A 57,671-nucleotide genomic window follows, 5' to 3' on the forward strand; every position below is an offset into this window, starting at 1 on the left:
GACTTTTTACAGATAGATCTAATCTAAAGGTGGGTCACTTTGGCCCGGCGGGGGTGGGTCACTTTCGTCCGGCCAGCTATGGTCACTTTAACCCGGCGAGGGTGGTATACTATGTCCGGCGTTTCCATTCAGGCGTACAATCTGCCATTTTTCTGTTGGCCAATGGTGCCGAATAATCTGTTGATTCATCTTTTGTTTTTTCAACAATTTTTATGAAGACTTCTTTATTCCTGTACGTTTCAGGATGGAACAAAATGCCATTGACAAATCCATTTTCTTTCGCTGAATTATATTTCACAAATTCTTCATCATAGTCCTGTTTTGCTTCTTCAAGTTCAGCTTTCAATCGTTCTTCAGAATAATCATAGTGTTGATATTCTATCTTAATATCCTGGATTGTTGGCTCAATCGGATGCACTATAATTTCAACATCATCCAGTAGATAGACTTTCAATCCCTTCTTTTCTAATTGTGATATAATTAGCTGATTGTTTTCGTCATCTGCCCAATACTGTCGCATTTCAGGGATTAAAAAGATATTCTCTTTCTTGGACTTTTCAATCAGGTTTAAGAACGATTTACTTTTCTTAGTTTCAAAACAGGCTGCTTTTGTACAGACCATTTTACCATCGCCGAACAGATTGCCTTGATTTGCCGCGTTGAAAGGACATTCAACGCAAGACCCAGCTTTTGGGACCAATTTTTTATCGGCTACATCAAAAGATGCTTTTTCCAAATCGTAGGTCTGGTCTTTAATCATCTTGTTTATCTGATGCGCATTAAAATCCTCGCCCATCGTTTCCAGCATCATCTGTTGTTCTTCCGGTTCAAAGAGCGCGACACCTACACCCAAGGAAATGGTCATTTCGCCATTGCGGACATAGTGCTTGAAACCGTCAATCAATCCAGCTAATTTTAATCGCTGTCTGATGAAGTTATCCGTTCTACCTAATCGCTTTGCGATTTCAGATGTTGAATACTTTTCACTTAGGTAAGCAATTGCCTCGGCTTCTTCGGTAGGTTCAACATCTTGTCTTTGCAGATTTTCGATGATTTGAACTTCCAGAATATCATTGGTCTCATAAGTCCTCACGATACAGGGCACAGTCTTCTTTCCTGCCAGCTTGCTTGCGCGATATCGGCGTTCGCCCATCACGATGATGTAATGGCCATTTAGTTGCCTTACCGTGATTGGTTGCAACACACCGTGCTTTTCGATACTCTCAGAAAGCTGCTGCAAGGCATCATCATTAAAAGTCTTTCTGGGCTGCTCAAGGTCAGGCTTGATTTTACCCAATGGTAAGTTCTGAATTTGAAGTGCGGATGATTTCTTTCCATTTACTTCTTTCTTGGCAGCTACTTTAGTTCTACTGCGCTTCTTTGTGGTACTAGCTTTTGTTGTCATAATACTCAAATTTTTGATTAAACAATATTTGAGCAGAAACCAAACGGAAGATAAAATCTTGGCTCAAAAGGAAACGGAATAAATGAGTAGTGGAAGAAGTGTTGGCTTTATGCCGTAGTCTTTTGATGGAAGTATTTTACGAGTTTACCTTGCGTGTATATTGTATGATAATAAACCCCTCTAACGAAGAACGAAGGTTGAGCTAACCTAAAATTTATTAATTCTCAATAAAGAAAATTGTATTTGGTATCAAATGAAAGGATATAGTATTAAAGCCAATTCGGTTCTGAAAAAAGACAAAATGTTGTACCTATGTTGTACCCAAGGTCAAAAATCGTGAAGAAAAGCCGCATTTTTAAAATGAAAAAGCCGAAGATTTCTCTTCGGCTTTTGTACGGGCGGGGAGACTCGAACTCCCACACCTCGCGGCATCAGATCCTAAGTCTGACGTGTCTACCAATTCCACCACGCCCGCATTTTAACAATATTTTAAGAACCTATACTTGGTTAAATCCTAAGTCTAGCGTGTCTACCAATTCCACCACACCCGCGAAATGGAGTGCAAATATAAATCAATTTTCCGATTTGCAAATGCACTCCCCATAAAAACTTGTTTTTTGTACTTTTAGGGTCCTTTTTAAATCATATATGAAAGACATAAATAATTACATCAGTACCAACAAGGACAGATTTATCAACGAGTTGATCGACCTTTTAAAAATCCCCTCAATAAGTGCCGATAAGGCATACGCCAAAGACGTTCTGAAAGCCGCTAAAGCTGTTAAAAAATCTTTGGACGATGCAGGTTGCGAAAACACGGAGATTTGTGAAACCAAAGGATACCCCGTGGTGTATGGCGATAAGATCATAGACCCCAATTTGCCCACCGTTTTGGTGTACGGCCATTACGATGTGCAACCCCCGGACCCAATCGACTTGTGGGACTCCCCTCCTTTTGAGCCCGTCATCAAAAAGACGGAGCTACATCCCGATGGGGCCATTTTTGCCCGTGGGGCCTGCGACGATAAAGGCCAGTTCTTTATGCACGTCAAAGCCGTGGAATTTATGATCAAAAACGATACACTGCCCTGCAATGTAAAATTCATGATCGAAGGAGAGGAAGAAGTGGGAAGCGATAGTTTGGAGGATTTCCTAAAGGAAAACAGCGAAAAATTCAAAAATGATATCATCCTTATTTCCGATACAGGTATGATTTCCAATGATACCCCATCCATTACAACGGGATTGCGCGGACTTAGCTATGTGGAAGTGGAAGTAACCGGCGCCAACCGTGATCTTCACTCGGGAATATACGGTGGAGCCGCACCAAACCCCATCAACGTACTCGCTAAAATGATAGCACAACTACATGATGAGGATAACCATATCACCATCCCTGGTTTTTATGATAAAGTGGAAGTCATCTCAGATGACGAGCGTGCTGAAATGGCCAAAGCCCCTTTTGACCTTGAAGCTTACAAAAAATCATTGGACATTGGCGATGTACACGGAGAAAAAGGGTATTCCACACCAGAGCGATTCGGCATCCGTCCCACCTTGGATGTGAATGGAATCTGGGGAGGCTATATGGGCGAAGGGGCAAAAACCGTAATCGCCAGTAAAGCTTATGCCAAAATATCGATGAGATTGGTCCCAGACCAAGATTGGCACGAAATCACCGACCTGTTCACCAAACATTTTGAATCCATTGCCCCAAAAAGTGTGAAAGTGAAGGTAACTCCCCATCACGGAGGTCAGGCATACGTAACACCAATTGACAGCATTGGCTACCAAGCAGCTTCCAAAGCCATGGAAACCACCTTTGGAAAAACACCTGTTCCACAACGAACCGGAGGAAGTATACCAATCGTGGCCCTTTTTGAAAGCGTTTTTGACAGTAAGACCATCCTTCTTGGATTTGGTTTGGACAGTGATGCCATCCACTCCCCCAACGAACATTTTGGGGTCTGGAACTTTTTAAAGGGCATTGAAACCATACCCTATTTTTACAAGTATTTCAACGAAATTTATTAATCAACCTTAAACAACCTTATGAAATGAAGTCAACCAACTTTATTATTCACACCTGTTTGGCCGCCTTGTGTGTTTCGTCATCCCTATTGGCCCAAAACAAAATGCCCTTTGAAACTTATGAAAGAGCCACCAAATATTTGAGCAAGAACATGGCTCCATGGGTACACGATGAAATACAATATCCGTCTTGGGGCAGCAACAATACGTTTAGCTATACATTGAACGCCAAGGAGGGTCCACAATACATGAAGGTCAATTTGTCCAACGGTAAAAAGAGTACTGCTTTTGACCCACAAAAAATGGCATCTGCCCTCTCTAAAACTCTTGGAAAAAGTATCGACCCTAAAAACCTCCCTATTAGATTCTTTGATTTTCAAGACAAGAATACCATAGCCTTCACTTTTGATGGGAAAAATTACCTGTACAATACCAAAAACAGCACTATTTTGGATGGAGAGACCACATCACAAAGAAATCGTGATGAATATGTTGCCCCAAATGGTAAAATAGCAGCATTCATAGACGATTATAATCTTTGGATCAAGGATTTAGAGACAAACCAAAAAATCCAGCTGACTTTTGATGGTGAAAAGGATTATGGATATGCCACCAACAATGCTGGATGGACAAAAGGAGATAATCCTGTACTGAAATGGTCCCCCAATTCTGATAAAATCGCCACTTTTAGACAAGATGCCCGAAACGTTGGCGAAATGTACCTTACCAGTACCAATGTAGGGCATCCGGAACTGAAAGCTTGGAAGCACCCTTTGCCTGGGGACAGCGCCGTTTTTAAATTGGAAAGGGTCATCATCAATCTCAATACCAAAGAACTAATCCCCCTTAAAAAAGAATCAGATTTCCAACGTTCCACGATTACGGACCATGTAGCGGGGAGGAATGGTGAGTTTTATGATAATGATTGGAAACAAGACGGTTCCCAACTGGCCTTAGTCTCTTCTTCGCGAGACCATAAGGTAGCCCACCTCCAAGTAGCAGATGCGCAAAATGGAGAGGTAAGGTCGGTTCTCAAGGAAGTGACCAAGACATATTTTGAATCCGGGGCAAGAAAAATCAATTGGAATGTACTTTTTGACAGTAATGAGGTCATATGGTTTTCTGAAAGGGACAATTGGGGGCACCTCTATTTGTACAATTTGGAAACCGGAGAATTAAAAAATCGTATTACCCAAGGAGATTGGGCCGTTCAACAAGTGCTCCACGTTGATGAAAAAAACAGAAAAATCTATTTTACCGCCGCTGGAAAAGAATCGGGAAATCCATACTACCACTATCTCTACTCAGTTGATTTTGATGGAAGCCATTTAAAATTGCTCACCCCAGAAAAAGCAGCCCATAGAATTACCTTGGCTCCCGACAATAAAACCTTTTTGGACGAATACTCCACGGTAAACACTCCACCAACTTGGGTACTCAAAAAAATGAATGGGGCACTCTTATCCACCCTAGGTACAGCAGATATTTCAGAACTTAAGGCCAATGGATGGCAAGAACCAGTGGAATTTCATGTAAAGGCAAGGGATAACGAAACAGATATTTACGGCATCCTCTTTCTTCCCAGCGACTACGATGAAACAAAGTCATATCCCATTTTAAACCACATCTATCCAGGTCCACAATCGGGCAGTGTGGGCAATTATGCGTTCCTTCCTGCACGTAGAGATCGACAGTCATTGGCAGAACTGGGCTTTATCGTGGTGGGAATAGATGCCATGGGCACCCCGGGACGCTCTAAAAGCTTCCATGATGCTTATTATGGAAATATGGGCGACAATGGCTTGCCAGATAATATTACCGCTATCAAACAACTGGCAAGTAAATATCAAGGCATGGATACCACGAGAGTTGGTATTTGGGGACATTCTGGAGGTGGTTTCGCCTCTACTGATGCCATTCTTCGTTATCCGGATTTTTATGATGTTGCTGTATCCACCTCTGGAAACCATGACAATAGAAATTATGAAGCTGATTGGGGTGAAAAATGGCATGGCCTATTGGAAAGCTATCCTGATGGCACCACTTCCTATGATAAACAAGCCAACCAATTATTGGCCCAAAACTTAAAAGGGAAGTTGCTTTTGGGACATGGAACCATGGATGATAATGTTCCCCCATCGAACACTTTATTGGTAGTGGAGGCTCTCATAAAAGCGAATAAAGACTTTGATCTTATTCTATATCCCAACAAACGTCATGGTTATGGAGACATGACCTCCTACATGACCCGCAAGCGGTGGGATTATTTTGTGAAAAACCTAAAGGGTATGGAACCTCCCAAAGAGTTTCCTTTGGAAAAACTCTAGCTCAACACCTTACAAGCCTTAATAAAAAGCCCCCTTTGATAAGGGGGCTTTTTTCTCTATTAGGATAGAGTTAGGGGTAATTGGGAATTCTCTTATTCCAATAATTTTTTCGCCAACCTGTCAGCAGTAGTAGCTCCCAGTTCGAGGGAGGTAAAGGCCTAAAGCTTTTTAACGTACTTGGTAATGATCACAATTTGTTGACCATCTACCTTACCCTCAATATATTCAGCATTATCGTGATCTAGGGAAATCCGTCTAACGGCGGTTCCCTGTTTCGCGACCATGCTGGAACCTTTCACTTTCAGGTCTTTGATCAAAACAACACTATCTCCGTTCTCCAAAATGTTACCGTTTACATCCCGGTGCACAATTTTTTCGCCCTCTTCCCCATCTTCCCCAGTTGCTTTGGCCCATGCCAATGTCTCATCTTCCAAATACATCATATCCAGCAAGTCCTGCGGCCATCCTTCGGATTTCAAGCGGTTCAGCATGCGCCACACCACCACTTTTACAGCATCATGTTCGCTCCACATACTATCGTTCAAACAACGCCAGTGGTTGGCATCTGTGGTTTCCGGATTTTCTATTTGGTTTTTACAAGTGGTACTTATCAAAATACTGCCATCCAATCCTCCTGTAGAAACAGGTGGAACCTCATAAATTACCAAATCGTCAGCAACACCACTTAGTTCGCAAACACCCCCACTCCTTTCTAGCAAGTCTTCCAATAAAGCCATTTTCGAATATTTTAAAGTGCCACAAACTTAGGCTTTTTAGACCAAAAGCTTCAAAAGAAAAAATCCACCCATTTTGCAATGAGTGGATTTCATCAAACTGCCACCTCAATCACTAAGGTAATTGTGAATATCCGTGTCTTGTTTTCCAAAGGAAATATTTTTCGAACAACACTTTGGAGAAGTCGTAGAACACATTGGGTATCATGATGGCAAAGTTTCGTGGTTTGAACAAGTGGTCACTTACGATGATCACTTCCTTTTTACCGGCATCCATTACACATATACCTGGGATTTTTCCCCAAGCTTTCTTCTTCAATTTATCTTTGCCCTTTGTTATCCTGATGATGTTCTCAGCAACTATTTTACCTGTCTCATCGGATGGATATCCCGTTTTTGGGCCTGAAAATGGCACTTTTCCAGGTTTAAATGGCAGTTTCACATCCACAGCAATACCTGCAGACCAAATATTGGGGTATTTAAAGTGTCTGTAATCTTCCCCAACGGGCAAGTATCCTGCTGCATTAGCCTCCAATTTTGGAGAGTTCACCACAAAGTCCACGCCCACAAAAGGTGGCATCAACATGGTAAATTTGCTTGGCAACACCTCATCTGAAGTAAGGGTAACGCTATCCTCGGTCACTTCCTTGACCCCAACCTGGGTTCGGTAGTGAATGTTGAACATATTCATAAAGGACTTGAGCATGGTTTCGCCCCCGGTGATTCCGTCAATACCGAAGTGGCCTAAAAATGTTTCGGGGGTAATCCAGTACAAGTCCACTTTCTTTCTGATTTTTTGTTCTCTCAACCATTTCTCCACATTGAACAAAAACTCATAGGCCGCACCCATACAACCAGCATTTTGGGTGGCTCCAATCACAATAGGGCCAGGATTTTTCTTAAATTCTTCCAGAGCGCTCCTTGTTTTCATGGCACCATTCGGAGTGCCAATGTAATGGGCATACTCTCTTACCCCTGGGGCCACATCGTATTTTACTTTGGGGCCTGTGGCAATGACCAAATGATCATACGTAAAATCACCTTTGGTCGTATGCACTATTTGACTTTCGGGATCTACCTCCAAAGCTTCCGCCTGTACAAATTCAACTCCTTTCTTTTCAAGAATGGTGTCTTTTCTGAATGAAATATCCTTGATTTCCCTTCTTCCAAAAGGTACCCAGATCAATGAGGGAACAAACAAGAACAATGGTGATTTATCTATCACTAACACCTTATGTTCCTTTTTCCCTTTCCTCTTAATTTCCAATGCGGCGGTCATTCCTGCAAAATTCCCACCAATAACTACTGTGGTTTTCATGATTGTGTGATTTAATATTATAAATATACCTTTCTATCTCCTATGGGTCAGTAACTTAAGGCACATAAGCGTACCCTGTCCAAACATCCAAAACTAACCTTTGCCGATGTGATTTTTGCCTAAATCCAGTTGATGGACCAAAAAGTTTTTGCTTACAAATAAACTCTACATTTGTAGAATTGATATTTTTATTCTATGTTTGTAGAACAATTCTTTTAAATCATCAAAAAATGCAACTGTCAAAATCCGAGGAGGAGTTAATGAACATTGTTTGGAAATTGAAAAAGGCCTTCATGAAGGACATACTGGAAGCCTATCCAGAACCCAAACCAGCGACCACAACGGTGGCCACACTTTTAAAGCGGATAGCGGACAAAGGTTTTATAGCCTACAACAATGTTGGAAGAAGTAGGGAGTACTACCCTTTGGTCATGAAGAAGGACTATTTTTCCAAGCATGTGAACGGACTCATCAAAAACTTTTTCAATGATAGTGCGAGTCAGTTTGCTTCCTTCTTTACCCAAGAGACCAACTTGAGCAAAAGTGAGTTGGAAGAATTGAAAAAGCTCATCGACAACGAAATCAAAAAGAAATAATTATGCTGACCTTTCTTTTAAAATCGACCGCCTGCATGGCCATCTTAATGATCTTTTACAAATTAGTACTGGAAAAGGAAAGCATACACCATTTTAAACGGTTCTTTCTTTTGGGAGCACTACTTGCCTCATTCATAATTCCCAATTTGGTGTTTATCGAATACATTGATGCCGTTGAACCCACCATTAATTCAATTACTCCTATTACCGACCCTATTTCTGATACCGTTATCGCACAAAACGTCCCAAAAGCTTCAATTTTTGATTGGCAACTTTTGTTGTGGCTCATTTATGGATTGGGAATTATTGGATTCGGACTGCGTTTTATTGCAAATCTGTTCCGAATACGTTTACGCATCAAAAAGAACCCCAAATTCAAGGAAAATTTTGTGACCAAGGTGCTTTTAAATGAATCGTTGCCCCCACATACTTTTTTGAACTATATCTTTTTAAACCAAAAACAACACGAGGAAAACAGCATTCCTCAAGAAGTTTTGTTGCACGAGGAAACCCACGCCAAGCAACGACATAGTTTGGACATTCTGCTTATTGAACTTGTTCAAGTCATCTTTTGGTTCAATCCCTTGATATATCTTTTTAAATCATCCATCAAGCTGAACCATGAATTTTTAGCGGATAAAGCGGTCATCCAAAAAGAATATGATCATTCGCATTATCAAAACACTTTACTGTCGTACTTGTCAAACGAAAAATATCAGTCGGTTGGCATCGCAAATGCCATTAATTATTCATCAATCAAAAAACGTTTTACAGTCATGAAAACAAACACATCCAAAAAATCATTTGTATTCAGAAGTCTTTTACTTCTGCCACTTACGGCTCTATTGTTATTTGGGTTCAGTGAAAAACGCGAAGTTCCTTTATCCAAAAAAACAATTTCTGAACCGACAAACTATCCAAGAACCAACAATCTGGAACCAGCAGATGCTATGTCATCTAGGTCCATCGAACTAGCAGGTATTGTTGTAGATTCCAAAACAATGTTACCATTAGAAAATGTATCCATAATAGGACCTGAAGGGGTAATTCTTTCCAAAACCGACAACAGGGGGTATTACCATGTGGAGTTTAACATTTTAACATCCGGTGAAATATTCTTCCAGTTCTCAATATCCAAAGAAGGTTATAATCCAATTCTACAAAAGGAACATTGGGGAAATCTTCAGGGAAAGATTGGTTCGGCCATGTATTTTGCTTTACAACAAAAGAAATCAGAGTCAGAACAACTTTCAACTTTAGTTACAAACACACAGAACCTGGATTATGAGTCTATTTTGATGAATTATAGTAAAGTCGAAGCCGACTTTAAGTTTCATGAAAAGATGGAAGAGGCCAAAAGGAATAATCAACATGTTTTCATACAGTTGAATGGTGGTCATTATTTGGTAAGCGACAGCTGGATAAAGCTTGAATCAAAAAATGATTTGGTCACAATAGATGACAAAACCATTTTACCTGCCTTTAAATTGAACAAAGCAATCAAAAGAAGTCAAATAGCTGGCATGACGCCGTTGGAAAATGGCAACAAGGCGAATTTTGCCATATATACCTTTGAAAACAAAAAAAGTTATTCCCAAAATCAACAACAAAGCGCTACCCGAGAGGAAATGAAAGAATACAATGCCTTGGCCCAAAAGTACAATGAAATGAATCAAAACCAGATGATTATCAAAAAGAAAGAGGTCGTTCGTTTAAAAACCATTTATGGAAAAATGTCCAAAAAACAACAAGCGGATGCCGAACCATTCCCTGATTTTCCACCAGCACCACCTGTACCAAATACACCTGGAGCCCCTAAAGCTCCGCTCCCACCTCAATCGCCATTGGAGCATGTCAAGGAAATGGTAGCCAAGGGTGCAACATTCATGTTGAACGGCAAGGAAATATCTGCCAAGAAGGCAATTCAGGTCATTAAAGACAATGATAAAATAAACATAGACACCAGAGACTCGAAGGATAAAAAGCCAACAGTGAAACTTTCTGTGGATCCCATTGAAATAGACAACTAGACCACTCCCGAACACAATGTTAAAAGCCCCTTAATTGGGGCTTTTTATGTAACAAATCCACAAAAATTGCGTTCTAATAACCTATCAATCAAAGAGAACACTTTATGTTACAACGCTTTTTCATCTTCTGCTCGGGTGCGGACACCCAAATCCTAGACACTTGTTCCAACGGGGAACGCAACAAATATGCAGGCATCGGTGCCACGGTATTCTTTACGGCTGTCACGGCATTCATTGCATCGGGCTATGCGCTTTACACCGTTTTTGACAATATTTACACCTCTATTTTCTTTGGATTGATTTGGGGTTTGCTCATTTTCAACTTGGACCGGTACATTGTTTCCACCATCAAAAAGAGGGATAATTTCAAGGGCGAATTACTGCAAGCTGCCCCACGAATCGTATTGGCCTTGATTATCGCCGTTGTGATTTCCAAACCGTTGGAGATGAAGATTTTTGAAAAAGAAATAAACCAAGTGCTATTGGAAGAAAAGAATGCCATGACCTTGAACAACAAGGAACAATTGGCGCTCCAATACACCCCAAAAATTGAAGGTCTTAACCAGGATATCGCCAACCTGAAGAACGAAATTGCGGCCAAAGAGGCAGAGACCAACGCACTTTACGATACCTATATTTCTGAGGCCGAAGGTACCGCAGGAACAGGTTTGTTGGGCAAAGGCCCCGTGTATAAGGAAAAACGCGAAAAGCACGACGCAGCACTTGCAGAACTCAATGCTCTAAAAGAATCGAACGGCGATAAAATTGAAAACATCGAAGCACAGATTGCCACCCTGCAGACCGATTACGATACCGCAGTTACCAATTCCCAGCCCATTATTGATGGTTTTGACGGATTGATGGCCCGCATCAATGCTCTGGGCAAATTGCCTTGGTTTTCCTCCTTCTTTATCTTTTTGTTGTTCTTGGCCATCGAGACAGCTCCGATCATTGCCAAATTGTTGGCCCCAAAAGGCGAATACGACTATAAATTTGAAGAGCAGGAAAGTGTGGTGGCCACCTGGGTGACCCAAAAAGTGGAGCAACGCAAATTACTGCTCGCCACCGACGGGGAGCTCAATCAGCAAATCTATGCCAACATTAAAAACGAGGAAGAACTCTATCGATACAAAAAGGAAAAAGCAGAAGAATTGCTGCGCCTTCAGGCCGATTCCTTCCACAATGTGCAGGTAAAAGGGCTTTAATCGACTATACCCATATTTTTCAAAAGGAAAGAGGCATTCATGTTCTGGCAGATTCCTTCTTTGAATTTATAATCGAAGAACAGTTCTCCGTTCACGATTTGCGCATCAAAATAGCGGTTCTCCACTTCTGGAAGTTCATCGGCGAGTGCACAAAGACTCAAATCATGCGTGGCCACCATTCCCGTAGATCTATTTTTTACCAATCGTGCCACAAACTTTTTAGATCCCTCGGCCTTGTCCACGCTGTTGGTACCCTTCAGGATTTCATCCAGGATCACGAAGCAATCTTCTTTTTCCAACTCTTCCACGATATACTTTAAACGTTTGAGCTCGGCATAAAAATAGGAGGTCTCATCAGCCAAGGAATCTGAAGAACGCATACTCGTCAACAAACGGACTGGGTTGTACTGTACTTCTTCTCCTTTTATGGGCAAGCCCATGTTTGCCATTACAATCTGTAATCCAACGGCACGTAAAAAAGTGCTTTTACCAGCCATATTCGCCCCAGTGACAATGCAGAAACGGCCTTTTCCTATCTCAAAATCGTTCAAGACGTTTTTTTCAGGGTCCACCAAAGGATGACCCACTTGTTTTCCTGTGAGCACCATATCTCCAGCTATCAAACTTGGATATGTATGGTCCGGATGATTGAAGGCATAGGTTCCCAAACTGATGTAGGCATCGAACTGGGCAATGGCCAAAAACCAACTTCCCACCGCCTCCCCGTATGTTGAAATCCAAGATTCAACAGAATGGGCATAATAAACACTGTACAGACCAAGCCCTTGGGCGAAAAATGAAACAATCAAATTGAATTGTTGTTCCAACATCGTCGTGCTTTGGGAGAAGTGCCTTAATATTTTTGATGTCTTCTCTCCCTTGACCTCCAATTTCTTCTGGAGTTCCCGAAGCAGTTCTGAATTGAATGTGTGTTCTTCCAATTCAGAAATCAACCGTTGATGTTGCTGGATGGTTTCTTGCGCTTCTGACACCCTAGCGGTAAATGCAATAATCTTCTTTGCGTATCGACCAACGATTCCCACACCCAAAACGTACCAAAATATAATTAAACTTTCCGGCACCCATCCCAAAAAGGCCAAAGTGATCAATACAATGGACAACAAGGCAAAAATCGGAGGAACGATTCCTGCCCATTTGGGCATAAACGATTTGTGGTTTTTCATCCAATCGGAAACCACATCGGGAGAAATTTTGGGTTGGGTTTCCCCGGCCAAGGCGGAAAAATGTTGTCTCCACTCGGGCAATTGGGCCAACTCTTGAATCGCGACTTGTTTTTGGGCAACATCCTTTGGATATCCGTCTAACAACAAGCTTGAAAACACTTCCCTACCCTGCATCAAAACAGTACGGTTGGCATACTGATAAAAAGAACCTCTACCGAACAAGTCAAGGTCCTGCGCATACGGATGATCGGGTTCCAAAAACTCTTTTCCATCTGGCAAATGATGAAACTTACGGGTTAAAATATCCAATTCGGTTTCATTGATCTCAATGAGCCTTTGCAAGTATTCCTTGTGCCGTTTTACATTGCTGAATCGAGTGACCAAAAACAAAAACAGTGCTATACCGAGGGGCAAAGCCACAAATAGCAACGAACTTCCCCAAAGGAAATAAATGCCTAGTGCCAATGCCACAAAAACGGACAATCGCAACGTGGCCAATAGACCCAATCGCTTTTTTACCTGTTGAAGTTCTTGCTGATGTTTCTTGCGCTGGGAGGTATAAAAACCCTTTAAATCTTTCATGTAATATCAGCCTAAATTGTTGAGCTCTTGCTGAAGTTTTTTGGTTAATCCAGATACGACCAATTCGTAGGAATGGTCCACCAGATCTTTGATCAATTGAGGAGGGAGTTGTTCCAAAAACAAGGTGTTCCAATGCTTTTTACTCATATGATAGCCAGGCATGATGATACCATCATGTTCCTCCCGAAGCTCCTCGGACCTTTCGGGGTCGCATTTTAAATTGCATTGGGGAGGGAGGCGTTCCAAAGGAACCAAGGCGAACATCTTGCCCATTACCTTAAAGACCAAGGTATATGCATCAAAAGGAAGTTCTTCGGTCACTCCTTTTTTGGCCAAACAAAACTCCCTAAGTTCCTCTACATTCATTGTTCGATGCCCTGCGAGTCGTAAACAATCACCTTTTCCCAAAGATCTTCGCACTCTTTGATAAATACTTTGTGTGGTGCTTCATCTTGGTAAGCAGCTTGATCTTCGGCCGATTCAAAAGAAAGAATCAATGAGTACGTAAACGAATCATCCACTACATCACGAATCGCCTTTGGCGGTTTGCCGATGAATTTGGTCTTGGCATACTGGGATTTGTTCAAAAACTTGGTCAAAGATGCTTCAAAGGTATCTCTTGCATCTTGACTATCAGGGTTTTTGAACCAGAAATAGACCACATGTGCAAAGGTATGGTCAAAAGTGGTTTTGTCGGATTTTTGTGCGTTGCTCATAGCGGATATCATTCCTACCAGCAGTAGGGTTAAAATTTTGGTTTTCATATTCATCCTTCTAAAAATTGTTTTTCCCTGTTTGATATTTCCAAGGCGGAATAATCCAATGTCCACCCAATGGTCTCTACAATTTTTTCCACGACCAAAACCGCTTGTAATGCTTCTTTTTTTGCGGTTTCCATCAACCCGCTCTCTGGTATTTTTTGTTTGATATGCGCCTTGGCCTCCTGATTGAGATTCGTTAGGTCTGTGGGAGAAAAGCTGTTGAAGATACCATTTTTAATATCATAAAATTGTAAATCGGGCTCTATGGACAATACTTCTGGTTCTGGAAAATGGCTCAAAACGATCTTCTTTTTATCATTTTCTGCCTTCATATCCAATTTGTTCAGGTCATACCCGATATGTGCCTTCGCCTTTATGACGATCAATGCCTTTTTCTTACTTCGGAATAGGCTCATAAAGCTGTCCTTGGTATTCTCGTAATGATAAATTTCGGCAAAATCCCCTTCAACAGAAACGAGCTTGCACACGCTCCGTATTTTATTGAGAATCACGGTGGATTGCTCTTTGGTAATTTCTTTGTCCTTCTTTTTTCTAAATAGGGAATAGACCCAATACATGATTATCGCGCCCAAAATCAACCCTAAAACAATGTCTACAATGTCACCCATGTTACTTGCCTATTTCACCCAAATGGGTAAACTTGAATCCTTTGTCATATTTTAATCCGTAACCCAACATTCGGTCCAAAGCGGAGTGGGAAAACAAAATCACCCCAATCAACTGGCATAAAGGTAGGGAAAAGTAGATGCCCGTGAGGTAGACCAATAGGGCAACCCCCTTATGATGGAACAAATTATAGGAAAAGGCTCCCGCCTTGTTTCCGAAAAGGTAGCCCACCATTCCAATATCGGGCGTTAGAATCAACACCAAAAACCACCACCAGGCATAATCCAACAAACTAAAAAGATAGATGCCCAAAACAAGCATCATTAGCTCTTCCAATTTGAGTGTTGTTTTCATTTATTGGTTTTCAATTTTGTACAAAACGGGCCTACTAGGACTTGCATCGTTCTCAAATGGTGCCACTTGCAAGTTTAAGAAATAAGTACCGTCCTCCACAGGGTTGGGGACGTAAATAAACTCCGTAATGGTCGCTTTTTGTCTTTTTTTGCCATTCATGTTCCAAAAGGCCTTGTGCGCCAAAAGCTCTCCCCCGTCCCTTTCCTTATCCACAGAAGGAAGGTCCACAAGCAAGTGCTCCACTCCTTTTTTTACCAAGTGTTTGGCGGCTGCCTCGGTCAAATAGGTAGGGTTGGTGTCCGAATATTTTTTGGAACGTTTGTAACCCAAATTAGGCATCGTCCGTATGACCACGGCCTGTCTTTTCTTATTGCCCAAAGCGTACTTTATTTGTTTTTCCGAAATCACAAAATCTTCTCCCATTTGTTCAGGTGCCACGGTAATTACCTCAGCCAAAAAGAAAAATTGCTTCAACTTTTTATTGATGGAGTTGAACTCCTCGGATATATGTCCCAAACATTCCGTATGTGTTACATGCGAATGAGGGTTGAACCAAATATCATTGAAATTAGTGGATGCGCCTTCGGTCACTTTACCCACAAATCCTTCCTGTTCGTGCGGGGCGATTTTAGGCGGATCCAAATACCAAGCATTCACGTTTTCATCGCCACCTTTGAGTGCTATGGAAATATCAAGCGGTTTGCCCAGGTCTATTTTATAGTTTCGGGAGTTATGTTTTATTGAGGCTATCAAATTTTTCATTTTTTTTCATTCTCGACTGAATCGAGATTCTGTTCTACTCCATGGATTCCTGCTTTTGCAGGAATGACAATTTACTATTTTAAGTTAAGCATAAAAAGGTCGGAAGCAATCCCATCCGCCAAAAACTTGCCTTTTTTGGTCGTGAGCAACTTTCCATCATCTACGACCAACAAACCTTGCTCTAGAAATTTTGATGATTGTTGGTTGAGATATTTCAGGTAGTTTTCTCCAAATTCTGATGCAATTCTACCCAAATCAACGCCCCAAATAGTCCTAAGCCCTGTCATCACGTATTCATTGTATCTATCATTTTTAGATAGCGTTTCAATTTCCATGGGCAGCATACCTTCTTCTATTTTTTTGATGTAAGTGGGGTTGTTTCGAATGTTCCAGCTTCGCTGTGTTCCATCAAAAGAATGTGCCGACGGACCAACTCCCAAATACGTTTTGCCTAACCAGTACGATGTGTTATTTTTTGAGAAAAAGCCAGGTTTACCAAAATTGGAGATTTCGTAATTGATAAAACCCTCTTCTTCGAGCACATCCACCAGAATATGAAACTGCGCCTGCGCCTGTTCATCGTCCACATCGGAAACCACACCTTTTTCTATAAATTTTTTGAGTGCGGTGCGTGGTTCAACGGTCAAGGCATAGCTGGAAATATGAGGCAGTCCAAAATCCAAGGCTTTTTGAATATTGGCCTTCCATCTTGCGTTATCCATCCCGGGGATGCCGTAAATCAAATCGATAGTGATATTGTCAAAATACTGTGTGGCTTCTTTGATACATTCTTCCGCTTCTCCCGCATTGTGGGCGCGGTTCATCAACTTTAAATCTTCTTCAAAAAAGGATTGGATGCCGATACTGAGTCGGTTAATGCCTGCCTTTTTATATTCTGAAAAGAGGTCTCTCGACTGCGCTCGAGATGACACCAAATCATCAGGATTGGCTTCCAAAGTGATTTCTGGAGCATCAATTACTTTGTAATTGTCATAAACAGCCTGTATCAACCCTTCAATCTCTTCATTGGAAAGTAAAGATGGCGTCCCCCCACCAAAGTATATGGTCTCAACTTCATCATCCACCTCCGTTTTTCTCAAAACCAGTTCTTTGGCAATGGCATTGACCATGGCTTCCTTTTTTCCCAATTGTGTGGAAAAATGGAAATCACAGTAATGGCAAGCTTGCTTGCAAAATGGAATGTGAATGTAAATACCGCTCATTCAATCGTCACTTGATCTTATCCGGATTTTGTTTGATAAAAGCTTCCCAGCCTGTATAACTTTTGCCAATCTCTACCCTGCCATCATTGTAGAAATGGCATACTGCTGCGGCCAGACCATCGGTGCTGTCCAGGTTTTTGGGCAAGGATTTCAATTTAAGTACACTTTGAAGCATTCGGGCCACTTGCTCCTTACTGGCATTTCCATTGCCCGTGATGGCCATTTTTATCTTTTTGGGCATATACTCGGTAATCGGAATCTCTCTAGACAACCCTGCGGCCATCGCCACACCCTGTGCTCTGCCCAATTTGAGCATGGACTGCACATTTTTGCCATAAAACGGCGCTTCGATGGCAATTTCATCGGGATGATAGGTGTCGATGAGTTCTAAAGTACGTTCAAAAATAAGCTTGAGTTTGGTGTAGGGGTCATCATACTTACGGAGCATCAACTCGTTCATCTGCACAAAGTGCATTTGCTTGTTGATGACCTTGATGATTCCGAAACCCATGATTGTGGTTCCCGGGTCTATTCCCAATATAATTTTTTCTTTTGCCAAATCAGTAGGTGTTTAGTACCAGCGGCAGCCTAAAACGCAGACTTACCGGGTTTCCCCTTTTCAATGCGGGCGCCACTGTGGTCAAATCGTTCAAACGTTCGGAAATTTTGGTATTGAAATCCGATATTTCGGTAAGCACGGACGTTTTTTCCTCCACATTCAATACCGAAATAAAGCCGTGCTCATCAATCAGAAAATCGATGTATACTGTATCGTTCATATCGTTACGAACCTGAAACTTGAGTCCGGCCAATGCTTCTGAAAAATATTCAGTGATCACATTCTGGAAGCATTCCTGCTGCGCATCTTTGGGTGCCGTTTCGTCACAATCGTCAAAAAGAGGGTATTGGTCCACATCGTTCCAATCGATGGCCATCAGTTCCTCATTGACCAGTTTTTGGGCTTTGTCCTCCTTGGACTCAAACAGCTCACAGGACACGAGCAAACCCATAAAAATGATTACCAAAACAAACTTCTGCATGACAGCCCCTAGAATTTGGCTGAAATTACGACATTTTGAAGAAATCAGTTACTGGCAAAATGGATTTCCTCCTTTATCTCACTGATGCGGTTTCTGACCCGCTCCTTGAGCCAAGGAACTATATCAGGATACATTTCGAGCAGTTTTTCATAATAGTTTAAGCGGGTTTCTGGGTCCTTGTAATATTCATCGGCCAAAACACAGACTTGATAGTAGTTGTAATAGTTTTCCTTGTTTTCCTCCCATGCTTTTACATAGTAATCCATGGATTTTTTGGTCTGTCCCTTGAGTCGGGCTATGCGGCCAAGATCTGCATATTCCTGTGGAAATGTGGCCATTCGCTCCTCAATGGATTTTTCGATGTAGTATTGTGCACTGTCCAGCTCTTTTTCATCAAAATATACCTCCCCCAAACCCCTATAGGCGGCAGCCAATTTATCCGGGAAGCCACTCAATTTTCGATAAGCCTCCAACGCCTTTTCAGGCTCCCAGTTTCGAAAATAGCAAAAGGCGAGTTTCTCGTAAACAAAAGGCTTTTCCTCCCCCAATTCCAATAATCGCTCAAAATGGGGAATGGTTTGTTTAAACTGACCATTATTAAAAAAAGCCAGGGCCTTTAAATTGATCATGGCCACATCGTTCTCGTAAAACCGAAGCCCCATATCAATATAAACCAAGGCGGAATCCTTTATTTCCTGGCCTACATAATATTTCCCCAAGGCATATAAACTCCGTAAATGGGTGCTATCTTTTTCCACTGCGGTCTTGAAAGCCCTGTTGGCCTTGTCAGTTTGGTTCACTGACTCATAGGTACGGCCCAAATAATAGAAATACTCTGGGTTTTCCTTTTTTGAAGAAGTCAAAGCATTGAATACTTCCAATGCTGGCTCACTTTTTTTGGTTTTCAACAATAACTTACCCAGTTCGAACCGTGCAAGGTCAAACTCTGGGTTGTTGTCCAAAACAGCCGTGTATTGGGCAATGGCCTTATCGTAATTTCCGATGGTATTGTAGGCCCGTGCTATCTGAAGATTTGATTTTTTGTCCCCAACCTTTGCATACGCATTAATGGCCGAGGTGTAATTGCCCAGAGCATATAAACTATCGGCAACGGCCAAAGCCGATGTTTGTGCACCGGCTTTGGAAAAAAACAAAATCAAAAATGTAATGTAGATGTATTTTGTTGTACGTATCAATGGCTAGGATTTAGTTCTTTTGATTAGTAATTGGATACTTCCACCCGTTTGTCGGGAAGGCCATTGTATTGGAATTTCAATACATCATTATCTGCGACCTCAATCAGAAAATATCCGTTAAAATTTGACATTACCCCAGATTCTTTTCCTTCAATGGAAACCACAACTCCAGATAGCCCCAGAGATTCTTTGTCAGTCACAACACCCTCAAAAAAAGTCTTCCCCTGCTTTTTAATCTTCATTCCATCCACTAATAAATAATCTTTGGAACCATTTACTGTAGAGCCTTCGGGTTGGGTTTGCAACCTAAAAGTTATCGGAATGGCAAATGGCACTTCAACCTCTTTACCTTCATGTTTCCCAGGTTGCATTTTGGGCAAGCGTTCTATAATCCGTACCGCTTCGTTTTCCAATAGTTCATGGGGCCCTCTTTTCCTTATTTGAGATATTGCACCATCTGTTCCAACCACAAAAATCACACTAACCCTACCTTGAATGCCTTGCTCCTGCGCTTCTGATGGATATCTGAAATTCTTGCGGATATGGGCTTGGATTTTCTCTCGGAAGCAAGCTCGCTTATCTGATGCATCCTCGCAACCGGGAAATACAGGGACTTCATCAATGGTGGCAAAGGGAACTGACTTTCCAGTTTCTTGTGCTTGATCTTTGTCCTCTTCCGTTCCTTCCAATTTAAAGGTTATCGGTATGGAAAATGGCACATCCACGGCTTTACCATCCATCATTCCGGGGCTGGACATCTGAGGGACTTTCTTAATGATCCTTACTGCTTCTTCTTCTAAAAGTTCATGGGGGCCACGTTTTCTGATATTGGTAATGTTACCATCCGTATCTATAGTGAAAATCATTGAAACCCTACCCTGTATACCTTGTTCTTGTGCTTCTTCAGGATATCTGAAATGCTTTCTGATGTGCTCTTTGATTTTCTCAAGGAAACATGCTTTGCTATCTTCCGCACCTTCACATCCAGGGAAAACAGGCGCTTCATCTATCATTCCAAAAGGGGTTCCATTGTCCGTGACCGATTGAGATGCATCTTTGGATATCTTATCAACTTTTATGGTTTTAACAACGCCATCCTTCAATTCAATCTTGATGGCACGCTGTTCCCTATCCACTATTTCGAACAACTTGGTTTCTTTGTTCATGGCCAACTCTTCCAAAAGTTGATCTCTTTTTTCTTCCTCAACGTCTGTCAGTGCGTCCAAGTTTTCTACCTGCAATGTGATTTTTTCAGTTGAACCTTCATATCCCACAATTACCATTTCTTCCAACGCAACTGTGCTGAGATCCTCGGTGTCCGATACCTTTTCATTCTCGCACGAGGTGTAGACCAACATCCCCAATACAAGGGGCAACAACAATACATACTTTAACTGCCATACGGCGTTCGATTTCTTTTTTTGTAACATGACTATTCGTTTTTTGATTAGTGATTTAGTAAAAAATTGATTGACAAAACTGATGTTCTGCGTATGGAACGCTTCGGACAATAGCATTTCAAAATGTGCTTCCTTGTTTTGTTTGACGGCTTTTTCATCAGCAATGAACTCATGGAGCTCTGCAAGCCTGTTTTGGTAGATATACACCAATGGATTGAACCAGAAAACGATTCGTGCCAACTCAAAAAAGAGCAGGTCCAAGGTGTGCCATTGCTTCACATGAACCAATTCGTGAGCCAAGATGTTGGCTTCCTTGTCCTTTTTGATTTCCTCCCCCATAAAAATGTTTCGGAAAAAGGAGAAGGCAGAGGTGCTTTTGGGCACTGTGACTTTCGTGAAGTCTTGATAATCCTCCACAACACTTCTGTAACGGAGTCTGCTTATCTGAATCAACTTGTAAGCGAACCAAATGGTGGCCAAAATACTTCCCGTTCCCAAAACCAAATACGGCCAGGAAATACGCTCCAAAAAACTGGTCTCCTCTACGCCTGGTCCAAGGACCACTCCATTCAATTGTGCAAGAAATACCGTTGTGGTCTCCAGCTCCTGTGGCATAGCGGTCTGTAGGGCTTGAATCTTTACCCAAGGTAAGACAAGAGAAAGTGCAAACGTACCCAGCAGATATGCACGGTTCCATTGAAAAAAGGTCTCTTTCTTTAGAAAAAGGTCGTAAGCCAATAAAAAGACGAGCTGAAAAGCCAGGGCTTCCAATATGTAAGTAATCATTGCTCTTTATCCTTAATGTTCTTCATAATCTCTTCGAGTTCCTTCAAGCTGATATCGTTTTTCTTCATAAAAAAGGATACCATACTGCTAAACGATCCTTGGAAATAACCATCCATTAACGTATTCAACCTTTGGTTGCTGTACTCTTCCTTCTTCATCAAAGGAAAGTACACATGTCCCTTGCCCACTTTTTCGTGTGAAACAAAACCTTTGTCCTCCAAAATCCTGACAATGGTGGATACGGTATTATAGGCTGGTTTGGGCTCTGGCAATTCTTCCAAAATGGCGGCGACATTCCCTTTCTCAATTTTCCAGAGGAGCTGCATTACTTCTTCTTCTGCTTTTGTCAACTGTTTCATTTTAATTCTGATTTAGTTGTTTCTTGCCAATTTTAGAGCTTTCTCCAAGAATTCATCCTTTCCTTGCTTGACCCCTTCAATGGTTTTGGTTAAATAAATATCTGGGAGAACACCAATGGCATGGTGTTGGGTTCCATCGTGCTTTACTACTTTCATCCCTGTCCATACAATCCTTATTTTGCCGGGCAGGTCAAAGTAGTTTATATTTCCGTTGGTACCTGCGGTGGGCTGTCCTATTATCGTGGCTAGGTCATATCCCTCGATATAGCCCATATAGCTTTCTGCATAACTGATGGCCCTTCCGTCTGTAATAAAAATTACATTCTTGTCTCCCAAATAAGGTTCCATGGTGGGCATGTTCCATTGAAATTGCTCAAATTCATCTAAATTCTCTCGATTAGGTGCTACAATTCTTGGCACACTCATCCAACCCATGGTAGTGTCCTTGGATTTCAACAAGTGTGAAATGAAATCGTGATTGCCTTTGGGATAGCCTCTTAAATCACAAATAATGGCCTTACTATTTTCCAGTTGGGGCATTAATTGGTTAATGGTATCCATTTCGATGACATCGAGATTTATGTAAACTACACCATCGTCGTAAATTTTGTATCTGTCCTTAATTTTTCCTTTAGTTCCCTTTGATCGTAAATCATGGTCTCTAACAAGCGTAACTTCCTTATTGTTTACCTTGACTACGAGTTCGGAATCTTTTACACCTTTTAAACTTTCTGTCTTGGCACGATAATCTAGCCATCCTTTTGTACCTGCCGATATTCTCGACTCCACTTCATCAAAATATGTTTTACTCGAAAGCCCATTTATATGTGTGATAACATCTCCAACCTTTAAGGGCACGGTAGCATAAACCTCCGTTACCACCAATTTATCACCAATCCATTCCCATGAAATGGGAGGCGAATATTTTTGGTTGTTGGACGCGCTCACTCGCACATGGCCATCTTTTAATTTCGCCGTAAACTTTTGAAGTGTCACCAAATGGTCTTGCAAAGTTGAATCTTGATATGAACGGTTCAGTGCGGAATTTAGGTCTTGGTTCCAGTTGGTTCCCACCACATCATAATAAGGATAGAAGTGTTGGAATACATTATAGACATTTATGATGTTGCCCAGTCTGAAAGCCAAATCGTCTGGGCTTAGTTCTAAGTCCGAAATGCTTTTCCGTAAGACTCTTAAATCTTCACTGTTTGAAACTGGAAAGGTTCCTTTTTCATTTGCGTACAATGCCAAAGGTATCCGGCAAAAAATATTGGGGGCAAGTTCATCTTTATATACTGCTCCAATATTTCGGTCATAGTCAAATAGTTTATCGCCAGTGGTATTTTCGAATTTTCCGTAATAAGTAACCTCCAAGGATTGTTCTCCTTGCACATGGTCATCTTTATCCATGTCAAATCGATACCCTTTCCCAACAGCTTTCCATTTGGCAACTCCGTCCTCGTCCCCCTGTTCTTCAAAATCCGAATTTTCAAAAGGAATATCGATCCATTCCCCATTATCTTCATAAGAAAGCTTTACATCATCGACCCACATTCTTCCTTTTCCGTTGAGAAAAAAACCGAAAAATATCTTGTCCGTTATAGAGCTCGCTTCACCACTCAGCTCATATTGTTGCCACCCATCTTTTGGCAAAATAGGTTCCTCCATCATATTTTGAAAAAAACCCATACCACCATCCGTTTTGTCTTCCCTGATCCAAAGATGTCCCGTTCCCTCAGAGTCTTTTGACAGCTTTACCCAAGCTGAATATTTAATCTTCTTATTCTGATATTTTTTTCCATCCAGAGCATTTATCAGATTGCCCATTTGAGCAGAAACATCGATTTTCTCTGACCTATTTACCCTAACACTTTTGTATATCCCTCTTTTATTGGCCATTCCATAGCCCAACCCCTTATGCTGCCAATAGATCAAATCGTAATTCCCTGAATCATTTTTGGGTGTCAAAACAGCATTGTCAAAATCTTTTTGCTTGTCCTTTTCACCATAAATCCTAACTGTCGGCGCAATGGGCTCAAACAACTCCTTTAATGTCAAAACCAACTCATCATCCGTTTTACAATCTACCACCTTACCTGCCCCGTACATAGCGAACTTGTCCCAATCCATTTCATGGGCCTCATCGCTAGGATGAAAGTATTTGACATAACCGTACAATTTGGAAAATGTGGTCAGGTTTTTAATTTTTCTGTCTTCCTGCTCGCAACAGCCTAGAAAAATCAAAACCATAATAATGAGATAGAATACTTTATTTCGATGAATCAAAATTGGTATTGTTAATGGTTAACGCATCAAATATAACTAAATATTTAGTTTAAACTAATTTTTTAGTTAAAAAATGGATTAAAAATCCGCCAGCGTAGTATACTGGCGGATAATTATTTAGAAAGTTACGGTAACCTTTCCTCGTAAATAAAAAGGTGAGCCCGGGGTAAAATGAATCTCTTCAAAAGAGTTCGGTTCATTGAACAAACGGCTCTCCGTAGCGAATTGTGTTTCGTTCCATTCAGTGTCGAACAGGTTTTCCACAATCAATCCAAAAGTCCAATTGTTCACACTATAATTGAGTGTGGCATCGGTCACAAAATAGCCTTCGGCCACTATGGAGTTGTCCTCATTGGCAGGTCTATCATCGATATACCTGTAGTTCAATCCTCCTGAAAAGCCTTGATCACCTCCCATGGTAAGACCACCGACCATCGTGAAATCGGGTGCCAAGGGTATGTAATCTTCCCCATCTGCCTCTTCAGTGCTACGGGCATGGGTGTAGTTGGCATCGGTATAAAGGTAAAGCCAATCCATGGGCTGGTATCTTGCCCCTACTTCGAGCCCCATTCTTCTGGTTTTTCCGCTAGGTTCCACAATACCTGCGTCACCTACGTACACAAACTCTTGATCCAAGAACAAGGTCCACAATGTAGCGTTCAAGACCAATTTATCCGCTGGTTTTATAATGGTTCCCAAATCCACCCCGTAGGCGGCAGGTAGAATCTCTTCACCTTCGTTTGCCACGACCACTCGGGTATCATTGGAGTGAAAGCCAATACCTGTCTTCAAGAATAACTGAGTGTTCTCGTTTAAACTAAAAATGGTGTTGAATTTAGGGCTAAAAGCCACTTTTTCTTCACTACGGCTATCGTACAGTTCGTTCATCTTATTGATGTAATCGAAACTGAAGTAATCCAACCGCAGGGCGGGTTCAAACGTAAATTTGCCCGATTTGAACTCTGCTCCGGCAAAAGCGTAACCATTTACCTCATCGACATCGCCATAGGCCAAACGATTCAACAATTCTTGACGGTTCAAGGTATGCGACAATTGGTTGTCGTCCACATTATCGTATCTAAAACCGATTCCTGCATGGTACTTGAATCCCGTTTCGCCCAAATTGGCCGAATTGTTCTGAAAAACCATCTTGGCACCCGCCATTAATCGGTCTTCAAACTGCTTGATCTGGTCACCGTTCACAGGGTCGTCCAAGAAAAAGGTAAAGTTGGAATAAAGCTCAAAATCGTAATGGGACACAAATGCCATGGTGTTGAGCGATTTGCCTGTTCCAAGATTCTTGTTATGGTTCAATACAAAATTGGTCCTGCTCGTTTGTCCGCCCTCGGTATCATCAATGGCTCCAAAACGGCCAATCAATCCCTGATCCACGGCACGTTGCGGTATTTGGCCCGATGCATCCCACTTACTGGAAAAGTGCGAAGCCGTCAACAACAACTCCTGATCTCCTGGCAGCGCATATCTATATCGTCCCAAAATGTTGATTCTATTAAAATTCTGAGGCGAATCAAACGGACCATCCGTCAAATACAGTTCGGAAGCCAAGTAGGCATTGCTGTTTTGATTGTCCATCACATTGAACATTCCCATAAACCTACGTGCGCCAAACTGCCCCACTTCGGTGGACAACATACTTTTGTCCAGGCTTTTTCTCAGCTTTAAGTTCACATAACCGGCGGTATTAAAGTTCCCTTGATCAGCGTAATAGGGTCCTTTTCCAAAGTTTACATTTTCTATGGTCTCCGGAATCACAAAGTGAAGGTCCGCGTACCCCTGTCCGTGGGCATGGGACACCATGTTTACGGGCATACCGTCCACATTGATGGCCACATCGGTTCCATGATCCACATCAAAACCTCGCAAGAATATCTGCTCGGCCTTTCCCCCACCAGCGTGTTGGCCAATGATCAGGCCAGGGACCTTTCTTAAAATTTCCTGTGAGGATTTTACAGGATTCGTTTTCACATCAACATCCACCACTCTGCTCAAGGCATCCACTTCGGATACCAAAACCACTTGATCTAAAGAAATAGAGCTCTCTTCAAGGACAATGGTAATCGGGTCTTGCAAATCTGATTGGCTCACCACTTTCGTTTGAGTGGCATAACCGAGTTTTGAAAAATAAACAGTATCGTTTGCCGAAGTCCTGCCAAGAACAAAATGCCCAGTACCATCGGTGTGGCTATGTTGGCCGCTGGTCTTGTTGAAAATTCCAGCATCCTCTATCGGGGAACCAGTTACATCCACCAGCTTCCCCTTTATGTTTTGTGCAGCGATAGTGCCCATGAACAACATGGACAGTGCCGCCATAAAATATTTCATGTCGTTGTCTTTTAATTTGATTTGTGTAAAATTATCTCTCTAATTCATCAAAAAACTGAAGAAGGGGCATGCTGAACTCGTTTCAGCATCCCACAACAAATATTCTGATATTCATGTGACCCTGAAACAAGTTCAAGGTGACGAATTCAAAACTCATTTGAAAAATTAGTTCAGCTTAATTCAACTATGTTGGGGAGGTGGCGTGGTAACGCTTTGCGACCAAAAAGAAGTCATACATTGATAAACCCAATTTCCGTTACCGATTGGCAGCGTTTTAATTTCTGATGCAATACGGATTTCTTTAACAAAATGTTTATCCAATTTAAGGGTAAAATCATCCTTGGATTCTTGTTCATCCGTCTGGCTGGCCTCCAATAAATCCTTTAAGGCTTCCAAAGCTTCGTGTGAATGGCCCACCATGGCCTCTAGCGATGAATAATCAATGGCTTCGTGATCCGATGCAAAATTATGATGGTGTGTCTTGGGAGCCAAAACGTGAGACACCTCGTGAAGGGTCTCCAACACCAGTCCATTAAAAAGTCCGAGTAAATAGAACAGACACATCGCAGCGCATCCCATTCGGATGAACTTTGATTTTGTATGTGTTTTTTTTGGTTTCACGGCTTTTTGATAAGCAGTTTCAAATTTACCCACGAAAAAATTAACATCAGGGTTTTATTTTGATTTTGTTTGTAACAATTGTCGGTTACATTTGTCTAACAGTAAAACACAACCATGGACATTGCATTGCTCATTATCGGGTTTATTTTGATGCTGGTCGGGATATTGGGCAGCTTTTTACCCGTTTTGCCCGGTCCGCCCATAAGTTGGGTCGGATTGCTGTTGCTTTATTTAACCAAAGCTGTCCCAGATAATTGGTGGGTACTTGGAATTACTTTTGTGATAGCCATAGCCATAACCATCTTGGATTATGTGATTCCTGCCATGGGCACCAAACGTTTCGGCGGTAGCAAAGCTGGTATGTGGGGTACCATCATAGGATTGTTGGTCGCCATATTTGTTCCCATATTCGGGCCATTGGGCATTATTATTTGGCCCTTTGTTGGGGCCTTGGTCGGCGAATTATTGAACAAGGCCAATAAAGAAACCGCCATGAAGGCGGCTTTTGGTTCGTTTTTAGGCTTTTTGACGGGTACTTTTATGAAGTTTGTCGTAACTGCATTATACGCCGTTTTTTACGTTTATATTACCATTAAGTACGCAGGCGAACTGTTCACGTTCAGTTAGTCCAGCCACACCACTTTTTCAGAAATAGGGGTTCTGTCAGATGGTTCCACATTACCATCATAATATCCCATAAACAAAAATCCTAGGCATTTTTCACCTTCGTTCAGGTCAAAAAATTCATTCATGAATTTTATAAGCCCGGGAGAGGCCCAATAAGTTCCAATACCCAATTCGGTACAACACAACCACATATTTTGCACCGCCATGGCCACAGAAGCAATCTCTTCCCATTCGGGTAGGCTTTCCTTTGGATCACGTTGCATGCAAATAGCAATAACTGCGGCCGAATTGGAAGGGTTGAACTGTAACTTTTTGATTTTTATTTGCTTTGGCTTGGGGTCCACTTCTTGGTATTTGTTGGATAAAAAAGCACCTAATTCCTGTTTCTTATCTCCCATAAGCACTTTGAACCGCCATGGTTCCGTTTTCTTATGAGTTGGGGCCCAATTTGCGGCTTCTAAAATTTTTTCCAGGGTCTCTTTTGAAATGGGCTTATCCGTAAATTGGGGCGGAAAAATACTTCTTCTTTCCTTGATCAAATCGAAAATCATAATGCTGTATTAAGTTGAATTCCAAAGTTACGCTGCAAAATGTTGCTATCATAATTTCATAAGAAGGTCCATACATTTTTGAAGGGCAGGATTCCGGTTGTCCGTTTTCCAGACCATACTCAAAACCGCTCGCTGTTTTATATTTTTCATTTCGATGAATTTTACCTTCATCTGAAACCCGTATTGAAGCGTGGTCGGCACGATGGCAATACCCAATTTATTCTCCACCAATTTAAAAATGGTCTGTGCATGTACCGATTTATGCGAAACATTGGGCACAAACCCACTATCCTCACAAATACTCAGCACTGTATCATAGTACATGGGACTATAATCTTGGGAAAAAAGAATGAAATCCTCATCTGCAACTTGACTGATATTCTTGAAGTACTTCTCGTCCAAAGGATGATCCTCCGGCAACACCAACGAAAAGGTATCCTCAAAAACAGGTTTCACATCCAAGCCTTTGGGCACTCGGGACAATCGCACAAAGCCCAAATCCAATCGGTCGGCCAGTATTGCATTGATCTGTGCACGGTTGGATAGTTCCTCCAGAGTAGTATGGACGGTAGGGTACTTTTCTTTCAGCCCCAACAACAAATTGGGAACCACATTTTGCATGGCCGAACCCAAAAAGCCGATGCGCACCTCCCCTAATTGTCCCTCTCCGATAAGTTTGACCTGTTTTTTGGTCTGTTCCAGATGATTCAAGATAAATTCCACCTCCTTTTTCAAAAATTCACCAGCAGGGGTCAGGCTTACCTTTTTTTTGTCCCTCACAAAAAGTTGAGTGCCCAGTATCTCCTCCATTTGTTTGATTTGCGTGCTCAAACCTGGCTGGGAAATAAACAACTTCTCAGCTGCTTTCCTATAATGAAGTTCTTCTGCCACGGCCAAAAAATAAATGAAGTGTCGCAGTTCTATTTGATAATTCATACTTATTGATTGTTACAAAAATAAGTATTGGTAATTATTAAACCTAAATGGTAATTTTATTCAAAAGAAAAAAACACATGGCGATAGACCGAACATTTCTATTTGGCGAAGACCATTTGACCGCAAGCATAGCTTTGGGCATGGCCCATGGTGCCATAAAAGGTATTTTCTCCGATAAATGCCTAAAAAATGTAAATGCAAGTTACCAACGCGTTCAGCGTATCGTGGAAAAAGGTGATACGGTGTACGGCATCAATACGGGGTTTGGACCTTTGTGCAACACCAAAATTTCCAAGGAGGACACCAAAATACTTCAATCCAACATATTGCAAAGCCATAGTGTGGGAGTGGGCCACCCCATCTCCGCAGAGTTGGCAAAAATTATGTTGATCCTGAAAATCCATGCCTTGGCGAAAGGATATTCCGGAATTGCCGAAACCACCCTGCAACGCATGCTTTGGCATTTGGACAACGATGCCATTCCCGTGGTTCCCTCCCAAGGTTCAGTTGGGGCTTCTGGGGATTTGGCACCGCTATCCCATTTATTTTTGCCCTTAATCGGTCTGGGCAAGGTGGAATACCACGGAAAGACCATTCCAACACAAGAACTTTTTAAACAAACAGGGTTAAAACCGCTTGAATTAGGTCCAAAGGAAGGGCTTGCATTGATCAACGGCACCCAATTTATTGCCGCCCATGGGGTAATGGTTGTTCACAAATTGCAGTATTGCTTACGCCATGCAGATATTATTGGTGCCATGATGCTCGAAGGATTACAAGGTTCCATGAAGCCCTTTTTTGAGGAACTACATGAATTGCGACCTTTCAAAGGCAACCAACATGTAGCAGGCAGAATCCGAACATTGCTCCAAGGTTCCGAGATTTTGGAAGACCATATTGACTGCGAACGGGTTCAGGACCCTTACTCCCTTCGTTGCATGCCACAGGTGCATGGTGCTTCACGAAATGCTTGGCTACACTTAAAGGAACTCTTGGAAATCGAGCTCAATTCGGTTACCGATAACCCTGTCATCATTAATGATGAATTGACCATCAGCGGTGGAAATTTCCACGGCCAACCCTTGGCCATGGCCTTGGATTATGCCGCTCTGGCCGCTTCGGAAATCGGAAATATCTCCGACCGACGCATCTATTTGGCCCTAGAAGGCAACAGTCCAGGTGTTCCAAAATTGCTGATGAACGATACGGGCATCAATTCCGGTTACATGATTTTACAGTACACTTCCGCGGCATTGGCCAGCGAGAACAAAAGTCTGTGTTTCCCTGCCAGTGCCGATAGCATCCCCACCTCATTGGGGCAGGAAGACCATGTGAGCATGGGATCTATTAGCGGTAGAAAAGCACTCAATATTATTGAGAATGTAGAGAAAATCCTGGCTATTGAGTTATTGACCTCAGCACAGGCATTTGAGTACAGAAAGCCATTAAAATCAGGTATAGTATTGGATGAAATCCATACATTCCTTCGAACCAAAGTCGCCTTTGCCGAAAACGACCGTGTTTTTGCAGATGATATTGAAAAAGGAATCGAAATCATTCAAAATCGAGAAATCATTGATTTGGTAGACCGTGTGATGGATGAAAAACAACTAAAGTGGAACACCCCACATCTTGAAGAATTTGAAACATATTAACATGAACAGACCACTATTAATAGGACCCTTTGCCCAATTGCTTCCCATGACGAGACTCCCTTTAAAGGGAGCTTTAAAAGATGAGCAATTGCCCATTATCGAAAATGGGGGCATCTTGGTTTCCGATGGAAAAATTCTCAAAGTTGGGGTTTTTGACGCATTGAAATCCAGTGACGTCGACATCCACTATATCGAAGGAAAACAAGTTTGCCTTCCTGGCTTTGTGGATTCCCATACCCATATCTGTTTTGGCGGTACCCGAGCACGCGATTATGCCTACCGAAATGCGGGGAAAACCTATTTGGAGATTGCCAAAGCAGGTGGTGGCATCTGGGACACCGTAACCCAAACACGAAAAGCTTCACAAGACAAATTGGTTGAAGGAATCGTTTACAGAAGCCAAAAACATTTAAAAAATGGCGTCACCACCATCGAAGTGAAAAGCGGTTACGGTCTTTCCGTGAATGAGGAACTGAAAATGCTACGCGCCATCAAAAAGGCCAATGAAACTTCAAATGCGACTTTAGTTCCGACCTGTTTGGCAGCCCACATGAAGCCCAAAGATTGGAATCAGGACAAGGATTATCTAGATGTAATCATAAAGGAATTGTTCCCAATCATTAAAAAAGAAAACTTGGCAAATCGTGTGGACGCCTTTGTAGAGGAAAGTGCTTTTTCTCCAGAGGAAATCAAACCTTATTTCCAAAAAGCGAAAGAAATGGGATTTGATATCACGGTACATGCTGACCAATTTACCACAGGGGGCAGTCAAGTTGCCGTGGATTTTGATGCTGTAAGTGCCGACCATCTAGAAGCCAGTACCGAAAAAGAGATTCAATTACTGGCCAAGAGCAATACCATTGCAACGGCATTGCCCGGAGCATCTCTCGGTTTGGGATGCGACTACACCCCTGCCCGTAAAATTTTGGATGCAGGCGGTGCTCTTTCTATTGCAAGTGACCATAATCCAGGGTCTGCTCCCATGGGCGACCTATTGACACAAGCCAGTATTTTGGGAACCTTTGAAAAATTGTCCAACACCGAAGTTTTGGCCGGCATCACTTATAGGGCCGCAGCTGCTTTACGATTGGCCGACCGAGGAAAACTGGAAGCCGGTGCAGTGGCAGATTTTGTGGTTTTCCCAACAGATAATTATCAAGAAATCACCTATCGCCAAGGACAATTAAAGCCCAGTGCTGTTTGGAAAAATGGAACACCTATCCACTAAAACATTGCATCATGACCGAATTTCAGCAACAAATATTACAAGGCATACCCGAACAGCTTCCTTCAAAAAAGGCCTATCCCAAAAATGGGAACCCAGCTCCAAAACGAAAAGATATCCTTTCCAAAGAAGAGAAAAAACTGGCCGTACAAAATGCGCTACGGTATTTTCCAGAGGCTTGGCACAAGGAACTCGCATCCGAATTTGCAGAGGAACTAAAAACCTATGGCCGAGTCTACATGCATAGGTTCAAGCCCGATTATAAAATGTATGCCCGACCGATTTCGGAATATCCTGCCAAAACGCATCAGGCAGCAGCCATTATGCTCATGATCCAGAATAATTTGGACCCTGCAGTGGCACAACACCCTGAGGAATTGATTACCTACGGAGGCAATGGAGCAGTTTTCCAAAACTGGGCACAGTACCTGCTTACCATGAAATATTTGGCAGAGATGACCGAGGAACAGACCTTGAACATGTATTCAGGTCACCCGATGGGGCTTTTTCCATCATCCAAAGAAGCACCAAGAGTAGTGGTCAGCAATGGCATGATGATTCCGAACTACTCCAAGCCCGACGATTGGGAACGTTTCAATGCGCTTGGAGTGACACAATATGGGCAAATGACAGCAGGTTCTTATATGTACATTGGTCCTCAGGGAATTGTCCACGGAACGGCCATCACAGTCATGAACGCTTTCCGGAAAGTTTTAGAGAAAAGCGAATCCCCAAAAGGAAAGATTTTCTTGACCGCTGGACTTGGTGGCATGAGTGGAGCCCAACCCAAAGCAGGGAACATCGCGGGAGGCATCACCATTTGTGCGGAAGTCAATCCCGAAGCTGCCAAAAAACGTCACGACCAAGGTTGGGTAGATGAACTTTTGGTGGATTTGGACCTATTGGTTGTCCGAACAAAAGAGGCTGTTGAAAACAAGGAAGTGGTTTCCTTGGCCTATATCGGAAACGTAGTGGATGTTTGGGAACGTTTTTACGAAGCCAACATTTTTGTTCAACTGGGTTCCGACCAAACCTCATTGCACAACCCCTGGGCAGGTGGTTACTATCCCGCTGGACTCTCTTTTGAAGAATCCAATGCCATGATGGTGGAAAATCCAGAAGCGTTCAAGGAAAAAGTACAGGAATCGCTGCGAAGACAAATCAATGCCATCAACAAGCACACTGCAAAAGGCACTTACTTTTTTGATTATGGAAATGCCTTTTTATTGGAAGTTTCCCGTGCTGGTGGCGACGTGATGGCCGAAAACAACATTGATTTCAGATATCCTTCCTACGTACAGGATATTTTAGGGCCTATGTGTTTCGACTATGGATTTGGCCCATTCCGATGGGTATGCACTTCTGGCGATGCTAAAGACCTTCAAAAAACGGATGCCATTGCTTTAGAAGTGATGAAAAAGATAAAATCCGAAGCTCCTGAAGAAATCCAACAGCAAATGCAGGATAACATCAAATGGATTTCGGAAGCGGAACAAAATAAATTGGTGGTAGGCTCGCAAGCTCGAATCCTGTATGCCGATGCCGAGGGACGTAGCAAGATTGCGGACGCCTTCAACACGGCTATTGCCAAGGGAGAAATCAGTGCTCCCGTAGTATTGGGCAGGGACCATCACGATGTTAGTGGCACAGATTCTCCCTTTAGGGAGACCAGTAATATTTACGACGGTAGCAAGTTCACCGCCGATATGGCCATCCAAAATGTGATAGGTAATAGTTTTAGGGGAGCCACTTGGGTCTCCATCCACAATGGTGGCGGCGTTGGTTGGGGAGAAGTGATCAACGGCGGTTTTGGCATGGTACTCGACGGTTCCGAAGAAGCCTCTAACCGATTGAAAAAGATGTTATTCTTTGATGTGAACAACGGTATTTCCCGCAGAAGCTGGGCGAGGAACAAAGAAGCCCGCTTTGCCATTGAACGAGAAATGGAGCGCTCTCCAGATTTAAAGGTAACTTTGCCCCACATAGTGGAACCCGATATTTTGGACCATCTTTTTTAATGTGATGAAACACTACGAACACCCTAAAAAGAACCTTTGGACAGGTCGAATCTCCAATAAGTGGCTGTACCTGCACGAAAAAGTGCATTGTACACCCTTGGAGGAACTTCCCGAGGCCCAAAAAAAATCCATAGCGCTTTTGGGCTATGCCTGTGACGTCGGAGTACACCGTAACCAAGGTCGTATTGGAGCTGCTGAGGGTCCGGATGCCATTAAAAGCAGTTTTGCCAAAATGCCCAACCATTTGGGAAGCAATGTGCTCTTGCACGATGTGGGTTCCATTACCTGCGCCAATAGTGATATGGAGTCTGCCCAAAATCAGCTTGCCAAAGCAGTCACAACCCTCTTGGATAGAAAACAATTCCCAATTGTTTTGGGTGGCGGACATGATATGGCCTATGGACATTACAACGGCATCAAAACATATTTGGACACCAAAAAAGCAGGACAGACTATCGGCATCATCAATTTTGATGCGCATTTTGATTTGCGGAAAAACATAGAACAAAGCAATTCGGGCACTCCGTTTTATCAGATAGCCAAGGACTGCGAAAAAAAGGGCATCGATTTTAACTATCTCTGTCTCGGTATCCGAAAAGATGCCAATGATAGAAACTTATTTCAAACCGCAAGGGACCTTGATGTCATTTATGTGATGAATGACACTTTCCAAGTCCCATTGTTGAATGAAATCACGACTTGGATCAATGCCTTTACCAAAAACGTGGACCACATTTATGTGACCATTGACCTGGATGGGTTCTCCTCTGCCTATGCACCCGGGGTAAGCGCGGCTTCGCCCATGGGCTTTAGCCCGTATATGGTTTTGGAATGCTTAAAAACGATTATCGGCTCTGGAAAATTGATCAGCTTGGACATCGCCGAGATGAATCCCAAGTACGATATTGACGGGCAAACGACAAAATTGGCCGCTTCACTCGTGCATCATGTGGTACATACTATTACCCAAACTTAATACAGCCATCAAACTGTCATTCTGAACTGAGCGAAGAATCTGTTATGGCCGTTATGCTATTGCTTGTTTGACACGGATTTCCACTAATACTACTATGTAATTCATTAGGAAAGGATTCCGCTTTTCATCGGAATTTGTTCTACCTGGCATTTTGAACAAGTTCAAAACTGGGTCTCACAAACAAAAAAAGCCTTCCAAAAGGAAAGCCTTTCATTGGCGAGCATCGGTTTGATGCTTCAACCCGATTCCAATCATCGCGATTGGAATCCAACACAACGGGACAAAGATAGCAAAGGTTTTTGAACTTGCCTTCTTTTCAAGAAAAATCAAGCTAAAATCATTCCAAAGGAATATACCCAACATTCAAAGTATTGCTAAGGTTTAACAGAAATGGCACTAATTTTCACTAATAAAATAATTCTCCACATTATCTTGAACCCGGGGTCAATCTCTCGACTGCGCTCGAGATGACATTGTTCCACTATTAAGAAATCATATAGCTTTGATCACATAGGTGACCACTCCCCAAATCAATAAATCGGTGTCCTTGGATACCTTGATGGGTTTGTAGCTTTTATTCTCAGGCATCAATGTTATGGCGTTCTTTTCTATATGCAGCCGCTTTACTGTAAATTCTCCGTCCAAAAAACAAACGGCTATTTTACCGTGCTCAGCTTCCATACTACGGTCTATGATCAAGAGGTCTCCGTCATCAAGCCCAGCATCTATCATAGATTTTCCACTCACGCGTGCGTAGAAAGTCGCTTCTTTGTTTTTGACCAAGGTTTTGTCCAAACTAATTCGCTTCTCCTTAAAATCGTCTGCCGGCGAAGGAAATCCTGCCGAAACGGTGTTATTGGAGATGGGAATGGTCACATCTTCGTTCTCATCCGGTGCGAAAAAAGTAAGGGCATCTGTGCTTGAAGGTTTCCTTGAGGTCATTTTACCACTATAATTTCATTGATATTCGTAGTGTATCTTGGAGAAAGGTGTTTTTGGCGCATCTTCCAAGTCCTCTCCAAATCTTGATTGGCGATTTTCATTTTGTTGGTGCCATACTTGTTGTTGATTCCGTCCATAACCTGCATAAGTTTATGGTGTTTTGGATTTTCGGTCAGGAACAGGTCCAATTGCCGTTCATTGGTGGGGACCAGTCCCGATACGATCACTCCTGCCCTTTTGTATTTGATGCCTGGTTTAAAAAGTGAAACGGCTGCTTTAACTGCATAGTTGCTTATGGTCAAGCTTGAATCCGTAGCATAGGGCAAGGTAACAATAAGGCTACTTCTATCCTGTGGCTCATCTTTTTTATGTCTGTCGCTTCTCAAGAGCACCACTAGATAATTGCAACTGCTTCCTTGGTTCCGCAATTTTTCGGCACAACTGGTCGCAAAGGTGGATATCCGTTCCTTGATATTTTCCATATCGGAATAGGTGCTTTCAAAGCTTCGTGTGGTCGCAATGGCTTTTTTGTCGCGGGTGTCGTCATCCAAATCCAATGTTGGTTTGCCCTCCAAATCTTTTTTTAGCCTAAGACCGATAATGGCCATTTGTTTCCGTACCCATTCATCCTGTAATTGGGTAAAATCATAGGCTGTTTTTACATTTCTGGTCTGAAGTCGCTTCAGATTTCCCCGTCCTATCCCCCATACACTCTCTATTTTTGTCCATTTCAATGCTTTTATCCGTCTCTCTTCGGATTGAACCACATACACGCCACCTGTTTTTGATTTCAGCTTTTTGGCGATTTTATTGGCGACCTTGGCCAATCCCTTTGTGGGTGCAATTCCTATACTGATGGGAATGCCAGTGCATTTTTGGACAGTCCGTTGGATTTCCCTGCCGTAAGCATCAAAATCATAATTCTTAAAACCATCAAACTTTAAAAAAGCCTCATCCACACTGTAGACCTCCATATCCGGAGTGAATGTACCGAGAATGTTCATCACTCTGGCACTCATATCCCCATACAGAGGGTAATTGGACGAAAATACCTTGATGCCATTCTCCTTACAGAATTGCCTATACTTAAATTCCGGGGCGCCCATGGGCAGCCCAAGTACCTTCGCTTCATCACTACGCGAGATAAAACAACCATCATTATTGGACAGGATCCCCATAGGAACATTATTGTACTGAGGTTGAAAGGCCCGCTCACACGAGGCATAGAAGTTATTGCAATCTACAAGGGCAAACATGCTTTAAAATACTCGATTTTCACTAAATTACATAGGAAATCCATTGTAATTCAAATTTGAACCAAAGGTAATCCCGTTCGGCGTGGAATTGCCCAAAGTGAGGAAAAATAATTATCCCGCACCAAAATCCTATATTAGAGCATGGAAACAGAGATTAAGCGCAAGGTTTCCCTTACCGGGGACATCAAATTCACTGGACTGCGCCTAAAAGAACCCATGCATACTTCTGCGGGTCTTTTAGGAGTAAAGGAAGCATTACGGCACACTTTTAAGGAAATGGGCATTATGCGTTCCATGCGAACTCTTTTGGAAATGAACCAAGAGGATGGTTTTCGATGTCCCAGTTGTGCTTGGCCCGTTCCCGAACATCCATCAAAAATTGCAGAGTACTGCGAAAATGGGGCAAAAGCATTGGCTGATGAAGCCACTCTAGAACATGTTGATGCCGATTTTTTTGCGGAACACTCCGTGGAGGAACTGTCCATGTTAAGTGATTTTGAGCTCAACAAATTAGGGCGTGTGGTTGAACCCATGGTTCTGCAGCCAAATAGTGTCCATTACGAACCTATAACATGGCAAGATGCCCTTGAATTGATTTCCGAAAAGTTGCACAATTTAAAAGACCCGAACGAGGCTATTTTTTACACTTCGGGCCGATCGAGCAACGAGGCAGCATATCTCTACGGGATGTTCGCCCGTGCCTTTGGCACAAACAATATGCCCGATTGTTCCAATATGTGCCACGAGTCATCTGGAGTGGCACTTTCAGAAACGTTGGGTATTGGGAAGGGTTCCGTAAAACTGGACGATCTCTATGGAGCGGAAGTTATTCTGGTGGTGGGACAAAATCCTGGCACCAATCATCCAAGAATGCTATCGGCCTTGGAAAAATGCAAAAAGAATGGCGGGAAGATCATCAGTATAAATCCATTGGCCGAAACGGGATTGGTCAATTTTAAAAACCCGCAAAGTATTTCGGACATGTTGGGGAACGGACAACCGATTGCCGACATCCATTTACCGGTAAAAATCAATGAGGATATCGCCTTGGCCAAATTGATCTTGAAAAAGCTAGTTGCACTCGATGCCAAAAACAACAATGTCCTTGACCATGAATTCATTGTGGAATATGTCGATGGTTATGATGATCTGTTGAAAGACCTTGATCACTACGACATGGAAAGCCTTCAACGCAGAAGTGGGGTGTACATGCGAAAAATAGACAAGGTAGTGGAATTATTGGCTGAAAACTCCAAAATTGTGATCTGCTGGGCCATGGGAATTACCCAACATAAAAATGCAGTGGAGTGCATCAAGGAATATGTGAATATTTTGTTGCTCAAGGGAGCCGTAGGAAAACCCTTTGCTGGGACTTGTCCTGTGCGGGGCCATAGCAATGTACAGGGAGATCGCTCGGTGGGCATCATGCACTACGTGAACAAAACCTTGAACGAGAATATCCAGAAGCATCTCAATTTTGACCCTCCCACCGAAAAAGGGTATGATACGGTGGAGGCCATCGAGGCCATGCACGAGGAAAAAGCCAAGGTTTTTGTTTGTTTGGGCGGTAATTTTTTGATGGCTGCCTCAGATACCCAATACACGGCCGAAGCCATTCAAAATTGTGATTTGACCGTACAAATCAGCACCAAACTGAATCGAAGTCATTTGGTAACGGGCAAAACTGCATTGTTGTTACCCACTTTCGGGCGTTCCGAAAAAGATGAAAAGAACGGCGAGCTCCAATTTTTGACCATGGAAAGCAGTACGGGCAAGGTTAGACAGAGCAAAGGCCTATTACAACCGGCTTCGGAACACATTAAAAGTGAACCTGAAATCATTGCTCTTTTGGCACACACTTATTTTCGAGGCAACCACTCCATGAATTGGTATGAGTTGGGCCAGGATTACAACCTCATCCGAAAATTGATAGACAAAACAGTGAAGGGATTCGAAAATACCAGCGAACAATCCAAAGGGTTTGGATATTACCTGCCCAATAATGTTCGTAATCGTGATTTTAGGATGCTTCCCAACGGAATGGCACAATTGTCCATTACCTCGTTGCCCGACCATCAATTGGAACCCGATGAGTTATTATTGATGACCATTCGCTCGCATGACCAATTCAACACCACCATTTATGGGTTGAATGATAGGTATCGTGGCATCCATAACGAACGGCGTGTGGTTTTTATGAATGAAGAGGATATGGTTGAAAAAGGACTGTCACAACTGGATGTCATCAATCTACACAGCAATTATGATGGTATCCGAAGAATGGCAGAAAAATTCTTGGTAGTGACCTACGAAATACCAAAGGGAAACCTGGCCGCATATTTTCCTGAGACCAATATGTTGGTGCCCCACAATCATTTTGCGGACAAGAGCCAGACGCCCATTAGCAAATCCATTAAGGTAAGCGTGGAGAAAATTCCTCGAACTTGATTATTTGAACGCAGGGATTCCCGTAATATCAGCACCTGTGATCAATAAGTGAATATCGTGAGTGCCTTCGTAGGTAATCACACTTTCGAGATTCATCATGTGGCGCATAATGCTGTATTCTCCTGTGATGCCCATTCCACCCAACATTTGTCGTGCTTCGCGGGCAATTTTGATGGCCATTTCCACATTGTTCCGTTTGGCCATGGAAATCTGTGCGGTTGATGCCTTGCCCTCGTTCTTTAACTGTCCCAAACGAAAAGCCAATAACTGGGCCTTGGTGATTTCCGTGATCATTTCGGCCAATTTCTTTTGCTGAAGCTGGTATGCGGCAATGGGCTTCCCAAATTGGACACGCTCTTTGGCATAACGAAGTGCGGTATCATAGCAATCCATGGCGGCTCCAATAGCTCCCCATGCAATACCGTAGCGGGCGGAATCCAAACAACCAAGTGGTGCTCCGAGTCCGCTTTTACCAGGCAAAAGGTTTTCTTTGGGCACTTTTACATCATCAAAAATAAGTTCACCCGTAGCCGACGCCCTCAACGACCATTTATTGTGGGTCTCTGGAGTGGAAAAGCCTTCCATTCCACGTTCCACGATAAGTCCATGGATTCTACCTTCTTCATTTTTGGCCCAAACAACGGCCACATCTGCAAATGGTGAGTTGGAAATCCACAATTTGGCGCCGTTCAATATGTAATGGTCACCAGCGTCCTTGAACTTGGTCTCCATACCTCCGGGGTTGGAGCCATGGTTGGGTTCTGTAAGTCCAAAACAGCCCATCCACTCCCCCATTGCCAACTTGGGCAGATATTTTTTGCGCTGTTCTTCGGTTCCGTAAGCAAATATGGGATACATCACCAAAGAAGACTGTACGGAAGCGGTAGAGCGAACGCCACTATCGCCACGCTCGATCTCTTGCATGATCAACCCATAGCTGATTTGATCCAAGCCTGCCCCTCCATATTCTTCGGGAATGTAGGGGCCAAAAGCACCGATTTCGGCCAATCCTCCAATAATCTGTTCAGGGAACTCTGCCTTTTGGGCATATTCCTCAATAATTGGGGATATATCCCGCTTTACCCATTGGCGGGCAGCATCACGAACCAGTTTATGTTCCTCGGAAAGTAAATCATCAAGGTTGTAGTAATCTGGGGCTTCAAATAAGTCGGGCTTCATCTATATTTAATTTTAAGTAAATATAACATTTCATTCGTGTATTGTTACATTTTTAAATAAAATGCTTGGGTCAATTTGATGTATTCCTTAGTGTATTGATGTCGACCTTCTTCGATTACCAATGAATCAATATATGGTTCGCTATCATGGAAGCTGAATTCCATCAAACTCCTTTTAAAATCGGCATTGGGATTTCCCTTGACCCTCGTAATTCGATTGGGGAATAAATCAACGCTTTTAGCTAGGTGAACAAAGTACGCTTCTTCTTTATAAGGGATGATCACAGCAAAATTCCCACTTTTGGTCAAAAACTTGGATACACCATGGACCAATTCATCAAACGGCAACGAACTGCTCTGCCTTGCCTTATCTCTAGATTGATCGCCACTCGGAACATCTTCGGCATAGAATGGTGGATTGGAAACAATCAAATCGTACTTATCATCCATTTCATCCACAAATTCATCAAACCCCGCATGGTAACAGAACAGTCTGTCTGCCCAAGGCGAAGCTTCAAAATTGGTAACACATTGCTCATGGGCACCATCATCCAACTCAATGGCATCAATGGTTTCCGCCAACGAACGTTGAGCGAGTTGCAAAGCAATGAGTCCCGTTCCCGATCCAATATCCAAAATGGATTCGGGTTGTTTTTCCAACGAGGCCCAAGCTCCCAATAAAACACCATCGGTGCCTACCTTCATGGCACATTGGTCTTGATGAACGGTAAATTCCTTGAATTTGAAAGGTTTCATTACCTCAAAGATACGTTAATGATGTGTACTTGATTTACGGACATCAATTCAAATAGGGCATTCATTAACTGAGATAGGGCATTCGTGAATTCATAGGGTAATTACTCGAGTGATTGTGGTTATTTCGGCAACAATTTACGGGGAAGAGCCCCAATAAAATCATTACCAAATTATCTAAACTTATGATTATGAAAAAAATCTTTTTTGCATTCCTACTTATGCTTGCTGTGGTTCAAGTATCCCAAGCTCAAGAGCAAGGTAAATTCCGTGTTGGATTGGATTTAGGGTATACTATGCCCGATGGGGGTGGCGGTGTTCTCATCGCAGTGGAGCCAAAATACAATATTGCCGACAATATGAATATTGGTTTGCGCTTTGAGTCCGCAGCGATGGCTAAAAACGTAACTGATTCGGGATTGACCGTTGAAGCAGATATAGCAGCAAGTGCATCCTATCTAGGAACTTTTGATTACTATTTTCACAATGGGTCGTCTTCTTTTGCTCCATTTTTTGGAGCTGGAGCTGGATATAGCACTTTAGCTAATCTTAGCTTCGAAGATTTTGATGATGCAGAAGCAGAAGTAGATGGAAAGTTTGGAGGACTGGTCCGAGCAGGCTTTGAGGCAGGTAAATTTAGGATGGCGGCAAGCTACAATCTAATCGGAAAATCTGAGATTGAAGGAGCAGAAATCAAAAACTCCTACTTAGGCATATCATTAGGATTTTACCTAGGTGGCGGCAAGTGGAAAAAATAAAATTTCGTCTAGTTTTGTTAAGTGAATAGGGGGGCATTGATTTGCCTCCTTTTTTTGTCTTAACCTAGATAAAGGTCCACCAATCCCTCGGGTGTCTTTACGTGGATGGTTTTGTTTTCCCTGTCCACTTTGGTAATAATATCATCGCTGATGGGAATCAGCAGTTCCTTGTCTCCTTTCTTTATTTCGAACAAATCTTGGGAAGCACTATCGTTTACGGATTCAACAATGCCTATATTACCATGAACTTCATCCAAAATGGTAAAACCGATGACTTCATGATAATAGAATTTATTGCCTTTAAGCGGGGGCAACATGGTCAATGGCAAATAAAGTTCTGAACCGATGAGTTTATCTGCGGAGGGTTCATCCTTTACCTCTTCAAAATCGATGCGGAGCAGATTAGATTTGTGCAATCGGCACCTATCAATAAAAAATGGAATCAGGTTGTTTCCGAATGAAACAAGCACTGATTCCATATTTTCGTAGATATCTGGCTCATCGGTGTCCAACTTGACCAACACCTCGCCCTTAAAACTATATTTTGAAACGACTTTGCCCAGGTAGAAACAGTCTTCCTTACGCATCGTCCTACGTTTCTATTCTTCTTCTTTGGCAGCTTCTTCAGCAGCAGGAGCCTCTTCGGCTGGTGCTTCTGCAGTAGTGTCCTCAGTTGCAGCTTCAGCAGTTTCTTCGGCAGCCTCCTCAGCTACTTCCTCTTCAGGTAGTGCAGCAGCGGCCCTCTTGGCGCTTACTTCCTTCTCAGCTTCCAATGCTTTTGCTCTAGCTTCTGCTTCTGCTTTGCTCAAACCATCCCTTTTGGCTTGGACTTTTTGTTCTTTCTCTTCCAACCAAGCGTTGAATTTTTCCTCAGCTTGCTCTTCGGTCAATGCCCCTTTACGGACACCGCCTGCCAAGTGGTGCTTCATCATCACACCTTTGTAAGAAAGAATTGCTCTAGCTGTATCGGTTGGTTGTGCACCATTCTGTAACCATTTTACAGAACCGTCAATATCAAGATTGATTGTGGCTGGATTGGTGTTTGGGTTATAAGTACCCAATTTTTCCAAAAATTTACCATCTCTTTTTGCTCTGGAATCTGCGGCAACCACCCAATAAAATGGTTTACCTTTTTTACCGTGTCTTTGAAGTCTAATTTTAACTGGCATATCACATTAATTTGTAGGGTGCCCGACCCTGGTTATTAATTCTTTTATTTTTCAAATGTCATTTCCAAGAAATCGGAAATCAACTGCTTGTCTCTTAAGCGGGTGCAAATATAGTTCAATTCTTTCAACCTACAACTCTCCGATAGGATTTTTATTGGTTGATAAATCGTAAAAACTCTTTTTTACCAGTTCTTTGTTCTTCCGTACTTTTATTCATTCTTTTTTTTGACCGAGACAGATAGCCTATGTATTTGATTTTTGATACGGAAACCACTGGTTTGCCCAAGCGCTGGGATGCACCGATTACCGATACCGACAACTGGCCAAGATGCGTTCAGATTGCGTGGCAATTGCATGACGAACTCGGTAATTTGATGGAGCATCAGGATTTTTTGATAAAACCCGAAGGGTTCAACGTACCGTACGAGGCTGAACAGATACATGGTATATCAACGGCCTTGGCCGAAGAACAAGGGGTTCCATTAGATCAGGTTCTTGAAGCTTTTAATAAAGCAATGGAACAAGCCAAATTCATTGTCGGGCAAAATGTGGGGTTCGATGTCAATATAATGGGTTGCGAGTTTCATCGCGGGAATATGGAAAGTCCACTGACAGAACTCCCGGTTCTCGACACCTGTACCGAACATACGGCCGAATTATGTAAAATACCCGGAGGTCGTGGTGGCAAATTCAAGTTGCCCACCTTGACAGAACTCCACGAGTTTCTGTTCGGCGAACCCTTTGCCGAAGCCCACAACGCAACGGCCGATGTGGAAGCCACTACACGCTGTTTTTTGGAATTGGTCCGTAAAAAGCAATACAGCTATCAAGAACTGGATGTTCAGCCCGATTATTTTGAGCGTTTCTCAGAGGCCAATCCCCACGAGATAGCGCTTATCGGTTTAAAGCACATCAACCTAAAGGCCGCATCAAAAGAAATTGCCGATGCCCTATGGGCGGGAGATACAGGCGGAGTTTCCGACGAGGAAATCAAAGAGAATGTGGAGACCCTGGAAGATCAGCCTTTTGTGCATCTTCACAACCACTCCCAGTTTTCGGTACTTCAGTCCACTATCAACATAAAGGATTTGGTCAAGGCCACTGCTAAAAACGGGATGCCAGCGGTTGCACTGACCGACCATGCCAATATGATGGGCGCTTTTCACTTTGTGAAAGAAATCATGGGTCACAATAAAGCGGTAAAGGCCAAAAACGAGGAACTTATCGCCAATGGCGAACAACCTACAGAAAAAGAAATCACACCGATTGTTGGTTGTGAATTTTTTGTTTGTGAAGACCATACCTATAAAAACGTAAAGGACTACGGACATCAAATCGTGCTCTTGGCCAAAAACAAAAAAGGATACCACAATTTGGCCAAAATGTCCTCCATTGCTTACACGGATGGCTTTTACTATGTTCCCAGAATCGACAAAAAGGTGATTGAGCAATACAAGGAAGATGTAATTGCCCTTACCGGTAACTTATATGGCGAAGTCCCCAACAAAATTTTGAACGTTGGCGAGAATCAGGCCAAAGAAGCCCTTTTATGGTGGAAAGAGCAATTTGGCGATGATTTTTACATCGAAATCATGCGCCACGGGCAAGAGGACGAAGATCGGGTAAACCAGGTATTGGTACGAATGGCCAAAGACCATAATGTAAAACTAGTCGCCACCAACAATACTTATTATTGCGATAAAAAAGATGCTGAGGCACACGATATTCTATTGTGTGTGAAAGACGGGGAAAAGCAATCCACTCCAATAGGTAGGGGCCGTGGCTATCGTTATGGTTTGCCCAACCAAGAGTATTACTTCAAGTCTTCCGACGAGATGAAGGAACTCTTCAAGGATTTGCCAGAAGCCATTTTGAACATCAAGGATATCGTGGACAAAATCGAACCCTACGACCTTGCAAGCGATATTTTGCTGCCTAAATTCAGTATTCCAGAAGAATTCAAGGACCCAGAAGATGAAGTGGATGGTGGCAACCGAGGCGAGAACGCTTACCTAAGACATATTACCTACAAAGGGGCCGAAAAGCGATACGGAGAGCTTACGGATGAAATTAGGGAGCGGATAGATTTTGAATTGGAGATTATTAAAAACTCAGGATACCCAGGATACTTTTTGATCGTGGAGGACTTTATCCGCGAAGCACGGAATATGGATGTATCCGTAGGTCCGGGACGGGGTTCTGCTGCAGGATCGGTGGTAGCGTACTGTTTGACGATTACCAACATCGACCCCATGAAGTACGATTTACTTTTTGAGCGGTTCCTAAATCCGGATAGGGTTTCCATGCCCGATATTGATATTGATTTTGATGACGAAGGCCGTAGCCGCGTGATGGATTACGTAATCAACAAGTACGGGGCCAACCAAGTGGCACAGATCATTACTTATGGTACCATGGCGGCTAAATCGTCCATTCGGGACACTGCGCGTGTTTTGGATTTGCCCCTGGGCGATGCCGACCGTATTGCCAAGTTGATTCCAAACATGTCCAAGCTCAATAAAATATTTGGGGTTGAAGAAGCTGATCTAAAAAAGAAATTTCGTTCCGAAGAACTGGAAAAGGTCCATGAACTTCTCAATATCGCCGAAACGGATGATTTGGAAGGGCAAACCTTGAAGATGGCCCGGGTCCTAGAAGGTTCGTTGAGAAACACGGGAATCCATGCCTGTGGGGTGATCATTACTCCAGATGACATTACCAACTTCGTTCCCGTATCCGTAGCCAAGGATTCGGATTTATACGTTACCCAGTTCGACAACTCCGTAGTGGAGAGTGCTGGACTATTGAAAATGGATTTTTTGGGATTGAAAACCTTGACCTTGATCAAGGATACCGTGAAAATTGTAAAGGCCAGAACAGGAATAGAGTTAGTGCCTGATGATTTCCCACTGGACGATGAAAAAACGTATGAGCTTTTCCAACGAGGGGAAACAGTAGGGGTGTTCCAATACGAATCCCCTGGGATGCAAAAGCACATGAAAAACCTGAAACCTACGGTTTTTGATGACCTCATCGCCATGAATGCCCTGTACAGGCCCGGCCCCATGGAATACATCCCCAGCTTTATTGCCCGTAAACACGGTGATGAGGAAATCACTTATGACCTTCCGGACATGGAAGAATACCTCAAAGAAACCTACGGGATCACGGTATACCAAGAGCAGGTAATGTTACTCTCACAAAAACTGGCCGGGTTCTCCAAAGGTGATGCGGATGTGCTCCGAAAAGCCATGGGCAAAAAGATATTTGCCCTGCTGGAAAAACTAAAACCACAATTTTTGGATGGTGGGGAAAAAAATGGTCATCCACGCGATGTACTGGAAAAAATCTGGAAGGACTGGGAAGCTTTTGCCTCTTACGCGTTCAACAAGAGTCACTCTACTTGTTACGCCTATATTGCTTATCAGACTGCATACCTTAAGGCCCACTACCCTGCCGAATATATGGCGGCCGTTTTGTCCAACAACATGAACGACATTAAGCAGGTTACCTTCTTTATGGAAGAATGTAAGCGCATGGGATTGGAAGTACTGGGACCGGATGTCAATGAATCCTACTACAAATTTGCCGTGAACAAGGACAATGCGGTACGTTTTGGCATGGGAGCCATTAAAGGTGTAGGGCGCTCCGCTGTGGAGACCATTGTGGAAAACCGTAAAGAAGGAGGTGCTTACAGATCTATATTCGATATGGCAAAACGCGTAGATCTGCGTGCGGCCAACAAAAAAGCATTCGAGAACTTGGCGCTCGCAGGTGGCTTCGACTCCTTCGGCGACACCCATCGTGCACAATATTTCCATGATGAGGGAGATGGTATTACCTTCTTGGAGAAGGCCGTTAAGTATGGTTCCAAGTTCCAAGAAAACCAGAATTCATCCCAGGTAAGTCTTTTTGGCGAAGCGAGCGAAGTTCAGATTCCCGAGCCCATTGTGCCTCCCTGCGAGGAATGGGGCACCATGGAAAAGCTACGTCGTGAGAAAGAAGTGGTCGGTATTTACATTTCTGGACACCCGTTGGATGACTTCAAAAAAGAAATTAAAGCATTCTGCAAGAACACCGTAAGCGATTTCTCCCGTTTGGAAGAACACGTAAATAGAGAGCTGACCGTCGCAGGAGTAATTACCGACGTACAGCACCGGGTTTCCAAAAACGGTAAAGGCTGGGGACTCTTCACACTGGAAGATTATAATGAATCCTTTGAACTTCGGATTTTTGGAGAGGAATATTTAAAGTTCCGCCATTTTTTAATGATGAACTCCTTCGTACACGTGAGAGCTTATGTGCGCGAAGGCTGGGTAAATCGTGATACAGGCAAAAAAGGAGACCCAAGGTTACAGTTCAATGATTTTAAACAGCTTCAGGATGTAATGGATGCCTTTGCGAAAAAGCTGACCATCAAACTGAATATTGATCGCCTTCAAGAACAAAGGATTCAAACCTTAAAGGACACTGTGCGGATGCACAAGGGCGACCACCCTATTAGTTTCATTATTTATGAAATGCAAGAGGAAATCAAACTCAAACTATCGAGCCGAAAACAAAAAGTTAAGATAACCAGCGAATTGCTTTCTGAACTGGATGCGAACGAGATTCATTACAAATTGAATTAGACCATAATTATTGTCAATGGCACAATAATTAAAACGAATACGCCCTGTGTAAGTTACATGGGCATTATTTGACTAACTTTGCATAATATTAAAACAAATAAGATGGCACTAGAAATAACAGATGCGACTTTTGACGAAGTAGTTTTAAAAAGTGACAAGCCTGTCCTAGTAGATTTTTGGGCAGCATGGTGCGGGCCTTGTAGAATGGTAGGTCCGATCATTGAAGAAGTAGGACAAGAATACGATGGCAAAGCCGTTGTTGGTAAGGTTGATGTAGATGCCAACCAGCAGTTTGCCGCTAAGTACGGTGTACGTAACATCCCTACCGTTTTGGTTTTCAAAGATGGTGAGGTTGTTAACCGTCAAGTGGGCGTATCTCCTAAAAAAACCTATACAGATGCAATTGATGCAGCACTGTAAAAAGAAAATTGGAATTGGATTTTAAAAAAGGTTTGGCAAATGCCAAGCCTTTTTTATTTTATCTTCATCAATAATAACAATTAGTTCTAAAGTTTGATTCTAACAAATGTCACCTCGAGCGCAGTCGAGAGGTCAATTGTATTTTAGTCATGAACGAGGTCTCGACTCCGCTCGACCTGACAACCATTCATACTAAATCGAAATCAAACCGAATGCTTTTGAAGTGAACCATGGACGTACGATCGGAACTTAGCAAAACAACCCTTTTCCAAAATTTGGAACTTTTGGCCCACCAAATTGTGGAGGGGTTTATCAGTGGTATCCATAAAAGTCCGTTCCATGGATTTTCAGCAGAGTTTGCCGAACATAAAATTTACAATCCCGGACAAAGCACCAAACATATCGACTGGAAGCTATTTGCAAGGACAGACCGTTTGTACACCAAACGTTTTGAGGACGAAACCAATCTCCGTTGTCACATGATTCTGGACAACTCGGCCTCCATGTACTACCCCGAGGTAAAGGAATATTCCTTGGGCAACCTCAACAAAATCGGTTTTGGGGTGCTTTCCATTGCCGCCCTCATGCAAATTTTGAAAAAGCAACGGGATGCCGTTGGACTCAGTATTTATTCTGACACGTATGATTTCCATGCTTCGGAAAAGAACAGCGAACGCCATTTTCAGATGCTGTATTCCAAACTGAATGAGGTAGCAACCCATACTCCAAAAACAAAAGAGACCAAAACCTATACCTTCCTCCATCAAATTGCCGAGAAAATCCACCGCAGAAGCTTGATTTTTCTGTTTACCGATATGTTCCAGACGGAAACGGAAGAGGAAAAACTTTTTGAAGCCTTACGCCATCTCAAGTACAACAAGCATTCCGTGGTCCTTTTCCATTTGTTGGACAATGAGCATGAGCTTTATTTTGATTTTGACAATACACCCAAACGTTTTGTGGATGTGGAAACGGGCGAACAGATAGATTTATATGCCCATTCCATTAAAAAGGCATATTCAGAAACGGTATTGCAATACCAGAAGGACCTCAAACTAAAATGTGCACAATACCAAATTAAATATGTGGGCGTGGATATAGGAGCGGACTTCTCCCAAGTCTTGAATTCCTTTATGATAGAGCGGCAGAAATTTGCTTGATTATTTTTTTAAAAAAATGTTTTGCCATATCCGAAATGAGAATGTATATTTGCACTCGCTTTAAAAAAGCAAATGAACAAGATTTGAATCCGACTGTTGTCGGGGTCTTCTAAAGACAAAATCATTGGTCTGGTAGTTCAGTTGGTTAGAATACCTGCCTGTCACGCAGGGGGTCGCGGGTTCGAGTCCCGTCCAGACCGCTTGGATAGCGTTAAATAATCCGCAAAAGCCTGTAAATGAATAATTTACAGGCTTTTTAATTTTATCCATCTCCAAAACTCACCAAATAATATCAAAAAAAAGGTGAGTCTCGCGGTGAGTCTAAATGTCTCTTTGAAAGACTCACCAACATCGCTATAATCGACTGTTAAAGAAATCTTTACGCCGAAATTTTAACATTTGGTTTTTATACCTTCCCGGCCAATCATTCAAAACCCTTGTCAATGTTTGGACCAATGAACATATTGTTCTATCCGAAAAAAATGGATTCGGACACCGATGGAAAAGTGACCATCTATACCCGTATTACCGTTAACGGAAAGCGCAGTGAGTTCAGCCTCCGCAGAAGGGTCGAGGAGCGCAAATGGGACCGAAGAGCGGGAAAACTCAGGGGGACGGCACCAAAGGTGGCCAATTTCAACAGGTTCCTTGAAAACGTGAAAAACCGGTGTTTTGAGGTGTATGACAACCTACTGAAGGAAAGGGAGGATATCTCTGCCACGATGATCAGGGACACCTATTTAGGGAAGGGGAAGAACCAGCATATGCTCCTGGAGATCTTCGATGACCATAATCGGGAAGTCGAAAGCTTGATAGGTAGGGGCTTCGCCAAAGGGACCTTACAGCGTTACAATGCGGCCAGGAGGCATGTTTTCGATTATATCCAACATGCTCACCAAAGAAAGGACATACCCGTTAAAAAGGTGGACCACAAGTTCATTACCGGATTGGAATATTTCCTTAGATTCAAAAAGAACTGTAACCACAATACCACGGTCAGGTACATCGTGAACTTTAAAAAAATCATCAGGATCGCCTATGCCAACCAATGGATTGAACGGGACCCCTTCTTCCATTGGAAGGCCAGTTGGAAACACAAGGAACGACAATATCTCACCCAAGAGGAACTGACCCGAATTTTTGAAAAGGAATTCGACATTGTAAGATTACAGACCGTCAAGGATATTTTTCTGTTCTGCTGTTATACGGGCTTGGCTTTCGTGGATGTTGAAAAATTGAACAAAGATCATATCGTCAAGGACATCAAGGGCCAAAAATGGATCAAGACCCATCGACAAAAGACCAAGGTATTGAGCAGTATACCCCTGTTGAGCATTCCGGAGGCCATTATTGAAAAATACAAAGATCATCCCAGGGTGGTGGCAAAAGGGACACTGCTCCCTGTCTACACCAATCAACGGACTAACTTTTATTTGAAAGAAATCGCCATAGGCTGTAAGATCAACAAAACACTTACCACACACTTGGCCAGACATACCTTTGCCACCACGGTGACACTTTCCAATGGGGTATCTATAGAATCGGTAAGTAAAATGCTTGGGCACACCTCATTGAAAACGACCCAAATCTACGCGAAGGTATTGGACAGTAAAATTTCAGATGATATGGAAAAATTGAAAAATGACCCGGCGCTATTGGAGTTTGCCAAGTCAATCTAAATCTTTTTAATCCGGTTTTTATTGGTTGTTCCTTAAGGATTCTTTGAGCTATAAAAATGAAATTTATAGCCCATTTTTTACAATTTCTTGGGCATTTACAAAAAAATATCACATGTAATATTTGAAGGAAAGACTGGGGTTTTCCTTCACGGAGAGGACACAATCCTATACTCAGGGGTCAGACAAAAAAATCGAAGATATGCAACCATTGATTAAATTCTTCCATTCCATAAAGACATATTTATCTATGATGGTTTAAACCTATCTTTGGAACAAAGAAAAATTATACAATCGAAAAACTATTGAAATTTGATAATTTTTCATATTGCAATACAATATTTTATAATACAAAAATGTATCATAATTTCACATAGTAATAAAATGTATTGTATTCTATTAATAGATTTTATTACATATTGATATGAAATTATATTAATGAGTACCAAAACCAGAATGAATCGGGTAAAAGAAGTTTTGCAGGAACAAGGTAGAACCCAAACTTGGCTTGCAGACAAAATCAATAGAAGTTATGTTGTTGTCACAAATTATTGCAATAACAACAATCAACCTAGCATTGCTGTCCTACGTGCCATCGCAAAAGCTTTAGATGTAGATGTCAGAGAGCTCTTAGTTCCCACCAAACCCTAATATAATGGAAAATTATTCAGTAATTGATTTATTTTGTGGAGTAGGAGGCCTAACCCACGGGTTTGAAAAAGAAGGATTTGACGTTGTAGCAGGCATAGATTTTGACAAAAGCTGCGAACATGCATATAATTCAAATAACAAGGCGAAATTTATTTTTAGGGATATTGGTGATATGGCTCCCCAAGAGATTGATGCACTCTTCCCTGAAGGATCTAAGAAAATCCTGATTGGTTGTGCTCCCTGTCAGCCATTTTCCATTTTTAATCGGAAGAATGGCGGAAAAATGAGTGAATCCAATGACCTACGCTGGAAGCTTCTATATGCTTTTGCCAACATAATAGTAAAAACCAAACCTGATATCATTTCAATGGAAAATGTCCCGCATCTTAAAGGTTTTAAGAACGGGAAAGTTTTTAATGATTTCGTTTCTATATTAGAAAAAGAAGGATATAATATCTCCTATGAAATACATAATGCCCAAGATTTTGGAGTACCACAGCGAAGACATAGATTGGTACTTTTGGGTTCCCTACAAGGTAAAATTGAAATGATACCCCCATCACATAAAGACAATCCTGTTACAGTACGCGAAACTATTGGCTATCTTCCTCCGATTCAGGCTGGACAAATATCAAAAACTGATTTACTGCACCGTGCTAGAAACCTCTCCGAACTCAGCATGAAAAGAATCAAGGCTACGCCTGAAGGTGGTGGCTGGAAGGATTGGGACCAAGAACTAATCGCTGATTGTCATAAAAAAGAAGGCGGGAAAGCTTTTGGAAGTGCCTACGGAAGAATGAGCTGGGATAAAGTTGCTCCAACCATGACAACTTATTGCATCGGGTATAATAATGGTAGATTTGGCCACCCCGAACAAAATAGGCCTATATCAATTAGGGAGGCAGCATTACTCCAATCATTTCCTGAAAATTATGACTTTATTGACCCTGAAGCATCATTTTCTTCTGGGCGCTTGGCAAGACATATCGGAAATGCGGTCCCTGTCCTTCTGGGACAAGCAGTTGCAAAAAGTGTTGCAAGACATGTTGAAACAATAGAAAATGTCAAATAAAAATAACATATTAAAATGGAGATTCGATGTAAATACATTCCGCCTATTAGGTAGAGAGCTTATTACAGATAGAATAACGGCAGTTTATGAGTTGGTCAAAAATTGTTATGACGCCAACGCCAAAAAAGTCACAGTCCATTTTAATAATGTTGGGGCAGACTCTGAGGGATTAGCACAAATCATTATTGAGGACGATGGTCACGGGATGTCCTTTGAGGACATTCGCGACAAATGGATGGTTGTTGGAACCGCCAGCAAGCGGACTAACCTTTTTTCCCCACCCCCGTTCAACCGAAGATATGTAGGTGAAAAAGGAATAGGAAGGTTTGCTGTTGACAAACTTGGAGGAAAAGTCAGAATTATTACGAAACAAGCTGGAACTAACGAACGGTTAATTGTTGTAATAGACTGGGATGAATATGAACGATTATCTAACCAACCACAATTGGAATTGTTTACTGACGTCCCAAACGATTACCACTGGGAACCCGCACCAATTGAAGAACAAGGCACCAAGCTTGAAATATCTTCGATACCAGATAACGAAATTTGGACAGATTTAGATATCAGGAGATTGGAACGCGAGTTGGAAAAAATAGTGTCCCCATTCTTTCCCTTAAAACCTCCCTTTAATATTTGGATAAAGTCCAACGAATATAAAGAATTTGAGAGAAAACATATTGAACCTGAAACAGTCAAATATTCAAGTCATGAGTTTTCTATCGGATTTGATCAAAAAAGAAACTATCAAGAAACTCTGGTTTTCGATAAAGAAAAAAAAGAAATTATTACCAAAAGAGTCCCCATGAAATCTTTTGGACCAGTAAAACTGCATTTGTACTACTTTAACGAGCAGGCGAAAAAAAAATACAACGCAGTATACAAAAATGATGATTACCGAGTTGATGGTGTCAAAATATATCGCGATGGGCTAATTACAACCCCATTTGCGGAATTTGAAGACAATGTAGACAAGAAAAGGGATATTCTCGGAATTGACAAACGCCGATGGTCAGGTGCGTGGGATAAAATAGGAACTAGGGAAATAATAGGTATCCTTGAAATTACAAATGATGACAATCCTAAGATTCGGGATGCAACCAACAGGCAAGATTTTGTTGATTGTCGAGAATATAGAGAACTAAAGGAATTCATCATTGATCAACTAAATACATTGGGAGAGCTTAAAAAGCATGAACGTGATATCGTCAAAGAAGAAACAGATTCGGCTCTCGTAAAGGCCAATATGGAAATCAAAGAATTTGAATCAGCCTTAGCAGATATAAAGCGTGAAAATCCAACATTGAGTCCTGCCCTTCAACCTTTGTTGAAACAAGCAAAACAGATTGATCGATCATTAAAGAAAGGAATCCAACAACAAAAAAAAGAACGTCAGGAACACATTCGGAAAGAGAATATTTACTTAAGCCTGATGTCACTTCAAGATTATGCCATTCATATTTCACATGCAGTAAGAACGGCACTTGGAAAAGTCAAACGAAGGGCAGAGTTTTTCAAGGATAATTTTCCCAATCCCAAATACCAGGAATTATTCTCAGATTATGCATTTGAGATATACACGGAAATGGAAAATCTCAATCGGATTATTGACTTTATGTTAAGTTATGCAGGCTCAAACATTGCAATGGAAGATTTCAATGTCCGTAATCTTTTACTTGATCTTTTCAATAGATCTTACAAACCTGAATTTGAAGCAGAAAACATCAATGCCCATGTAGAAGTAAAAGATAATTTTATTCTACATGCGAATAAAAAATTTTTCGAAGATATTATAGAAAACCTTATTTCCAACTCTGTTAAAGCTCTTAGAAACGAACAGAACAAAATCATAAAATGTACTGGGTTTATTGAAAATGATCATTTCATACTTTATTTTTCTGACAATGGTGAAGGCATAGTACCAGGCAATGAAGAAAAAATATTTGAGATGTACCATACCACAACTGCTGATCTTGGGGGAGCAGGAGTGGGTCTATATATTGTAAAAACGCGTGTTGAATCTCTAAAAGGAGATATAAAAGTAGTGTCAAGCGAGTTTGCCCCTAAGGGGGCAACCTTCAAAATTTCATTCCCATTTAAGAAGAATAGCTAATGGAGCCTATTAAAATACTTATTATTCATGATGATATGAGCGATAATGATCCGCTCATTGTCACCTTAAAAGAGAAGTACGGAGAAGATAACATAAAGCTTGAAAAAAGATCAAGTAAGGGATTAGCATATATACATAATCATCTGACCAGTAAATTGATTGTGCTTTTGGACTTTGATTTAGGTCAAGGTGAACCCCATGCACCCGAAGTGATTGAAAGAATTAGGGAAGAAACTTCTTTAATTTATGTCATTATTATAACGGCCAAGCAATTCTCAAGTATTTCACATGAAGCATTGATTAAGTTCATCAATAATGAAACTTTAGGAATAATCCAAAGCACAGCGGACATTAAGGATATAGTGAGTCTAATTGATAAGGCCGCTCATGAGTTGGATACAAGGGTTGACTGCGTTTTGGAGCAATGGATTGCTAAACGACCAAAGGAAGAAAGAGAAAAACCGTTCCTAACAACCCGCTCAGGTGAAACGTATACCTTAGATGATCTCATAATTGAAATTAGAAAAGAATCTGAACTAGGACAAAGACTAGAAAAAGGGATATTGCAACTTGCAATTGAACAATTGACCAATGGTGACAAGAAGCTGTGATGATTGAATTCATAATCGCTTATGATGAAAGGGATTTGGAACTTGGAACCTATTTCCAAAAGTGTAGGGACGAACTGCACACTTTAATTCAGAACCTACCCAACTTTTCTCATACAGCAAACGATGTTCCTGCTAATCGGTGCAATATGGCGTACCTTGAAATAAACCTTGGGAAATTAAGGGATATGCCATTCATTATAGCCGCATATACACATGGAAACTCAAAACAACTTGTAGTAAACGGAACTCGTTTTATTGACACAGATGAGGACAATTCATATTTCCAAAATTCCTTCTTTTATACAAATAGTTGCTCAAGCGGGATTAAATTGGGTCCGAACCTTATTGACAATAATTGTAGTGCATTTATTGGTTTTGATAGCGACGTCGATGCGTTATTAGGTGATTACTATGAGGATTTATCGATTAAATGCGATAACTATGGCATCACTGCCTTTCTTAGCCAAGAAATTACTGCTATTCAGGCCTATGATCAAATGCGTGATAATTACACGAATGAAATACAGAAACTGCAAAATAGTATGGATATTCTCCGGGCAGGCATCCTTATTAACGCTAGAGAGTCTTTAGTATTTCATGGGAATAAGGAGTTGACAAAAACCGATTTAGAAATTTCTGAAATCTCGGAAGAAGAGTAATAGATTTTTTTGAAATAATAAAGTATTGACCAAAATCCTTTCAACAAAACAGAAACATGGATTTTATAGAAAAAGCTATTTAAAAGTTCTCTAAAAAATACCGCTCAAAAAAGGGGGTTGCCCCCTTTTTCTTCTAATTCCCTAGATTTTTGGTCTGTTCCTGAAGATCCTTTTTGAAGACTCCCACGACTTGATCTACTTCGTTCAACAGATAGGCGGTAAAGTTTTCGACAGTCTCAGGTTGGTTGATGGTAAAGATCTCTTCAAACCGGTCATAATCCCCTTTGCCTTTCAGGACAATGACGTACGGGAATTCCTCCACTTCCTCTTGCTCGAACTTGTCGCTCTTTTTGGATTTGTGCGTTTTGATCTTTTCCAAGGCTTTTTGGAGGTCGGTCTGCTTGTACTTCAATCGACCATAGTGTCTTTTGAGCTGTTCCAAGCGTTCGATCTTTTGGAGGATGGTCTCCATGTTCTCCAATTTTGTTTCCCCATTTGCTGGAACCACGTTCGCAGCTTTTGGTTTTGCTGCCACTGCTGTTGCCTTGGCATTCTTTTTTGGTGTTTCCACTGTTTTTTCCATGATTAAAAAGATTTTAAATTAAACATGCCGTGAACCCAACCAACAGGAGCGAAGCGGGGGATGGGTCAAGGTGGAATTAGGGAGCTGGCTCCCGGTAAAAAATTGGTCTGCCCATTTTTTAAATCGACCTTGACAGGGGCTGCGGCTTGGTTAGCTTTACGGAATGATTAAGGTAAATCGAATTATTCCCCTTTCCTGAACCAACATTTGATCTGACCATGGACTTCCTTCAAAATGCATTTGATCAATGCTAGGGCCTCATTGGTGATTTCCTCCATCGCAATAGACTTTTATGGTTTCCAATAGAACAAGGGCGATGGCTGTTATGCTTGGTTTCTTAGAAAGGTGCTCCTCCTCTACCCCATTGGACAAAAATCCCAGTTCTACCAATACCGAGGGGCACAGTTGGGCGGTCTTGCGAAGCACCTGAAAA

Annotated in this window: 49 protein-coding genes and 2 tRNA genes (1 of these 51 running past the window's edge); 22 read left to right on the forward strand and 29 right to left on the reverse strand. The window is 42.1% G+C overall.

Annotation, left to right across the window (positions count from 1 at the left end; translation table 11 throughout):
• Nucleotides 1-109 precede the first annotated feature (109 nt).
• Both PY092_RS12120 and PY092_RS12125 read right to left on the reverse strand, forming a co-directional pair.
• Nucleotides 110-1,405, reverse strand: a complete 1,296-nt coding sequence (locus tag PY092_RS12120; RefSeq protein WP_275616073.1) for a ParB/RepB/Spo0J family partition protein — start codon at nucleotides 1,403-1,405, stop codon at nucleotides 110-112.
• Nucleotides 1,406-1,798: 393 nt separating this feature from the next.
• Nucleotides 1,799-1,880: transfer RNA gene (locus tag PY092_RS12125), tRNA-Leu, on the reverse strand.
• A gap of 173 nt (nucleotides 1,881-2,053) precedes the next feature.
• Between PY092_RS12125 and PY092_RS12130 the strand changes: the two genes are divergently transcribed.
• Together PY092_RS12130 and PY092_RS12135 are read left to right on the forward strand one after the other, a co-directional pair.
• Nucleotides 2,054-3,439, forward strand: coding sequence for a dipeptidase (locus tag PY092_RS12130; protein WP_275616074.1), 1,386 nt, complete (start codon nucleotides 2,054-2,056; stop codon nucleotides 3,437-3,439).
• Nucleotides 3,440-3,462: 23 nt separating this feature from the next.
• A complete protein-coding gene (locus PY092_RS12135; protein WP_275616075.1) occupies nucleotides 3,463-5,763 on the forward strand; it encodes a S9 family peptidase in 2,301 nt (766 codons plus the stop codon).
• Between the two features lie 158 nt (nucleotides 5,764-5,921).
• Here PY092_RS12135 and PY092_RS12140 read toward each other — a convergent pair whose 3' ends face one another.
• Nucleotides 5,922-6,500 carry a PhnA domain-containing protein gene (locus PY092_RS12140; protein ID WP_275616076.1) on the reverse strand — a complete coding sequence of 193 codons (579 nt, stop codon included), beginning with the start codon at nucleotides 6,498-6,500 and terminating at the stop codon, nucleotides 5,922-5,924.
• Nucleotides 6,501-6,612: 112 nt separating this feature from the next.
• Entirely contained in the window at nucleotides 6,613-7,815 is a 1,203-nt protein-coding gene (locus PY092_RS12145) for an NAD(P)/FAD-dependent oxidoreductase (protein WP_275616077.1), read from the reverse strand.
• A gap of 230 nt (nucleotides 7,816-8,045) precedes the next feature.
• Here PY092_RS12145 and PY092_RS12150 point away from each other — a divergent pair, with 230 nt between their 5' ends.
• The 3 genes from PY092_RS12150 (at nucleotide 8,046) to PY092_RS12160 (ending at nucleotide 11,646) form a co-directional block, all read left to right on the forward strand.
• Complete coding sequence (locus tag PY092_RS12150; RefSeq protein WP_275616078.1) at nucleotides 8,046-8,411, forward strand: BlaI/MecI/CopY family transcriptional regulator; 366 nt, start codon at nucleotides 8,046-8,048, stop codon at nucleotides 8,409-8,411.
• 2 nt (nucleotides 8,412-8,413) lie between these two features.
• Nucleotides 8,414-10,441 (forward strand): M56 family metallopeptidase, encoded by a 2,028-nt coding sequence (locus PY092_RS12155; RefSeq protein ID WP_275616079.1) that lies wholly within the window; start codon nucleotides 8,414-8,416, stop codon nucleotides 10,439-10,441.
• A gap of 104 nt (nucleotides 10,442-10,545) precedes the next feature.
• Entirely contained in the window at nucleotides 10,546-11,646 is a 1,101-nt protein-coding gene (locus PY092_RS12160; RefSeq protein WP_275616080.1) for a DUF4407 domain-containing protein, read from the forward strand.
• Here PY092_RS12160 and PY092_RS12165 read toward each other — a convergent pair.
• The 15 genes from PY092_RS12165 to PY092_RS12235 form a co-directional block, all read right to left on the reverse strand.
• On the reverse strand, nucleotides 11,643-13,412 hold the full coding sequence (locus PY092_RS12165) for a MutS-related protein (RefSeq protein WP_275616081.1): 1,770 nt from the start codon (nucleotides 13,410-13,412) through the stop codon (nucleotides 11,643-11,645). The two genes, PY092_RS12160 and PY092_RS12165, sit on opposite strands and share 4 nt — an antisense overlap.
• A 6-nt stretch (nucleotides 13,413-13,418) precedes the next feature.
• Complete coding sequence (locus PY092_RS12170; protein ID WP_275616082.1) at nucleotides 13,419-13,778, reverse strand: MmcQ/YjbR family DNA-binding protein; 360 nt, start codon at nucleotides 13,776-13,778, stop codon at nucleotides 13,419-13,421.
• On the reverse strand, nucleotides 13,775-14,176 hold the full coding sequence (locus PY092_RS12175; RefSeq protein ID WP_275616083.1) for a Dabb family protein: 402 nt from the start codon (nucleotides 14,174-14,176) through the stop codon (nucleotides 13,775-13,777). The genes PY092_RS12170 and PY092_RS12175 overlap by 4 nt, the downstream gene beginning before the upstream one ends.
• Nucleotides 14,177-14,178: 2 nt before the next feature.
• Complete coding sequence (locus PY092_RS12180) at nucleotides 14,179-14,802, reverse strand: DUF4230 domain-containing protein (protein ID WP_275616084.1); 624 nt, start codon at nucleotides 14,800-14,802, stop codon at nucleotides 14,179-14,181.
• A 1-nt stretch (nucleotide 14,803) separates the two neighbouring features.
• Complete coding sequence (locus PY092_RS12185) at nucleotides 14,804-15,154, reverse strand: DUF4260 domain-containing protein (RefSeq protein ID WP_275616085.1); 351 nt, start codon at nucleotides 15,152-15,154, stop codon at nucleotides 14,804-14,806.
• Nucleotides 15,155-15,907, reverse strand: coding sequence for a cyclase family protein (locus tag PY092_RS12190; RefSeq protein ID WP_275616222.1), 753 nt, complete (start codon nucleotides 15,905-15,907; stop codon nucleotides 15,155-15,157).
• A gap of 83 nt (nucleotides 15,908-15,990) precedes the next feature.
• On the reverse strand, nucleotides 15,991-17,139 hold the full coding sequence (gene hemW / locus PY092_RS12195; protein WP_275616086.1) for a radical SAM family heme chaperone HemW: 1,149 nt from the start codon (nucleotides 17,137-17,139) through the stop codon (nucleotides 15,991-15,993).
• Between the two features lie 7 nt (nucleotides 17,140-17,146).
• The gene (gene ruvC / locus PY092_RS12200; protein WP_275616087.1) at nucleotides 17,147-17,698 is read right to left on the reverse strand and encodes a crossover junction endodeoxyribonuclease RuvC; all 552 of its coding nucleotides are present in this window, start codon (nucleotides 17,696-17,698) and stop codon (nucleotides 17,147-17,149) included.
• A 1-nt stretch (nucleotide 17,699) separates the two neighbouring features.
• Nucleotides 17,700-18,179: a hypothetical protein gene (locus tag PY092_RS12205; RefSeq protein WP_275616088.1), complete on the reverse strand. Its 480-nt coding sequence runs from the start codon at nucleotides 18,177-18,179 to the stop codon at nucleotides 17,700-17,702.
• 44 nt (nucleotides 18,180-18,223) lie between these two features.
• Complete coding sequence (locus PY092_RS12210) at nucleotides 18,224-19,375, reverse strand: tetratricopeptide repeat protein (RefSeq protein ID WP_275616089.1); 1,152 nt, start codon at nucleotides 19,373-19,375, stop codon at nucleotides 18,224-18,226.
• Nucleotides 19,376-19,398: 23 nt separating this feature from the next.
• Nucleotides 19,399-21,561, reverse strand: a complete 2,163-nt coding sequence (locus PY092_RS12215; protein WP_275616090.1) for a TonB family protein — start codon at nucleotides 21,559-21,561, stop codon at nucleotides 19,399-19,401.
• Nucleotides 21,558-21,920 (reverse strand): BlaI/MecI/CopY family transcriptional regulator, encoded by a 363-nt coding sequence (locus PY092_RS12220; protein WP_275616091.1) that lies wholly within the window; start codon nucleotides 21,918-21,920, stop codon nucleotides 21,558-21,560. The genes PY092_RS12215 and PY092_RS12220 overlap by 4 nt, the downstream gene beginning before the upstream one ends.
• A gap of 12 nt (nucleotides 21,921-21,932) precedes the next feature.
• Nucleotides 21,933-24,170: a S41 family peptidase gene (locus tag PY092_RS12225; RefSeq protein ID WP_275616092.1), complete on the reverse strand. Its 2,238-nt coding sequence runs from the start codon at nucleotides 24,168-24,170 to the stop codon at nucleotides 21,933-21,935.
• Nucleotides 24,171-24,323: 153 nt separating this feature from the next.
• Entirely contained in the window at nucleotides 24,324-26,549 is a 2,226-nt protein-coding gene (locus PY092_RS12230; RefSeq protein WP_275616093.1) for a TonB-dependent receptor, read from the reverse strand.
• 180 nt (nucleotides 26,550-26,729) lie between these two features.
• Complete coding sequence (locus PY092_RS12235; RefSeq protein WP_275616094.1) at nucleotides 26,730-27,170, reverse strand: hypothetical protein; 441 nt, start codon at nucleotides 27,168-27,170, stop codon at nucleotides 26,730-26,732.
• A gap of 114 nt (nucleotides 27,171-27,284) precedes the next feature.
• Between PY092_RS12235 and PY092_RS12240 the strand changes: the two genes are divergently transcribed.
• Nucleotides 27,285-27,797 (forward strand): DUF456 domain-containing protein, encoded by a 513-nt coding sequence (locus tag PY092_RS12240; protein WP_275616095.1) that lies wholly within the window; start codon nucleotides 27,285-27,287, stop codon nucleotides 27,795-27,797.
• Here the strand turns inward: PY092_RS12240 and PY092_RS12245 are convergent.
• Nucleotides 27,794-28,348 (reverse strand): nitroreductase family protein, encoded by a 555-nt coding sequence (locus tag PY092_RS12245; RefSeq protein WP_275616096.1) that lies wholly within the window; start codon nucleotides 28,346-28,348, stop codon nucleotides 27,794-27,796. The two genes, PY092_RS12240 and PY092_RS12245, sit on opposite strands and share 4 nt — an antisense overlap.
• A 48-nt stretch (nucleotides 28,349-28,396) precedes the next feature.
• Complete coding sequence (locus tag PY092_RS12250; protein ID WP_275616097.1) at nucleotides 28,397-29,284, reverse strand: LysR family transcriptional regulator; 888 nt, start codon at nucleotides 29,282-29,284, stop codon at nucleotides 28,397-28,399.
• Nucleotides 29,285-29,361: 77 nt separating this feature from the next.
• Between PY092_RS12250 and hutH the strand changes: the two genes are divergently transcribed.
• The 4 genes from hutH to hutG are packed head-to-tail and all read left to right on the forward strand — an operon-like array spanning nucleotide 29,362 to nucleotide 35,158.
• Nucleotides 29,362-30,939, forward strand: a complete 1,578-nt coding sequence (gene hutH, locus PY092_RS12255) for a histidine ammonia-lyase (RefSeq protein ID WP_275616098.1) — start codon at nucleotides 29,362-29,364, stop codon at nucleotides 30,937-30,939.
• Nucleotide 30,940: 1 nt separating this feature from the next.
• The gene (hutI, locus tag PY092_RS12260) at nucleotides 30,941-32,167 is read left to right on the forward strand and encodes an imidazolonepropionase (protein WP_275616099.1); all 1,227 of its coding nucleotides are present in this window, start codon (nucleotides 30,941-30,943) and stop codon (nucleotides 32,165-32,167) included.
• An 11-nt stretch (nucleotides 32,168-32,178) separates the two neighbouring features.
• A complete protein-coding gene (locus tag PY092_RS12265; protein WP_275616100.1) occupies nucleotides 32,179-34,182 on the forward strand; it encodes a urocanate hydratase in 2,004 nt (667 codons plus the stop codon).
• 4 nt (nucleotides 34,183-34,186) lie between these two features.
• Entirely contained in the window at nucleotides 34,187-35,158 is a 972-nt protein-coding gene (hutG, locus tag PY092_RS12270) for a formimidoylglutamase (protein WP_275616101.1), read from the forward strand.
• 492 nt (nucleotides 35,159-35,650) lie between these two features.
• Here hutG and PY092_RS12275 read toward each other — a convergent pair whose 3' ends face one another.
• Together PY092_RS12275 and PY092_RS12280 are read right to left on the reverse strand one after the other, a co-directional pair.
• The gene (locus PY092_RS12275; protein ID WP_275616102.1) at nucleotides 35,651-36,100 is read right to left on the reverse strand and encodes a LexA family protein; all 450 of its coding nucleotides are present in this window, start codon (nucleotides 36,098-36,100) and stop codon (nucleotides 35,651-35,653) included.
• Nucleotides 36,097-37,356, reverse strand: a complete 1,260-nt coding sequence (locus PY092_RS12280) for a Y-family DNA polymerase (protein ID WP_275616103.1) — start codon at nucleotides 37,354-37,356, stop codon at nucleotides 36,097-36,099. The genes PY092_RS12275 and PY092_RS12280 overlap by 4 nt, the downstream gene beginning before the upstream one ends.
• Before the next feature lie 141 nt (nucleotides 37,357-37,497).
• Here PY092_RS12280 and PY092_RS12285 point away from each other — a divergent pair, with 141 nt between their 5' ends.
• On the forward strand, nucleotides 37,498-39,804 hold the full coding sequence (locus tag PY092_RS12285; RefSeq protein ID WP_275616104.1) for an FdhF/YdeP family oxidoreductase: 2,307 nt from the start codon (nucleotides 37,498-37,500) through the stop codon (nucleotides 39,802-39,804).
• Here the strand turns inward: PY092_RS12285 and PY092_RS12290 are convergent, their stop codons facing one another.
• Both PY092_RS12290 and PY092_RS12295 read right to left on the reverse strand, forming a co-directional pair.
• Complete coding sequence (locus PY092_RS12290; RefSeq protein WP_275616105.1) at nucleotides 39,805-40,983, reverse strand: acyl-CoA dehydrogenase family protein; 1,179 nt, start codon at nucleotides 40,981-40,983, stop codon at nucleotides 39,805-39,807.
• A gap of 44 nt (nucleotides 40,984-41,027) precedes the next feature.
• Nucleotides 41,028-41,738 (reverse strand): tRNA1(Val) (adenine(37)-N6)-methyltransferase, encoded by a 711-nt coding sequence (locus tag PY092_RS12295; RefSeq protein ID WP_275616106.1) that lies wholly within the window; start codon nucleotides 41,736-41,738, stop codon nucleotides 41,028-41,030.
• Nucleotides 41,739-41,926: 188 nt separating this feature from the next.
• On the opposite strand from PY092_RS12295, the gene PY092_RS12300 reads away from it, so the two are divergent.
• On the forward strand, nucleotides 41,927-42,493 hold the full coding sequence (locus tag PY092_RS12300) for an outer membrane beta-barrel protein (RefSeq protein WP_275616107.1): 567 nt from the start codon (nucleotides 41,927-41,929) through the stop codon (nucleotides 42,491-42,493).
• 59 nt (nucleotides 42,494-42,552) lie between these two features.
• Here the strand turns inward: PY092_RS12300 and rimM are convergent, their stop codons facing one another.
• Together rimM and PY092_RS12310 are read right to left on the reverse strand one after the other, a co-directional pair.
• Nucleotides 42,553-43,080, reverse strand: a complete 528-nt coding sequence (rimM, locus tag PY092_RS12305; protein WP_275616108.1) for a ribosome maturation factor RimM — start codon at nucleotides 43,078-43,080, stop codon at nucleotides 42,553-42,555.
• Between the two features lie 12 nt (nucleotides 43,081-43,092).
• Nucleotides 43,093-43,662, reverse strand: a complete 570-nt coding sequence (locus PY092_RS12310) for a 30S ribosomal protein S16 (protein ID WP_275616109.1) — start codon at nucleotides 43,660-43,662, stop codon at nucleotides 43,093-43,095.
• Between the two features lie 245 nt (nucleotides 43,663-43,907).
• On the opposite strand from PY092_RS12310, the gene dnaE reads away from it, so the two are divergent.
• The 10 genes from dnaE to PY092_RS12360 all read left to right on the forward strand — a co-directional run bounded on the left by dnaE (nucleotide 43,908) and on the right by PY092_RS12360 (nucleotide 56,655).
• Nucleotides 43,908-48,293, forward strand: a complete 4,386-nt coding sequence (gene dnaE, locus PY092_RS12315; RefSeq protein ID WP_275616110.1) for a DNA polymerase III subunit alpha — start codon at nucleotides 43,908-43,910, stop codon at nucleotides 48,291-48,293.
• 102 nt (nucleotides 48,294-48,395) lie between these two features.
• Nucleotides 48,396-48,713, forward strand: coding sequence for a thioredoxin (gene trxA / locus PY092_RS12320; protein ID WP_108246432.1), 318 nt, complete (start codon nucleotides 48,396-48,398; stop codon nucleotides 48,711-48,713).
• Nucleotides 48,714-48,943: 230 nt separating this feature from the next.
• Nucleotides 48,944-49,873 (forward strand): DUF58 domain-containing protein, encoded by a 930-nt coding sequence (locus PY092_RS12325; RefSeq protein WP_275616111.1) that lies wholly within the window; start codon nucleotides 48,944-48,946, stop codon nucleotides 49,871-49,873.
• Between the two features lie 126 nt (nucleotides 49,874-49,999).
• A tRNA-Asp gene (locus tag PY092_RS12330) sits at nucleotides 50,000-50,073 on the forward strand.
• 243 nt (nucleotides 50,074-50,316) lie between these two features.
• Entirely contained in the window at nucleotides 50,317-51,552 is a 1,236-nt protein-coding gene (locus PY092_RS12335; protein WP_275616112.1) for a site-specific integrase, read from the forward strand.
• Nucleotides 51,553-51,987: 435 nt separating this feature from the next.
• Nucleotides 51,988-52,200: a helix-turn-helix domain-containing protein gene (locus PY092_RS12340; RefSeq protein WP_275616113.1), complete on the forward strand. Its 213-nt coding sequence runs from the start codon at nucleotides 51,988-51,990 to the stop codon at nucleotides 52,198-52,200.
• Nucleotides 52,201-52,204: 4 nt separating this feature from the next.
• Nucleotides 52,205-53,272 carry a DNA cytosine methyltransferase gene (locus PY092_RS12345; RefSeq protein ID WP_275616114.1) on the forward strand — a complete coding sequence of 356 codons (1,068 nt, stop codon included), beginning with the start codon at nucleotides 52,205-52,207 and terminating at the stop codon, nucleotides 53,270-53,272.
• On the forward strand, nucleotides 53,262-55,385 hold the full coding sequence (locus PY092_RS12350; RefSeq protein WP_275616115.1) for an ATP-binding protein: 2,124 nt from the start codon (nucleotides 53,262-53,264) through the stop codon (nucleotides 55,383-55,385). The genes PY092_RS12345 and PY092_RS12350 overlap by 11 nt, the downstream gene beginning before the upstream one ends.
• Nucleotides 55,385-55,996: a response regulator gene (locus PY092_RS12355; protein WP_275616116.1), complete on the forward strand. Its 612-nt coding sequence runs from the start codon at nucleotides 55,385-55,387 to the stop codon at nucleotides 55,994-55,996. Before PY092_RS12350 ends, PY092_RS12355 begins: the two co-directional genes overlap by 1 nt.
• Nucleotides 55,996-56,655, forward strand: coding sequence for a hypothetical protein (locus tag PY092_RS12360; RefSeq protein WP_275616117.1), 660 nt, complete (start codon nucleotides 55,996-55,998; stop codon nucleotides 56,653-56,655). Before PY092_RS12355 ends, PY092_RS12360 begins: the two co-directional genes overlap by 1 nt.
• A gap of 133 nt (nucleotides 56,656-56,788) precedes the next feature.
• On the opposite strand, the gene PY092_RS12365 is transcribed toward PY092_RS12360, so the two are convergent.
• The gene (locus PY092_RS12365) at nucleotides 56,789-57,238 is read right to left on the reverse strand and encodes a hypothetical protein (protein WP_275616118.1); all 450 of its coding nucleotides are present in this window, start codon (nucleotides 57,236-57,238) and stop codon (nucleotides 56,789-56,791) included.
• 258 nt (nucleotides 57,239-57,496) lie between these two features.
• Nucleotides 57,497-57,671, reverse strand: the 3' portion of a protein-coding gene (locus PY092_RS12370) for an N-acetylmuramoyl-L-alanine amidase family protein (protein ID WP_275616119.1). Its footprint extends 479 nt past the window's final position; only the last 175 of its 654 coding nucleotides appear in the window; its start codon lies off the right edge, out of view; its stop codon occupies nucleotides 57,497-57,499.

The organism is Flagellimonas yonaguniensis (genome assembly GCF_029193885.1).
Taxonomy (GTDB): Bacteria; Bacteroidota; Bacteroidia; order Flavobacteriales; family Flavobacteriaceae; genus Flagellimonas; species Flagellimonas yonaguniensis.

Excerpts from the sequence above, each read along its gene's own strand:
- PY092_RS12285 (WP_275616104.1), top strand. The coding sequence starts at position 37,498 with ATGGAAACAGAGATTAAGCGCAAGGTTTCCCTTACCGGGGACATCAAA.
- dnaE (WP_275616110.1), top strand. The coding sequence starts at position 43,908 with ATGTATTTGATTTTTGATACGGAAACCACTGGTTTGCCCAAGCGCTGG.
- PY092_RS12245 (WP_275616096.1), bottom strand. The coding sequence starts at position 28,348 with ATGATTTTCGATTTGATCAAGGAAAGAAGAAGTATTTTTCCGCCCCAA.
- hutH (WP_275616098.1), top strand. The coding sequence starts at position 29,362 with ATGGCGATAGACCGAACATTTCTATTTGGCGAAGACCATTTGACCGCA.
- PY092_RS12340 (WP_275616113.1), top strand. The coding sequence starts at position 51,988 with ATGAGTACCAAAACCAGAATGAATCGGGTAAAAGAAGTTTTGCAGGAA.
- PY092_RS12215 (WP_275616090.1), bottom strand. The coding sequence starts at position 21,561 with ATGATTACTTACATATTGGAAGCCCTGGCTTTTCAGCTCGTCTTTTTA.
- hemW (WP_275616086.1), bottom strand. The coding sequence starts at position 17,139 with ATGAGCGGTATTTACATTCACATTCCATTTTGCAAGCAAGCTTGCCAT.
- PY092_RS12310 (WP_275616109.1), bottom strand. The coding sequence starts at position 43,662 with ATGCCAGTTAAAATTAGACTTCAAAGACACGGTAAAAAAGGTAAACCA.
- PY092_RS12155 (WP_275616079.1), top strand. The coding sequence starts at position 8,414 with ATGCTGACCTTTCTTTTAAAATCGACCGCCTGCATGGCCATCTTAATG.
- PY092_RS12325 (WP_275616111.1), top strand. The coding sequence starts at position 48,944 with ATGGACGTACGATCGGAACTTAGCAAAACAACCCTTTTCCAAAATTTG.
- PY092_RS12170 (WP_275616082.1), bottom strand. The coding sequence starts at position 13,778 with ATGAATGTAGAGGAACTTAGGGAGTTTTGTTTGGCCAAAAAAGGAGTG.
- PY092_RS12205 (WP_275616088.1), bottom strand. The coding sequence starts at position 18,179 with ATGCAGAAGTTTGTTTTGGTAATCATTTTTATGGGTTTGCTCGTGTCC.
- PY092_RS12145 (WP_275616077.1), bottom strand. The coding sequence starts at position 7,815 with ATGAAAACCACAGTAGTTATTGGTGGGAATTTTGCAGGAATGACCGCC.
- PY092_RS12280 (WP_275616103.1), bottom strand. The coding sequence starts at position 37,356 with ATGTTTGCCCTTGTAGATTGCAATAACTTCTATGCCTCGTGTGAGCGG.
- PY092_RS12335 (WP_275616112.1), top strand. The coding sequence starts at position 50,317 with ATGTTTGGACCAATGAACATATTGTTCTATCCGAAAAAAATGGATTCG.
- PY092_RS12120 (WP_275616073.1), bottom strand. The coding sequence starts at position 1,405 with ATGACAACAAAAGCTAGTACCACAAAGAAGCGCAGTAGAACTAAAGTA.
- PY092_RS12250 (WP_275616097.1), bottom strand. The coding sequence starts at position 29,284 with ATGAATTATCAAATAGAACTGCGACACTTCATTTATTTTTTGGCCGTG.
- PY092_RS12180 (WP_275616084.1), bottom strand. The coding sequence starts at position 14,802 with ATGGGTGACATTGTAGACATTGTTTTAGGGTTGATTTTGGGCGCGATA.
- PY092_RS12290 (WP_275616105.1), bottom strand. The coding sequence starts at position 40,983 with ATGAAGCCCGACTTATTTGAAGCCCCAGATTACTACAACCTTGATGAT.
- PY092_RS12275 (WP_275616102.1), bottom strand. The coding sequence starts at position 36,100 with ATGACCTCAAGGAAACCTTCAAGCACAGATGCCCTTACTTTTTTCGCA.
- PY092_RS12360 (WP_275616117.1), top strand. The coding sequence starts at position 55,996 with ATGATTGAATTCATAATCGCTTATGATGAAAGGGATTTGGAACTTGGA.
- PY092_RS12135 (WP_275616075.1), top strand. The coding sequence starts at position 3,463 with ATGAAGTCAACCAACTTTATTATTCACACCTGTTTGGCCGCCTTGTGT.
- PY092_RS12365 (WP_275616118.1), bottom strand. The coding sequence starts at position 57,238 with ATGGAAAAAACAGTGGAAACACCAAAAAAGAATGCCAAGGCAACAGCA.
- PY092_RS12130 (WP_275616074.1), top strand. The coding sequence starts at position 2,054 with ATGAAAGACATAAATAATTACATCAGTACCAACAAGGACAGATTTATC.
- PY092_RS12300 (WP_275616107.1), top strand. The coding sequence starts at position 41,927 with ATGAAAAAAATCTTTTTTGCATTCCTACTTATGCTTGCTGTGGTTCAA.
- PY092_RS12160 (WP_275616080.1), top strand. The coding sequence starts at position 10,546 with ATGTTACAACGCTTTTTCATCTTCTGCTCGGGTGCGGACACCCAAATC.
- hutI (WP_275616099.1), top strand. The coding sequence starts at position 30,941 with ATGAACAGACCACTATTAATAGGACCCTTTGCCCAATTGCTTCCCATG.
- PY092_RS12175 (WP_275616083.1), bottom strand. The coding sequence starts at position 14,176 with ATGAAAACCAAAATTTTAACCCTACTGCTGGTAGGAATGATATCCGCT.
- PY092_RS12185 (WP_275616085.1), bottom strand. The coding sequence starts at position 15,154 with ATGAAAACAACACTCAAATTGGAAGAGCTAATGATGCTTGTTTTGGGC.
- hutG (WP_275616101.1), top strand. The coding sequence starts at position 34,187 with ATGAAACACTACGAACACCCTAAAAAGAACCTTTGGACAGGTCGAATC.
- PY092_RS12140 (WP_275616076.1), bottom strand. The coding sequence starts at position 6,500 with ATGGCTTTATTGGAAGACTTGCTAGAAAGGAGTGGGGGTGTTTGCGAA.
- PY092_RS12150 (WP_275616078.1), top strand. The coding sequence starts at position 8,046 with ATGCAACTGTCAAAATCCGAGGAGGAGTTAATGAACATTGTTTGGAAA.
- PY092_RS12220 (WP_275616091.1), bottom strand. The coding sequence starts at position 21,920 with ATGAAACAGTTGACAAAAGCAGAAGAAGAAGTAATGCAGCTCCTCTGG.
- PY092_RS12355 (WP_275616116.1), top strand. The coding sequence starts at position 55,385 with ATGGAGCCTATTAAAATACTTATTATTCATGATGATATGAGCGATAAT.
- trxA (WP_108246432.1), top strand. The coding sequence starts at position 48,396 with ATGGCACTAGAAATAACAGATGCGACTTTTGACGAAGTAGTTTTAAAA.
- PY092_RS12240 (WP_275616095.1), top strand. The coding sequence starts at position 27,285 with ATGGACATTGCATTGCTCATTATCGGGTTTATTTTGATGCTGGTCGGG.
- rimM (WP_275616108.1), bottom strand. The coding sequence starts at position 43,080 with ATGCGTAAGGAAGACTGTTTCTACCTGGGCAAAGTCGTTTCAAAATAT.
- PY092_RS12265 (WP_275616100.1), top strand. The coding sequence starts at position 32,179 with ATGACCGAATTTCAGCAACAAATATTACAAGGCATACCCGAACAGCTT.
- PY092_RS12165 (WP_275616081.1), bottom strand. The coding sequence starts at position 13,412 with ATGAAAGATTTAAAGGGTTTTTATACCTCCCAGCGCAAGAAACATCAG.
- PY092_RS12295 (WP_275616106.1), bottom strand. The coding sequence starts at position 41,738 with ATGAAACCTTTCAAATTCAAGGAATTTACCGTTCATCAAGACCAATGT.
- PY092_RS12345 (WP_275616114.1), top strand. The coding sequence starts at position 52,205 with ATGGAAAATTATTCAGTAATTGATTTATTTTGTGGAGTAGGAGGCCTA.
- PY092_RS12230 (WP_275616093.1), bottom strand. The coding sequence starts at position 26,549 with ATGAAATATTTTATGGCGGCACTGTCCATGTTGTTCATGGGCACTATC.
- PY092_RS12225 (WP_275616092.1), bottom strand. The coding sequence starts at position 24,170 with ATGGTTTTGATTTTTCTAGGCTGTTGCGAGCAGGAAGACAGAAAAATT.
- PY092_RS12350 (WP_275616115.1), top strand. The coding sequence starts at position 53,262 with ATGTCAAATAAAAATAACATATTAAAATGGAGATTCGATGTAAATACA.